Origin of the sequence: Bordetella genomosp. 7, assembly GCF_002261415.1 — a bacterium.
In the GTDB taxonomy this organism is placed as follows: Bacteria; Pseudomonadota; Gammaproteobacteria; order Burkholderiales; family Burkholderiaceae_B; genus Bordetella_A.
In genome coordinates, this window is record NZ_NEVI01000022.1 from 1 (window position 1) to 45,544 (window position 45,544).

The 45,544-nt window shown below is 65.5% G+C and carries 46 protein-coding genes; 23 read left to right on the forward strand and 23 right to left on the reverse strand.

What is annotated here, in order from left to right; all coding sequences use genetic code 11:
* The first annotated feature begins 139 nt into the window (after positions 1 to 139).
* Complete coding sequence (locus CAL18_RS16680) at positions 140 to 445, forward strand: nucleotidyl transferase AbiEii/AbiGii toxin family protein (protein ID WP_283163504.1); 306 nt, start codon at positions 140 to 142, stop codon at positions 443 to 445.
* Here CAL18_RS16680 and CAL18_RS16685 read toward each other — a convergent pair.
* Positions 422 to 1,315 (reverse strand): type IV toxin-antitoxin system AbiEi family antitoxin domain-containing protein, encoded by an 894-nt coding sequence (locus CAL18_RS16685; RefSeq protein WP_249278431.1) that lies wholly within the window; start codon positions 1,313 to 1,315, stop codon positions 422 to 424. The two genes, CAL18_RS16680 and CAL18_RS16685, sit on opposite strands and share 24 nt — an antisense overlap.
* Positions 1,316 to 1,702: 387 nt before the next feature.
* On the opposite strand from CAL18_RS16685, the gene CAL18_RS16690 reads away from it, so the two are divergent.
* Positions 1,703 to 2,047 (forward strand): hypothetical protein, encoded by a 345-nt coding sequence (locus tag CAL18_RS16690; RefSeq protein ID WP_094797479.1) that lies wholly within the window; start codon positions 1,703 to 1,705, stop codon positions 2,045 to 2,047.
* Between the two features lies 1 nt (position 2,048).
* Here CAL18_RS16690 and CAL18_RS16695 read toward each other — a convergent pair whose 3' ends face one another.
* A complete protein-coding gene (locus CAL18_RS16695) occupies positions 2,049 to 3,683 on the reverse strand; it encodes a thiamine pyrophosphate-dependent enzyme (RefSeq protein WP_026638922.1) in 1,635 nt (544 codons plus the stop codon).
* A 184-nt stretch (positions 3,684 to 3,867) separates the two neighbouring features.
* On the opposite strand from CAL18_RS16695, the gene CAL18_RS16700 reads away from it, so the two are divergent.
* Positions 3,868 to 4,812, forward strand: coding sequence for a LysR family transcriptional regulator (locus tag CAL18_RS16700; protein WP_026638923.1), 945 nt, complete (start codon positions 3,868 to 3,870; stop codon positions 4,810 to 4,812).
* 133 nt (positions 4,813 to 4,945) lie between these two features.
* Positions 4,946 to 5,920 (forward strand): Bug family tripartite tricarboxylate transporter substrate binding protein, encoded by a 975-nt coding sequence (locus CAL18_RS16705; RefSeq protein ID WP_094797480.1) that lies wholly within the window; start codon positions 4,946 to 4,948, stop codon positions 5,918 to 5,920.
* 1 nt (position 5,921) lies between these two features.
* Here the strand turns inward: CAL18_RS16705 and CAL18_RS16710 are convergent, their stop codons facing one another.
* Positions 5,922 to 6,350: a PaaI family thioesterase gene (locus tag CAL18_RS16710; RefSeq protein ID WP_038852128.1), complete on the reverse strand. Its 429-nt coding sequence runs from the start codon at positions 6,348 to 6,350 to the stop codon at positions 5,922 to 5,924.
* 40 nt (positions 6,351 to 6,390) lie between these two features.
* The gene (locus CAL18_RS16715; protein ID WP_026638926.1) at positions 6,391 to 7,179 is read right to left on the reverse strand and encodes an IclR family transcriptional regulator; all 789 of its coding nucleotides are present in this window, start codon (positions 7,177 to 7,179) and stop codon (positions 6,391 to 6,393) included.
* Positions 7,180 to 7,355: 176 nt separating this feature from the next.
* Here CAL18_RS16715 and CAL18_RS16720 point away from each other — a divergent pair, with 176 nt between their 5' ends.
* The 4 genes from CAL18_RS16720 to CAL18_RS16735 all read left to right on the forward strand — a co-directional run bounded on the left by CAL18_RS16720 (position 7,356) and on the right by CAL18_RS16735 (position 12,376).
* Positions 7,356 to 8,921 (forward strand): acyl-CoA synthetase, encoded by a 1,566-nt coding sequence (locus CAL18_RS16720; protein ID WP_094797481.1) that lies wholly within the window; start codon positions 7,356 to 7,358, stop codon positions 8,919 to 8,921.
* 24 nt (positions 8,922 to 8,945) lie between these two features.
* Positions 8,946 to 10,091, forward strand: a complete 1,146-nt coding sequence (locus CAL18_RS16725; protein WP_094818367.1) for an FAS1-like dehydratase domain-containing protein — start codon at positions 8,946 to 8,948, stop codon at positions 10,089 to 10,091.
* 63 nt (positions 10,092 to 10,154) lie between these two features.
* Positions 10,155 to 11,420 carry a CaiB/BaiF CoA transferase family protein gene (locus CAL18_RS16730; RefSeq protein ID WP_094818368.1) on the forward strand — a complete coding sequence of 422 codons (1,266 nt, stop codon included), beginning with the start codon at positions 10,155 to 10,157 and terminating at the stop codon, positions 11,418 to 11,420.
* Complete coding sequence (locus tag CAL18_RS16735; protein WP_094797483.1) at positions 11,417 to 12,376, forward strand: Bug family tripartite tricarboxylate transporter substrate binding protein; 960 nt, start codon at positions 11,417 to 11,419, stop codon at positions 12,374 to 12,376. The genes CAL18_RS16730 and CAL18_RS16735 overlap by 4 nt, the downstream gene beginning before the upstream one ends.
* Positions 12,377 to 12,401: 25 nt before the next feature.
* Here CAL18_RS16735 and CAL18_RS16740 read toward each other — a convergent pair whose 3' ends face one another.
* Positions 12,402 to 13,592 carry an alpha/beta hydrolase gene (locus CAL18_RS16740; protein ID WP_094818369.1) on the reverse strand — a complete coding sequence of 397 codons (1,191 nt, stop codon included), beginning with the start codon at positions 13,590 to 13,592 and terminating at the stop codon, positions 12,402 to 12,404.
* A complete protein-coding gene (locus CAL18_RS16745) occupies positions 13,589 to 14,101 on the reverse strand; it encodes a DoxX family protein (RefSeq protein WP_081745659.1) in 513 nt (170 codons plus the stop codon). Before CAL18_RS16745 ends, CAL18_RS16740 begins: the two co-directional genes overlap by 4 nt.
* Before the next feature lie 280 nt (positions 14,102 to 14,381).
* On the opposite strand from CAL18_RS16745, the gene CAL18_RS16750 reads away from it, so the two are divergent.
* From CAL18_RS16750 to CAL18_RS16765, 4 genes are read left to right on the forward strand one after another with little or no spacing between them, the layout of a single operon-like run.
* The gene (locus CAL18_RS16750; RefSeq protein ID WP_212589911.1) at positions 14,382 to 15,263 is read left to right on the forward strand and encodes an amidohydrolase family protein; all 882 of its coding nucleotides are present in this window, start codon (positions 14,382 to 14,384) and stop codon (positions 15,261 to 15,263) included.
* 44 nt (positions 15,264 to 15,307) lie between these two features.
* Positions 15,308 to 16,309 carry a TRAP transporter substrate-binding protein gene (locus CAL18_RS16755; RefSeq protein ID WP_094797486.1) on the forward strand — a complete coding sequence of 334 codons (1,002 nt, stop codon included), beginning with the start codon at positions 15,308 to 15,310 and terminating at the stop codon, positions 16,307 to 16,309.
* Positions 16,306 to 16,800 (forward strand): TRAP transporter small permease, encoded by a 495-nt coding sequence (locus CAL18_RS16760; protein WP_094818370.1) that lies wholly within the window; start codon positions 16,306 to 16,308, stop codon positions 16,798 to 16,800. The genes CAL18_RS16755 and CAL18_RS16760 overlap by 4 nt, the downstream gene beginning before the upstream one ends.
* Positions 16,797 to 18,074: a TRAP transporter large permease gene (locus tag CAL18_RS16765; protein ID WP_094818371.1), complete on the forward strand. Its 1,278-nt coding sequence runs from the start codon at positions 16,797 to 16,799 to the stop codon at positions 18,072 to 18,074. The genes CAL18_RS16760 and CAL18_RS16765 overlap by 4 nt, the downstream gene beginning before the upstream one ends.
* Here the strand turns inward: CAL18_RS16765 and CAL18_RS16770 are convergent.
* Together CAL18_RS16770 and CAL18_RS16775 are read right to left on the reverse strand one after the other, a co-directional pair.
* Positions 18,032 to 19,525, reverse strand: a complete 1,494-nt coding sequence (locus tag CAL18_RS16770) for a UdgX family uracil-DNA binding protein (protein WP_094818372.1) — start codon at positions 19,523 to 19,525, stop codon at positions 18,032 to 18,034. The genes CAL18_RS16765 and CAL18_RS16770 overlap by 43 nt on opposite strands.
* Positions 19,522 to 20,727: a putative DNA modification/repair radical SAM protein gene (locus CAL18_RS16775; RefSeq protein WP_094797727.1), complete on the reverse strand. Its 1,206-nt coding sequence runs from the start codon at positions 20,725 to 20,727 to the stop codon at positions 19,522 to 19,524. Before CAL18_RS16775 ends, CAL18_RS16770 begins: the two co-directional genes overlap by 4 nt.
* 109 nt (positions 20,728 to 20,836) lie before the next feature.
* Between CAL18_RS16775 and CAL18_RS16780 the strand changes: the two genes are divergently transcribed.
* From CAL18_RS16780 to CAL18_RS16800, 5 genes are all read left to right on the forward strand, one after another.
* Entirely contained in the window at positions 20,837 to 21,664 is an 828-nt protein-coding gene (locus tag CAL18_RS16780) for an isocitrate lyase/PEP mutase family protein (RefSeq protein WP_094797488.1), read from the forward strand.
* A 115-nt stretch (positions 21,665 to 21,779) separates the two neighbouring features.
* Positions 21,780 to 22,280: a methylated-DNA--[protein]-cysteine S-methyltransferase gene (locus tag CAL18_RS16785; protein ID WP_094797489.1), complete on the forward strand. Its 501-nt coding sequence runs from the start codon at positions 21,780 to 21,782 to the stop codon at positions 22,278 to 22,280.
* Positions 22,277 to 22,879, forward strand: a complete 603-nt coding sequence (locus CAL18_RS16790; RefSeq protein WP_094818373.1) for a DNA-3-methyladenine glycosylase I — start codon at positions 22,277 to 22,279, stop codon at positions 22,877 to 22,879. The genes CAL18_RS16785 and CAL18_RS16790 overlap by 4 nt, the downstream gene beginning before the upstream one ends.
* A gap of 99 nt (positions 22,880 to 22,978) precedes the next feature.
* Entirely contained in the window at positions 22,979 to 23,758 is a 780-nt protein-coding gene (locus CAL18_RS16795; RefSeq protein WP_094818374.1) for an META and DUF4377 domain-containing protein, read from the forward strand.
* A 122-nt stretch (positions 23,759 to 23,880) separates the two neighbouring features.
* Positions 23,881 to 24,321, forward strand: coding sequence for a CopD family copper resistance protein (locus tag CAL18_RS16800; RefSeq protein WP_094797491.1), 441 nt, complete (start codon positions 23,881 to 23,883; stop codon positions 24,319 to 24,321).
* An 8-nt stretch (positions 24,322 to 24,329) separates the two neighbouring features.
* Here CAL18_RS16800 and CAL18_RS16805 read toward each other — a convergent pair whose 3' ends face one another.
* The 3 genes from CAL18_RS16805 to CAL18_RS16815 are packed head-to-tail and all read right to left on the reverse strand — an operon-like array spanning position 24,330 to position 26,658.
* A complete protein-coding gene (locus tag CAL18_RS16805) occupies positions 24,330 to 25,148 on the reverse strand; it encodes a substrate-binding domain-containing protein (protein WP_094818375.1) in 819 nt (272 codons plus the stop codon).
* On the reverse strand, positions 25,145 to 25,918 hold the full coding sequence (locus CAL18_RS16810; RefSeq protein ID WP_094818376.1) for an ABC transporter ATP-binding protein: 774 nt from the start codon (positions 25,916 to 25,918) through the stop codon (positions 25,145 to 25,147). Before CAL18_RS16810 ends, CAL18_RS16805 begins: the two co-directional genes overlap by 4 nt.
* Positions 25,915 to 26,658 carry an ABC transporter permease gene (locus CAL18_RS16815; protein ID WP_170940385.1) on the reverse strand — a complete coding sequence of 248 codons (744 nt, stop codon included), beginning with the start codon at positions 26,656 to 26,658 and terminating at the stop codon, positions 25,915 to 25,917. Before CAL18_RS16815 ends, CAL18_RS16810 begins: the two co-directional genes overlap by 4 nt.
* A gap of 119 nt (positions 26,659 to 26,777) precedes the next feature.
* Here CAL18_RS16815 and CAL18_RS16820 point away from each other — a divergent pair, with 119 nt between their 5' ends.
* A complete protein-coding gene (locus tag CAL18_RS16820; RefSeq protein ID WP_094818377.1) occupies positions 26,778 to 27,905 on the forward strand; it encodes a substrate-binding domain-containing protein in 1,128 nt (375 codons plus the stop codon).
* Here the strand turns inward: CAL18_RS16820 and CAL18_RS16825 are convergent.
* From CAL18_RS16825 to apbC, 12 genes are all read right to left on the reverse strand, one after another.
* Entirely contained in the window at positions 27,902 to 28,768 is an 867-nt protein-coding gene (locus tag CAL18_RS16825) for a formate dehydrogenase accessory sulfurtransferase FdhD (RefSeq protein WP_094818378.1), read from the reverse strand. The two genes, CAL18_RS16820 and CAL18_RS16825, sit on opposite strands and share 4 nt — an antisense overlap.
* A complete protein-coding gene (locus tag CAL18_RS16830) occupies positions 28,765 to 29,145 on the reverse strand; it encodes a hypothetical protein (protein ID WP_094818379.1) in 381 nt (126 codons plus the stop codon). Before CAL18_RS16830 ends, CAL18_RS16825 begins: the two co-directional genes overlap by 4 nt.
* 13 nt (positions 29,146 to 29,158) lie before the next feature.
* A complete protein-coding gene (locus CAL18_RS16835) occupies positions 29,159 to 30,319 on the reverse strand; it encodes a formate dehydrogenase subunit gamma (RefSeq protein WP_094818380.1) in 1,161 nt (386 codons plus the stop codon).
* A gap of 12 nt (positions 30,320 to 30,331) precedes the next feature.
* The gene (locus CAL18_RS16840) at positions 30,332 to 30,559 is read right to left on the reverse strand and encodes a hypothetical protein (protein WP_038852136.1); all 228 of its coding nucleotides are present in this window, start codon (positions 30,557 to 30,559) and stop codon (positions 30,332 to 30,334) included.
* Complete coding sequence (fdh3B, locus tag CAL18_RS16845; protein WP_026638948.1) at positions 30,556 to 31,185, reverse strand: formate dehydrogenase FDH3 subunit beta; 630 nt, start codon at positions 31,183 to 31,185, stop codon at positions 30,556 to 30,558. The genes CAL18_RS16840 and fdh3B overlap by 4 nt, the downstream gene beginning before the upstream one ends.
* 11 nt (positions 31,186 to 31,196) lie before the next feature.
* Positions 31,197 to 34,163, reverse strand: coding sequence for a formate dehydrogenase subunit alpha (locus CAL18_RS16850; protein WP_026638949.1), 2,967 nt, complete (start codon positions 34,161 to 34,163; stop codon positions 31,197 to 31,199).
* A gap of 11 nt (positions 34,164 to 34,174) precedes the next feature.
* The gene (locus CAL18_RS16855) at positions 34,175 to 34,381 is read right to left on the reverse strand and encodes a hypothetical protein (RefSeq protein ID WP_038852151.1); all 207 of its coding nucleotides are present in this window, start codon (positions 34,379 to 34,381) and stop codon (positions 34,175 to 34,177) included.
* A 112-nt stretch (positions 34,382 to 34,493) separates the two neighbouring features.
* Entirely contained in the window at positions 34,494 to 35,117 is a 624-nt protein-coding gene (locus tag CAL18_RS16860; RefSeq protein WP_026638950.1) for a TorD/DmsD family molecular chaperone, read from the reverse strand.
* The gene (locus CAL18_RS16865) at positions 35,114 to 37,210 is read right to left on the reverse strand and encodes a 4Fe-4S binding protein (RefSeq protein ID WP_026638951.1); all 2,097 of its coding nucleotides are present in this window, start codon (positions 37,208 to 37,210) and stop codon (positions 35,114 to 35,116) included. Before CAL18_RS16865 ends, CAL18_RS16860 begins: the two co-directional genes overlap by 4 nt.
* A gap of 39 nt (positions 37,211 to 37,249) precedes the next feature.
* Positions 37,250 to 37,927 carry a DUF3306 domain-containing protein gene (locus CAL18_RS16870; RefSeq protein WP_051423689.1) on the reverse strand — a complete coding sequence of 226 codons (678 nt, stop codon included), beginning with the start codon at positions 37,925 to 37,927 and terminating at the stop codon, positions 37,250 to 37,252.
* Complete coding sequence (locus CAL18_RS16875; RefSeq protein WP_026638952.1) at positions 37,924 to 38,484, reverse strand: DUF3305 domain-containing protein; 561 nt, start codon at positions 38,482 to 38,484, stop codon at positions 37,924 to 37,926. The genes CAL18_RS16870 and CAL18_RS16875 overlap by 4 nt, the downstream gene beginning before the upstream one ends.
* 8 nt (positions 38,485 to 38,492) lie before the next feature.
* Positions 38,493 to 39,581 carry an iron-sulfur cluster carrier protein ApbC gene (gene apbC, locus CAL18_RS16880; protein WP_026638953.1) on the reverse strand — a complete coding sequence of 363 codons (1,089 nt, stop codon included), beginning with the start codon at positions 39,579 to 39,581 and terminating at the stop codon, positions 38,493 to 38,495.
* A gap of 177 nt (positions 39,582 to 39,758) precedes the next feature.
* Here apbC and mobA point away from each other — a divergent pair, with 177 nt between their 5' ends.
* The 5 genes from mobA (at position 39,759) to CAL18_RS16905 (ending at position 45,326) form a co-directional block, all read left to right on the forward strand.
* Positions 39,759 to 40,352: a molybdenum cofactor guanylyltransferase MobA gene (gene mobA, locus CAL18_RS16885; protein WP_026638954.1), complete on the forward strand. Its 594-nt coding sequence runs from the start codon at positions 39,759 to 39,761 to the stop codon at positions 40,350 to 40,352.
* On the forward strand, positions 40,349 to 41,641 hold the full coding sequence (moeA, locus tag CAL18_RS16890; RefSeq protein WP_026638955.1) for a molybdopterin molybdotransferase MoeA: 1,293 nt from the start codon (positions 40,349 to 40,351) through the stop codon (positions 41,639 to 41,641). Before mobA ends, moeA begins: the two co-directional genes overlap by 4 nt.
* A gap of 20 nt (positions 41,642 to 41,661) precedes the next feature.
* Positions 41,662 to 42,198, forward strand: a complete 537-nt coding sequence (mobB, locus tag CAL18_RS16895; RefSeq protein WP_026638956.1) for a molybdopterin-guanine dinucleotide biosynthesis protein B — start codon at positions 41,662 to 41,664, stop codon at positions 42,196 to 42,198.
* 429 nt (positions 42,199 to 42,627) lie between these two features.
* On the forward strand, positions 42,628 to 43,389 hold the full coding sequence (nudC, locus tag CAL18_RS16900; protein WP_026638957.1) for an NAD(+) diphosphatase: 762 nt from the start codon (positions 42,628 to 42,630) through the stop codon (positions 43,387 to 43,389).
* A gap of 50 nt (positions 43,390 to 43,439) precedes the next feature.
* Positions 43,440 to 45,326, forward strand: coding sequence for an LTA synthase family protein (locus tag CAL18_RS16905; protein WP_094818381.1), 1,887 nt, complete (start codon positions 43,440 to 43,442; stop codon positions 45,324 to 45,326).
* Positions 45,327 to 45,544: the final 218 nt, after the last annotated feature.

Below are 45,544 nucleotides of genomic sequence, written 5' to 3' on the forward strand. Positions count from 1 at the left end.
TGGGGCCGTCCGGCCCGTGATTGGAAACAGGCCATGATCCAGTTTGCTATCCTCTATGAAGATCGCTTCGTCCGTCCTTCCGTTTGATTTTTAACCCGCCTTAAACACGGAATTTCTGACAACCCCGTATGGCCCCGTAATCCGCAGGGGGCGCCCCGGTAGCGCACGCGCGCGAGACTTCGTAGATATCTACTACTTAGTCACGATGTTGAACTTGAACGTCACCTCGGACGAATACCGGACGGTCATTGCAGAGATGTTCGCTCGCAAGCGCGTTCCGCTTTCCCTACTCGGACGTGTCCGGCACTATCGTGAGTTTCACCGCGCAGACTTCGCAGCCGTGCAGGCAACTATGAGCCCAAATTTTGTACTCAAGGATTTTGACACTTACTTCGAGTTCACCCTTGATCTCGTTGCGCAGCTACATTCCCTTTGGGACGTATAGACGCCACGCTTTCACATAGTCCATGTCGCCCATATCGTGTGCCAAGTAGAAATCGTAGTTCATCGGAAACCGCTTGATCAGGTCCAGCAAGTTTTGCCGATAGCTCGCCCGCTCAAGATAGAACCCAATGGCCTGATGGTAAGGATATGTGTGGTCTATCTTCTTTAGCATGGCGGCCAAAGCATTGACCGACAGTTGATCTTTAGCCAACCGGAAAGCCTTGAGTACCTCAAAGACTCCGCCGGCATAGGCCGGGCGAACCGTGATGTCGATGAGCGTGCGCTCCAGGTTGGTCAGGCGGACGGTGACCGGCGTTTCGCTGTCATAGGTTACGGACTCCGTGATCACGCCGAGTTCGTCCGTGTTCTTGCCATTGATGAGATAGATCCTGGCGCCTTCAAAATCAATAGCGTTGTTCGACTCGCGCGCCTTGCGCTTGAATGCGGCGTCGATGCGCTCCTGAGCCAATCCGCCCGTGGACTGGCTCTTGAGATGCTGCTCATGGTTCAGGTAGATCGTCTTGGGAATTTGCTCGGTCAAGCCGTGCATACGGACAGCGGTGTAATGGCTGTAGTAACAGCTTGGCTTGAGAGTGAGCAAGACCTCCAGCAACGGCACGGAGCCCCACACGAAGCGTGTTTCCGCCCGGTGAGGAAAAGGAAAGCGCAGGGTCTTGAGCTTGCCTTGCTTTTCCAGGAAGGAGATGAACTCTTGCGTGGTGGTGCGTTGAGCCAGGCGCCACCCCCGCCGCTGTTCGGCCAGAATCCGCTGTAGATCCGTCAGCTTGAAAACGGGCGACGACTGCCCAGCCAGATACTCAAAGATGTCAGGCTTGGCGATCTGAATGCGTGAAAGACCAACCATCGTCATGCCGTACTGTGAAGTATATATACTTCACAGTATATGCGATTTTCCGCTCCCGGATGACGGAGTTCGGGCTCGAACCGGCTGATTTGCGAGGCCGATCAAGGCGGTGCCGAAGTATATATACTTCGGCGTCGCCTTGAGGAAAATGCCTGTTTCTGCCGCTTGGGCTTCTGGTGTCATCTTCAGAGCAAGAATATGCACATCCAATGAAGTATATATACTTCACTGGACTACGCACGCCATACTCCGTGCAAAACTCGAACTCCCTGTAGCTTTTCTCGTACGGCCTCGTCGAATTCAATGCAGTAACCCCTCGCTACAATCCCTACCCACAAGTCATGTCATCACGAGGGCCGCCGCCACGGCGGCAGGCAAAGGGACTACCGATCAATGGGTACACGCTACGGCCGCCGTCGCTCGGACGGCACTTATGAGTACCACGACAGTGAAGCCTCTTTAAAGGCTGCAAAGCGCCAAGAGAACCAACGGGCGCGAGCGGGCTTTTTCGGCCTGGTCGGCCTGGCGGTGGGCGGGTGGCTGGCCTATCTGGGGTTGCAGTACGCCGGCGCGGCCGACTGGCCGAAATGGACGCGCTTTGCAGGCGTGCTGGCAGGCGCGGGCTTTTGCGCCGTGCTGTTCTCGATGCTTGCAGAGGTGATCTGGAAGTTGATGGCCGGGCTGTTGGTGCTCGCCATTCTGACGGTGATCGGCACGTCAATCTGGCAGGCGGTGTAGCTCATTGACTTGATGGCAAGCTCACCCCAAGGTCGGTACGCACTTCGATAAACACCGGTCCATCCATGGCCATCGCCCGTTCCACCGTGGAATCGACCTGTGCCGCGTCCTCGATGCGAAAGGCCGGCATGCCGAAGGCCTGGGCGATCTGGACGAAATCGGGGTTGAACAACGATGTTCCGCTGACGCGGCCCGGGTATTCGCGCTCCTGGTTGATGCGGATCGAGGCGTAGGCGTCGTTGTTGGAAAGGATGAACAGCACAGGCAGCCGGCGGTGCGCGGCCAGGATCATTTCGTTGCCGGTCATCATGAAGCCGCCGTCGCCCACCATGCAGATGGTCCTGGTGTCGGGGCGCCGCAGCGCGTTGGCGATGGCGGCCGGTGTGCCGTAGCCCATGGCGCCTGCCAGCGGAGACAGCAGCCGTTGCGGCGGGCGGAAGCGGAAATGTCGATACACCGGCGCGGCGAACGTGCCCGCGTCCAGGCAGATGACCGTGTGGTCGGGCGCGCGGTCGGACACGCTGCGCACCACGTTCTCGAACGGCACGCCCCGCTCGGGCCTGCGGTCGGGCCAGGCCACGTGCTGCCTGATGTTATCGGCCAGCCGGGACAGCCATTGCGCATCGCGGTGCGCGCCGGCGTCGCTGTCGGGCGGCAGCGCATTGACCAGCAGGATGGGATCGCACACCAGGCCGAAGTCGGCCTGGAAGGTCTGGCCGATGACGCCGTTGTCAGGATAGCAGTGGACAAAGGCCTGTTGCGGGCGGGGCAGGTCGGGAAACGTGTAGCCCTGCGTGGGAATGTCGCCCATGCGGGTGCCCAGCGCCAGGATCAGGTCGCTTTCGCGAAAGGCCTGCATCTGTGCTGCAGAGGGCGCCAGGCCGAGTTCGCCCGCATACAGGGGATGGGTGGGCGGAAAAACATCGTGGCGGCGAAAGGAGATGGCCACGGGAATGTTCCAGCCGCGCGCGAACTGTTCGAGCGCCTCGCGCCCGCCTGGCCTTTCGAACCAGCCGCCGGCGATGATCAACGGCCTTTGTGCGCGCTTCAATGTCGCGCGCAGTTCGGCCAGGGTGCCGGCATCGGGCTGGCCGGCGCGCGGTTCCGTGCAGGTCCAGCGATGCTGCTCTACTACTTGCTGCTGCACGTTCTCGGGCAGCACGAGCACCACGGGCCCCGGCGTGCCGGATGTTGCCACGCGTATCGCCTTGAATGCGGCCTCGGCCAGCTGGCCGGGATCGGTGGCCTCGAACACCCACTTGGCGATGGAGCCGAACATCTTCTGATAGTCGATTTCCTGGAAGGCGCCCCGCCGCAGGTCCTGTTTGGGGATCTGGCCGACAAGCAGGATCATGGGCACGGCGTCTTGCTGCGCAGTGTGCACGGCGATGGCCGCATTGCTTGCGCCGGGGCCTCGGCTGACCATCGCGACGCCGGGGCGGCCCGTGATGCGGCCATCGGCCACCGCCATGAACCCGGCGCCGCTTTCGTGCCGACACACGACGGTGTCGATGTCGGGAAAGTCGATCAGCGCGTCGAGCACGCCCAGATAGCTTTCGCCGGGCACCAGGAAGACGCGGTCGATCTGGTTGGCGCGAAAGACGTTCAACAGGGCGTGCGAGGAAGTTGCGTTCATATACGGCCGTGGAGCGGGTTCGAGTGCCGCGCGGGGGCGCGGATCCGGCAAACATTGTCCGGAATACGAACCCGCCATGACAATGCGCGGCGGGGCATAGCAGCTATACCTTTCTGGCCTGGCAATTCACGGGCATAAACTATTCCGGCATATTATTGGCAGTTCATTGAACCGGTGGGCTTCCATGGATTTGACGCGGTTGGAGTACTTTCTGCTGGTGGCCGACCACGGCAGTTTCTCGCGGGCATCGAGTGTCATCGGGATTGCGCAGCCGGCGCTGGGCCGCCAGGTGCAGCGGCTGGAAAGCGAATGCGGGGTGCGGCTGTTCTACCGCCACGGCCGCGGGGTGACGCTGACGCCCGAAGGCCGGCTGTATGCGGAACGCGTCAGGCCGCTGCTGCAGCAGCTGGCGCAGGCGAGCGAGGGGCTGGGGTCGGCGCAGCAACCGGTCACGGGCTCTATCACGCTGGGCCTGACCCCCACGATGATGGTGCTGTTGGGGCTGCCGCTGATCCAGGCGGTGCGCGACGCAGCGCCCGGCGTCAAGCTCAATTTCCTGACCGGCTATAGCGGCTACGTGCATGAATGGCTATCCGATGGGCGGCTGGACATCGCCATCCTGCACGAGGCGCGGCGGTCCCAGCATATCGCGGTCGACCCTTTGCTGGACGCCCGGCTGTTCCTGGTTTCGTCCGCAGGCCGCAGCCCGAAGACCGGGCGCGCCCGGCCCCGCAGCTTCCCGGTGCGCTCGCTGGCGGGCCTGCCGTTGGCCCTGCCCAGCCAGACGCACGGATTGCGCCGGGTGCTGGATGCGGCCGCGGCGAAACAGGGCATCCGGCTGGATGTGGCGTACGAGCTGGACACGCTCAGCCTGATGAAAGAGGTAACCGTGGCGGGCATTGCGCATACGGTGCTGGCGATGCCGGCCGTAATGCGCGAGGTGGTCGCGGGCCAGCTCGAGGCGATTCCCCTTTGCACGCCGGACCTGAGCACGCGCCTGTCGATTGCCACCTCGCTCAATCGGCCATTGACCAGGGCGGGCCGGCTGGTGATCGACCGGCTGCGGCCGGCGCTGCAACAAGCCATCAAGGCGGCGCCTGTCGCCCTGCACTTGCGGGGCTTGCCGTAGCCGCAAGCTAGGCCGGGCAGGCATAGCTGCTAAACGTGCTGGAACATAGGCCGCCAGGCCATGGCTATGCATAATCTCCCAAGCGTCGGCCAGCGGCAGGCCGCGATGCCGAAAAGATCAACGGGAGACAAGCATGCTGCAGAAGATGATGCGGATTTTGGCGGTATCGGCAGGGCTGGTGGCGATATCGACGGCGACCGCCGCCAGCGATTACCCGAACCGGCCGATTACCCTGCTCATTCCGGTTGCGGCGGGCGGCACCACGGACATTGCAGGCCGGGCCCTTGCCAAGCAATTGACCGACGAGCTCGGACAGACGGTTGTAGTCGAGAATCGGCCGGGCGCGAGCGGGGGCATCGCCAATGCCCAGGTTGCACGCGCGGCGCCGGATGGCTATACGCTGGTGCTGTCGTATGAGGGATTCCATACCGGCAACCCGGTGCTGACCAAGCAACTGACGTGGGATCCGGTCAAGGACTTCACGCCGATTGCGGAAGTGATACGCGGGCCCCACTTGATTTTGGTTCCGGCCAATTCGCCCGCCAAGTCGCTTCAGGACCTTATCGACCTGGCCAAGAAGAACCCGGGCAAGCTCAACTTCGCATCGTCGGGCGTGGGCTCGATCCAGCACCTGGGCGGCGAGCTTTTCCAGATCACCACCGGCACGGATATGGTGCACGTGCCCTACGGCGGCGCGGCGCCTGCCATGCAGGACTTGATTGCATCGCGCATCGAAGTGTTCATCACCACGCCCCCCACGGCAATGGGGCACCTGCAGGCAGGCACGCTGCGCGCCTTGGCGATCACCAGTGCGCAGCGTCATCCTCAATTGCCCGATATTCCCACCACGGCCGAGGCCGGCCTGCCCGATTTCCAGCTTGAAGCGTGGTTCTCGGTGTTCGGGCCAGCGGGCATGCCCGACGAGGTCGTGCAGAAACTCTCTGGCGCGATGGAGAAGGTCATCACATCAGACACCTTTATCTCGGCCATGCGCGAGCAAGGCTCTAATGCCAGCTACCGCTCGCCGCAGGAATTGGGGCAGATCGTGAAAGATGACCTGGCCAAGTGGACCAAGGTGGTGCAGACCGCAGGTATTGCGGCCAACTGAATCATCCGGGGGAGCCTGTCCGCTTGAGCATCGCCTGCGCGCTGGCGATGATTTCGCCATCGGCCTGCAGTTCCCCCTGCATGAACACCAGGCTGGACGTCTTGCGCATGACGCGTCCGCGCACGGCCAGAAATTGCCCGGGGCGGGCAGCGGCAAGATAGTGGGTGTCGAGCTGCACCGTCACGCAGGGCTGGCGTGCCATGGCGTCCCAGGCAATGGTGCTGAGTGCATGGTCGAGCAATGTCGCGATCAGGCCGCCATGCACGAGCCCGGCGGGGTTGGCGTGCGCGTCGCTGGCAAGCAGCCCGTATGCCCAGCCGTCGGCTTCGCGCCGCGTCCATAACGGGCCGACGAGCTGCGAAAACCCCTTGCCGGTACGCGGGGCCCAGCCCTCGGATTGCAACCATGCTTCTGTGTCTGCCCCGGCCATTTTTCGCTCCCTGGATATGTGCGGCGCCAAATACGTTGCTTTACCTGGCCATCATCTGCGACAGCGCCTCGGCCTCGGCCTGCATGCGCTTGGCCAGGTCCAGCGCCCGCGCGGCGCTCATGTGGTTGGCCAGCGCCGCGCCCACCAATGAATGGCTGAGACGGCCGCGTGCATCGAAGACCGGCACGGCCACCAGCGCCACGCCGTCGATGTAGTTGCCGCGATCGATACTGAAACCCTTGCGACGCACAGTGTCGACTTCTTTGCGCCAGGCTTCCATGTCGGGCGGCTGATCCCAGCGCAGTGACTTGAAGCGGCGTTCGAGTTCGGCGTCGTCGATGTCTGCGTAGGCGGCAACCAGCCGCCCCGTGGCGCTGAGCAGCGCGGGAAACCGGCTGCCCACGTCGACGTGCAGGCGAAACGGCGCGCGCGAACGCGACAAGGCCAGCACCACCATGTGGTCCAGGCCCGTGATCTCGACGCCTATGGCCGTGATGTTGTCTTCTTGCGCCAGCTTGTCCAGCACCGGCTGGACCAGGCTGGGGAAAGGGCTGGTTTCCAGGACGTTGCGCGCCAGCGCAAGCATGCCGACGCCCAGGCTGTAGCGCTTGCTGCTGCCATCGACCTTGACGAGCCCTTCGCTGACCAACACCCGCAAGATGTGCAGGCAGGTGCTGGTGACCATGCCCAGTTCTTCGGCAATGGCCTTCAGGGTCATGGGCCCCTGCCCGCGGCCCAGCAGGCGCAGGATGGCAATGGCGCGCGATACGGCGGGCACCTCGCGGATGCGCGGGCCTGACGGGGCTTTCGCCGGTTTGGTTTCGCTCATGCGGATTCTGTCTCCGTACAAAACTTTGGCAAGGATACGCCGGCCGCGCGAGATCAGGAATTCCGGGACGCATGCTGCATTTCCTATAATTGTACATATACAATTTTAGAACGCTATTGACAATTTTATTCGGGCGGCGCAAAGTTTGCCCGACACGATTGAGGAGACAAGGCGCCATGGCAAAGTTGACGGACTACCTTTCGTATGCCGATGCGCAAACCCACTGCACGCCGTCCGGGCTGTGGGAATTGTTCGATGGCGACCGCGAGCGCCTGAACATCGCGCATGAATGCATCGACCGCCACGCAGGCAGCGGCCGGCCGGCCGTGATCCTGGTGCGTGCGTCAGGCAATGACGAAGTGCTGGGCTTTGACGAACTTGCGCGCGAATCGTCGCGCTTTGCTCATGCACTGGTGGCGCGCGGCATCCAGCCGGGCGACCGCGTGGCCGTGATGCTGGAGCCGTCGCGGGAGTTCTACGTAGCCCTGTTCGGCGCAATCAAGATGGGCGCCATCGCCGTTCCCTTGTTCACGCTGTTCGGGCCGGACGGCATCCGCCTGCGCATCGAAGACTGCCGCCCCCGCCTGTTGATCACCAACGCCGAAAAGGCCGGGCAAGTACCGTCGCTGCCGAACCTGGAGGTGGTGGTCGCGGACCAGGACCTGATTCCGCCGCCCGGGCAGTATCCCGATCACTTCCAGACGCAAAGCCGTGCGGACGACCTGGCCATCTTCCAGTACACGTCAGGCACGACGCGCGAGCTTCCGGACGCCGTCAGGCACAGCCACCGCGCCATCGTCACTTTGATGCTGGCCGCGCTGTACGGCACGGGCATACGGCCGGGCGACCGCTATATGTGCCCGTCGTCTCCGGCATGGGGGCACGGGCTGTGGCATGGCACGCTGGCGCCGTTGGCGCTGGGCGTGACCATAGGCGCCTATTCGGGCAAGTACAACGCCGAACGCCTGCTGCAGGCTTTGCAGGACCACCGCTTCAACAATCTGTCGGCGGCGGCCACGCATTACCGCATGATGCGCAACTCGGGCGCGGCCGGCCAATACCAGTATTACCTGCAGAAATTGTCCTTCACGGGCGAGCCCATCGATAGTGAAACGGCGGAATTCGTGCAGGCCACCTTCGGCCGGCCGGCCTGCAGCATGTACGGCACTACCGAAATCGGCGTGTGCCTGGTCAGCTACCCCGGCGCGCCGGACTTCAAGGTCAAGCCGGGTTCGCTGGGCAAGGCGGTGCCGGGCCTGCGCGTGCAAGTGCAGGATCCCAGCGGCGCCCCCTGCCCGCCCGGCGTAACGGGCGAACTGAAGGTTTGGCGGCGCGGCGAATGGGTGCCCACCAAAGACCTGGGACGCACGGATGAAGACGGCTACTTCTGGCATGGCGGCCGTGCCGATGACGTGATTATCTCGGCCGGCTGGACCATGAGCGCCGTCGAGATCGAAGACGCCATTCTGAAACACCCCGACGTGGCAGAGGCCGCCGCCATCGGCGTGCCCGACGCCGTGCGCGGCCAGGTCGTGAAGGCCTTCGTAGTCGCACGCAGGCCAGGCGACGAGGCCTTTATCCGCGAAATCCAGGACGGCGTACGCACGCAGCTGAGCCAGCACGAGTATCCCCGCCAGGTGGTGTTCGTGGCGGAACTGCCCAAGACCCCGGCAGGAAAGATTCACCGCAAGAAATTGCGCGACCAGGAAGCGGCGCAGCGCGCGGCCGTTGCCGAACATTAATTCGAGAGAGGACACGGAGACACCATGTTGACCAAGACCGAAACCGCACGCAGTTTTCCCAAGATCACCGAACGCGGCCTGGACGAGCTGCGCGCCCGCATCGGCGTAAAGATCGGCGCCACGGCCGAACCCTGGTGCTACGAGGCCACGCGCGACAACATCCGCCACTATGCGCACGGCATTGGCGACGACAACCCGTTGTGGTGCGACCCGCAATACGCGCAGAACACCCGCTATGGCGGCATCATCGCCCTGCCCAGCTTTCTGTTTGCCACCAGCCGCATCGTTTCCGGATACGTGGGCGGCCTGCCCGGCGTGCACGCCATGTGGTCGGGGGCCGACTGGACCTGGCACAAGCCCGTACGCCGCAACGACGAAATCCGCACCGAAGCCTATCTTAAAGACCTGATCGAGCACGAGACGCGCTTTGCGGGCCGCGCGCTCCAGCAGATCTACCATGTGGATTTCTTCAACCAGGAAGGCGACAAGGTTGCCGAAGCCGACAGCTGGTGCTTCCGCACCGAGCGCGACCACGCCCGCGAACAGGGCAGCAAGTACAAAGAAGTGCGCGCCCGCGAGCCGCGCCGCTACACCGAAGAAGAGATCCGCGCCGCCTATCAGCTGTATGCGCAGGAAGAAGTGCGCGGCGCCAACACCCGCTACTGGGACGACGTGCAAGAAGGCGAAGAACTCCCGGTGCTTTTCAAGGGCCCCATGACGGTGACCGGCTTCATCGCCTACGCACAGGGCTGGGGCGGCCTGTACATCCGCGCCAACAAGCTGGCATGGCAACTGATCGACGCGCACCCCGGCGTGGGCATCACCAACCGGTTCGGCATCCCCGACGTGCCGGAGCGTGTGCACTGGGAAGAAGATTTCGCCCTGGAAGTGGGCGCGCCCGGCGCGTACGACTACGGCCCCGAGCGCAATTCCTGGCTGACGCACCAGCTGACCAACTGGATGGGCGACGACGGGTTCCTGCGCAAGTCGTACTGCAAGATCCGCCGCCACAACCCCGAGGGCGACATGCTGTTCTTCAAGGCGCGCGTCAAGCGCAAGTACGTAGAAGACGGCAAGCACCTGGTGGAAATCGAGCAAGAGGCGCGCAACCAGGATAACGAGTTGTCCGTGCTGGGCACCGGCGTCGTAGAGCTGCCCGCGCGCGGTTGAACCACGGCCCCTTTTCTCCCCGGCCAGGGCTGGCCGGGGTCTTACGTTTGTGAGGGTGCGATCATGTTCGACGCTTCCGAACACCATGGCGGCGCGCTTGCAGGGCTGAAAGTTATCGACCTGTCGCGCGTTCTGGCCGGGCCGTTGTGTACGCAGATGCTGGCCGACAACGGGGCGGATGTCATCAAGGTTGAGCCTCCGCTGGGCGACGAGACCCGCACGCTGGGGCCGCCGTTCGCCGACGACGGCAATGCCGCCTACTTCGGCTCTGTGAACCGTGGCAAGCGGGCCATTACGCTGGACCTTACCCAACCCGGCGCGCACGATGTCTTGTTTGCGCTGCTGCAGGATGCCGACGTGCTGGTCGAGAATTTCCTGCCCGGCACCATGCGCCGCTGGGGGCTGGACTACGACACGATACTGGCGCCCCGCTTTCCCCGCCTGGTGTACTGCACCATCAGCGGCTTCGGCGAAGACGGGCCGTTGGGCGGCCTTCCCGGCTACGACGCCATTCTGCAGGCGATGTGCGGGTTGATGAGCATCAACGGTGAGAACACCAGCGGACCCACGCGCATCGGCATTCCCATCGTCGATCACCTGACCGGCTACACGGCCATGACGGCCATTCTGATGGCGATCGTCGAGCGCAGCCGCAGCGGACGAGGCCAGCGCGTAGAGGCGACGCTGTTCAATACCGCCCTGAGCTTGCTGGTGCCGCATGCCGCCAACTGGCTCGCTTCGGGGCAGGCGCCACGCCAGATGGGCAGTGCGCATCCCAATATCGCGCCCTATGACAAGTTCAATTGCCGGGACGGGCAGATTTTCCTGGGCATTCTGAACGACCGACAGTTCGGCCGCTTCTGTGAACACCTGGGCCTGCACGACGTGCTTGCGGACCCCCGATACGCGCACAATGCCGACCGCCTGGCCCACCGCGACGCCCTGCGCGTGGCCATCGAAGCGGCGCTGGCCGGGCGCAGCCGCCAGACGCTGTGCAAGGAACTGATGGCGCTGGGCGTGCCTGCGGGCCCCGTCAACAGCGTGCCCGAAGCGTTCGAGCAGCCGCATGCGGCCGGCATGCTGGTGCAGCGCGACGGCTACCGCGGCGTGGGTTTGCCCAACCGCCTGTATCGCACGCCGGGCCAACCGGGCGGCAATCCACCCGGCTTTGCCCAGCATACCGATGAAGTCTTGCAGCAAGCGGGCCTGTCCGCCGTAGCCATCGCGCACCTGCGCGAAAGCGGCGTGCTGCCCGGCAGTACCCAGTCGTGTGACGCAGTCGTTTCAGATCTACAACAAGCCAATAATTCCACCGGGAGACGTTCATGAAACAGAGATTGAGTGCCTTGTTCATCGCAGCGGTTTCTTTTTGTTCAACGGCATGGGCCGATACCTATCCCACCAAGCCCGTGCGCGTGATCGTGCCGTACCAGGCCGGGCAAGGCACGGACGTGGCCACGCGCTTTTTGTCCGAGCGCCTGGCCAAGGAACTGGGCCAGCCGTTTGTCGTCGAGAACCGCCCGGGCGCGGGTGGCAACATCGGCACGGCCGAGGTCGCGCGCGCCGAGCCCGACGGATACACCTTGTTGATGGGCACGAACGGAACGCACGTGCTCAACCAGTATCTGTTCAGCACGCTGAACTTCGACCCGGCCAAGAACTTCGATCCGGTCATGCTGGTCAGCACGTTCCCCATGGTGATCGTCACGCGTCCGGAGTCTCCGTACAAATCGCTGGACGACGTACTGAAGGCGGCCAAGAGCAAGCCGGACGGCGTGGACGTGGGCCTGCCCAGCACCACGGCCCGCCTGGTGCTGGAACTGCTGGAAAAGCAGACGGAAACCAAGATCGTCGGCATTCCCTATAAGGGTTCGGCGACGGCGATGACCGATCTGATCGGCGGCCGGGTAAGTCTGGGCGTGGATACGATCAGCGCAGTGTCGGCGCAGATCGACGGCGGCAAGCTCAAGCCGCTGGCAGTGACGTCCCTGAAGACGTCGCCCTTGCTGCCCGGCGTGCCTTCGGTCGCCGAAGAAGGCGTCAAGGGATTCGAGGTCGTTGCCTGGAACGGCATGTATGCGCCCCACGGCACGCCGGCGCAAGCCATCCAGTCATTGAACCAGGCGCTTGCAAAGATCCTGAAGGATCCCGAAGTGCAAAAGCGCCTGCTGGCGCTGGGCCACGTGCCCGCGGGCGGCACGCCGAAGGATCTGGGCGACTTTGCGCAGAATGAACGCCAGAAGTGGGCGCCCGTGATCGCCGAGGCCGGCCTGAAGGCCAACTGAGCAGGCCGCGCAAGGCGGAGCCGCCTCAGGTTCCGCCCTGCAGGGCCGCGGCCACGCCGCGCCCGGAAACATCCAGCACCTGCGCCATGACCTGCGCCTGCCAATCGAAGTAGGGGTTGAATGTCAGGCGCGCGTGGGTTTTGCCTTCTTCGCGGTATCCCCAATCCGAAAACCATACGGGCGCGCCTTGTTCGCACGCGGCATGCTCGGCTTCGGCCTGCCCGTTCCAGCATATGCGCAGGCTGCCGGCATCGCCATAGAGCGCATTTGCTGGTGAAAACAGCGGCCCCATATGGGAAAACTGGCTGATTCGCCGTTCGGGCAGGTAGTCGGGGCGAACCAGGATACGCTGGTCGCGCGCGAATTCCGCGCGCTCGCCGCCATACCACACCAGCCGGCTGGCGGGGTGGGTGAACCGCGTCCGGAACACCTCTGCAAGGTAGGCGCTGTCGAGCACGGAGTCATGCTCGGCCACGATCATCAGCACGGGCTTGCCGTAGGGCGCGCGGCCAAGCGCCTGGCGCGCCGCCTGGCTGCTGCGGTAGAACTGGGCGAAACCATTAGTGGGCACCGTCAGGTATCGCACGGTGTTCTGCATGGGCCGCACACCATCGGGCTCGCGCAGCCAGGGACGCGCCCAGCCTATCCAGGGGGCCAGCCAATCGTATGCACTATTTGAGCGCAATGCCGGCGAAAACAGCAGCAGGCCGGCGACGTCCGGGTGCGCATAGGCATAGTCCACCACCAGGTTGGCGCCGGTGGAAAACCCGCCCAGGTAGACCTGGGCGGCTTCCTTGCGCAGCGCCTGCGCCTGTTCGGCCAGCACCTGCCGCCAGTCTTCGAGAGTGACGTCAAGCAGGTCGGCGGGATGGGTGCCGTGACCGGGCAGCAAAACCGTGCGCACCAGGAACCCGCGCGCCGCAAGCTGTTCGCCGATATCGTGGAACGACCACGGCGAATCGCCCAGGCCGTGCACCAGCAATATGCCTTTATCCGCGGGCCGGGCGGAACGCCATTCGCGAGGCGCATTCCAGGCCAGCTCGGCGGCGCGATCGTTGCTTTGGAAGTGGCGCCGCTGCTGCAGCGCCCGCAGGGCATCCTGGCGGTGGGCCTCGAACGTAACCTGCCGGACGGCATCGTAGCGACCCGCCGGTGACGTGCAGGCGATAGTGAGCAGCGACGCGCCCACGGCCAGCGCGAATCTCGCGAAGATCATAGGGAATACTTGATTTTCCGGTCCACAGCATAGCGGCCGCCCCCGCGCGCCGCAATATACAGCGCCAGGAACAGCATCAGCACGGGGAACTCGATGCCGCGGTCGATCCATGGCCAAGTGGGGCCGAGCGCATAACAGATGCCCGCCATCTGCACGGCAATGGCCAGCGCGACCGGACGAGTCCACAGGCCGATGGCCAACATGACCGCGCCCAGCGTTTCGAGCAGCATGACCAGCAACGCCAGCTGCGGCGCAAACGGCAGCCCCATGACGTTGCGGATCAGGTTGATGGACCCTGCCATCGGGTCGGCCATGGACCCGTGCGGGATGCCCAATGCCTTGGGCAGGCCATGGGTAAGCATGATGATGCCGAAGGCCAGGCGCAGCAACGCGTACAGGCAGGGTTCGGCGCGGTGATAAAGGCGCTCCAGCCCCGGAAACAGCAAGCGCGCGCCAGTTGGCGCCTGGGCGTCGGCGTCGGTGTGCCGGGCCGGCGTAGAAGTCGTCATGTCTGTCGCCTCTTGAAGATGAATAACCGGACAGGCGCGCCTTCGATGCCACGCCATGGGCGGCATGGTGGCACGCGGGCGTCATCGGATAAATGCCGCGCGTCCGGCTTGTGAATTCAACGGCACTCAACAATGCGTCGACGCGGGAAATGCCGGCAATCCTGGCCAGAAAGCAAACAAAGTTCACGACATGAAATTCCCGCGCCGCGCAGGCATTCCCGCAAGCGCGAGGCGGCGCTATGGTGCCAGAACCCACATCACACGCGGCCCTGCATCGACCATGACATTGACTTCTCCGTCCGTTGCGCTACCGCCGGGCGCTTGCGACAGCCACACCCACGTGTTCCTGGATCCCCATGACTATCCGTGGGCTGAGGTGCGGCGCTATACGCCGCCGCCCGCCTCGATAGCGCAACTGATCGAGCTGCACGACGCCCTGGGCATAGACCGCGTGGTTATCGTGCAGCCCAGCGTCTACGGCGCGGATAATGCCGCGACACTGCATGGGCTGCGCGTGCTGGGGCCGGGACGCGCGCGCGGGGTGGCGGTGATCGACGAAAACGTGACCGATTCCGAACTGGATGCCATGCACACACTGGGTGTGCGCGGCGTGCGCGTCAATCTGGAAATCGACCAGGCCAGCAATGCCGACACGGCGACGGCGCAGCTGCGCGCGACGGCGGCGCGCGTGGCGCGGCTGGGCTGGCACGTGCAGATCTACGCGAACCTGCCGTTGCTGGCCGCCTGTGCGCCCGTGTTGAGCGCCCTGCCGGTACCCGTGGTGCTGGATCACTATGCGGGCGCGACCGCCCGCGGCGGCCTGCAGCAGCCGGGCCTGCAAGACGTGCTTGCGCTGGTGGCCGAGGGCAATGCCTACGTCAAACTGTCGGCCCCGTATCGCCTGTCGCAGGCGCCGGGCTACAGCGACATGGAACCGCTGGCGTGCGAGTTCATACGCACCCGCGCCGACCGCATGGTATGGGGCAGCGACTGGCCGCATCCGCAGCCCGGTGTGCGCGCCGACCCCCGCGACATCAGCCCGCCTTTCGACGTGGATTCTGCCGCCGTGCTGGATGCGCTGCGCAGGTGGGCGGGCGATGCCGCCACGTTCTACCGCATTCTCGTGGAGAACCCGGCCATGCTCTACCAATTCGACGGCTAAGGCGACGCACCTGCCGCGACCTCATACCAACAAAGGAGACAACCATGCTGAAAACACCCCTGATCCGGGCCGCCGCGCTTGCCCTGCTGTGTGCCGCCCTGGGCGGCGCCCACGCACAGTCGCCCCAGGTCATCAAACTGGGCTGGCCCACGTCGGACAGCGCCACCGACCCCCTGGCCATGAGCGCGCGGGCCTTCAAGGAAGCCCTGGAGCGCCAGTCGGGGGGCACGATGCAGGTGCAGCTTTATCCCAACCGCCAGCTGGGCGATGACAAGCAACTGGTCGAAGGCACACGCTTTGGCACCGTGGACGCGGCGGTGGTCACCAATGCCGTCACGGCGCAGACCGAGCCCGCATTCGGCGTGCTGGACCTGCCCTTCCTGTTCGAGAATGAAGCCCATGTGCACAAAGTGCTGGACGGCGCCGTGGGCGACGAGCTGGCCAAGCGCATGGCTGCCAAGGGAGTGGTCGTGCTGGGATACTTCGAGGGCGGCTTTCGCAGCATGATCAACAACACGCGCCCCGTGTCGCAGCCCGCCGACCTGCAGGGCGTCAAGGTGCGGGTGATGCAGAACCCCATCTACATCGACCTGGTCAATTCGCTGGGCGGCGCCGCCGTGCCCATGGCCTGGGGCGAGACCATCACGGCTATCCAGCAAGGCACCATTGACGGGCTGGAACTGCCTGTGGCCCTGATCGAGCCGTTGAAGGTCAGCGAGTTCGCCAAGTACCTGTCGCTTACCAACCATACGTTTACCGCCTACGAACTGCTGATGAACAAGCGGCTGCTGGACAAGATGACGCCCCAACAGCAAGAGTGGGTGCGCGCCGCCGCCAAAGAAGCCGTCAGGGAACAGCGCCAGGCCATGGCCGGGCAGACGCCCAAGGCGCTGGCCAGCCTGCAGAAAACCTCGATGCAAGTGAACCCGATTGCGGAAGTCGCCAGCTTCCGCAGCGCGGTCGCGCCCATATACGACAAGGCCCGCAAGGCGGGCCAGGGCGACCTGATTGACGCAATACTGGCCGCCGCGCCCGGCGCCAAATGAGGAAACTGATGCAGGGGCTGGCGGCGGCCACCAAGGTTGCCGTGCGGGTGCTGACGGTTGTCATGCTGGGGGCGTTGGCGGTGCAGGTCATTATGCGCACGGCGTTCAATGCACCGCCTTCCTGGACCGAGGAAATCGCCCTGCTGGCCTTCAGCTGGACGGTGTTGCTGGGCATGGCTTACGGGGTACGCGAAGGGGTGCACGTGCGCATGGATCTGCTGCTGGATGTGCTTCCCCGCGCGCTGCGCCGCTTGACGGAACGCCTGGTGCTGAGCGCGATCGTGACGGTGGGTGTGTACCTGGTGGTGGCCGGATGGCAGTACACCGAAAGCGCGTTCGGCATCACGTCTGCGGCCACCGGTTATCCGATGCCGCTGCTGTACGCGAGCTGTGTCGTCAGCGGCGCGCTGGTTGCTGCCTTTGCGCTTGAGCGGCTGCTGGCGGGCGCGGCCGCCAGCGACGATCCGGACCCTGCCGAGGCATTGCAATGAGCGCAGTTGCGGCGATTCTTTCCCTGGGATTCGCGGGGCTGGTGCTGCTGGGCGTGCCATTCGCGTTTGCGCTGGCGATCTGCATCATTGCGTCGATCACCATCAGCGGCATCGATCCCATGCTGTTGCCGCAGACGCTGGTGGCGGGCACACAGAGTTTCAGCCTGCTGGCGATTCCGTTCTTCATGCTGGCCGGCGAAATCATGTCGGCGGGCGGCCTGTCCAAGCGGCTGGTCAACGTGGCCGACGTATTCGTGCGCCATTTGCCGGGCGGCCTGGGCCTGGTGGCCATTCTGGCGGCGGTCGTGTTCGCGGCGATAAGCGGCTCGGCCCCGGCCACGACGGCAGCCATCGGCGCGGTCATGATTCCGGCCATGGCCGAACGCGGCTATTCGAAAGCGTACGCCACCGCGCTGTGCGTGGCGGCCGGCGTGCTGGCGCCGCTGATTCCGCCGTCGATCGCCTTCGTGATCTGGGGCGTGATCGCCGAGCAATCCATCGTGAAGCTGTTTTTGTCCGGCGTGCTGCCGGGGCTGCTCATGGCCGGGGGCATGGCGCTACTGGTGCTGCTGTACGCGCGCCGGCACCATGTAGCCTGCCGCCCGCGCGCCACGCTTGCCGAGATCGCCACCGCGCTGCGCCAGGGGGTATGGGTATTGTTGGCGCCCCTGCTCGTGCTTGGCGGCATCTACCTGGGCCTGTTCACGCCCACCGAGGCGGCCGTGGTGGCTTGCCTGTATGCGTTGCTGGTCACGCTGTTTATCGAACGCACGCTGAAAGTGAGGCAGCTGGGCGCCATCATTACGCGGGCCATCTCGACCACCGCCCTGGTGCTGGCCATTGTGGGTTTCTCGCAAGGGTTCGGCGTGCTGGTCGCGCAAGAGCAGCTGGCATCGACGCTGACCACCTGGCTGGCCGACCACGTGCATACCAAATGGGTGATGCTGGCCGTGCTGAATATCGGCTTCTTCTTGTTGGCCGCGGTAATGGATGAAGTGGCCATCATGGTCATCCTGGGGCCCATGCTGATTGCCATCGGGCGGCAATACGGCGTGGACCCCATCCATTTCGGCAGCATGATCGTCACCAACGTGGCTATCGGGATGGCGGCGCCGCCCATCGGCTATTGCCTGTTCATCGGCATGGCCATCAGCAAGCTCAAGCTCTGGGACGTGGGCCGCGCCATCATTCCGTTTGTACTGGTGATGCTGGTGGTGTTGTTCCTGGTGACCTACGTGCCGGCATTTTCGCTGGCGCTGCCGGCGAGCTGGTAGCCCTGCGCGACGGCGTCGGCGATGCCCGCCACCACCCCCCCGCGGGCGTCGTCGCCGCCTGCCCGCAGCGCATACGAAGGATGCCAGGTGGCCAACAGCCATGCGCGGCCCAGGCGCATGGGCCGTCCCATGCATTCTTGCAGGCGGGCCCCGGGCCCCGCGATGGCTCGCAGCGCCGTGGCGCCCAGGGCAACGATGACCTCGGGACGCACACGTTCGAGTTCTTCTTGCAGCCAGTGCGAGCACGCATCGATTTCGCGTTGGGCCGGCGTCTTGTGAATGCGCCGCTTGCCGCGAGCCACCCATTTGAAATGCTTGACGGCGTTGGTAAGGTACAGTGCATCGCGCGGCACGCCGGCGCATTTCAGGGCTTCGTCGAGCACCTGGCCGGCCGGCCCGATGAAAACCTGCCCGGCCAGGTCTTCGTGGTCGCCCGGTTGTTCGCCCACCAGCATGACGCGCGCCGCATCGCGGCCCTGCCCCGGCACCGCCTGCGTAGCGTGGCGCCACAGTTCACAGCGGCGGCACGCGTCGAGCTCGGCGGGCACGGGCCGCTGCGGCTGCGCGCGCTGCGCGTCTACCGCCACCGGCTTGCCCGGCATGTCGCCCACGCCCTGTGCCTGGGCGTGCCGGCGCGCGCCATGGCGCGCCTGGGCGATCATGGAGGGGATCAGCGCCGCTTCGGGCAGGCCCTTCCAGAAACGCACGGGCATGCGCTGGTGCAGCGCCGCTTCGTTCAGGCGCGCCGGGTTGAAGGTGCTTTGGTAATACAGCCGCCACAGCGCCTCGGCCGGATCGGCTGCAGCGTCGGCCCGCAACGCCTGCGCGTCGGCGGGCGCGTCGGTAATGCGCAGGGCGCTGCCATCCCAGTGGGCCAGGCCGTGCGGCGTGCCTATGCACCACGTCGCATGGCCCATGCGGCGCGCAAAGTGATCGGCGGCGTCGGCCAGCACATCGTGCCGGGGCTCATACCAGGCCACGTACTGCGGCATGCCGGGGCGATCGCTGCGACGAAAGCGGACATAGGCGATCATGTCATGGTGGTCGCGGCGTACGGCCTTGGCCATGGCATGCAGCCGCGCGCCGTCTTCATCGGCCGCCGATACGCCGGCCCGGTCGCCGTGCGTATAACGCCACAGAACGCGATACAGCAAAGCCCACGGCCGTGGCGACCGATACTGCGCGGCCTCGCGCAGCAGTTGCGCGAACTCTCTGGAAATACGCACCTGCGGCGGCGCCGGGGGCACGCCCGGGCAAGGCGCTTCGGCGTGGGGCTCATCGCCAGGCGCGGCATAGTCCAGCGCAATCTGCGCGGCCTGTGGCTGATGCGGCGCGTCTTCCCAGGCAAGGGTTTCAGGGGGCCATTGCGCCGCGAGCGCGATCAGGGCCTGTTTGCGCCACCCGGCGTAGGTGGGCGTCACGACAAGCCTGCGTTGAACGGCGTGGCTCATAGCAGGGACAACTGTGCCGGGGCGGGGCTGAGCGCCCGGCGCAGTTGTTCAGAGGTGGGGTCGGCCAGCGGCGGCCGGTAATCTTGCACGACGACGAAGGGCCGCAGCTTTTGCATGGGGCAACGCAGGCGCACCAGGTCTTGGTAGCGCACGGCTCGCAGGCGGCGCAATTCGACCAGGCGCTGGGCGTTGCGTATGCCTATGCCGGGCACGCGCGCCACCAGCCGTAGCGGCGCGCGGTTAAGATCCACCGGAAACAGGTCGCGGTGCGCCAATGCCCACGCCAGCTTGGGATCGATGTCCAGCGGCAGGTCGCCCGAGCCCTGGAACAATTCTTCGGCGCGATAGCCGTAGCCGCGCAACAGGAAATCGGCCTGGTACAGGCGATGCTCGCGCAACAGGGGCGGCGCCTGCGCGGGAAGGCCGGAGGGGCTGTCGGGGATGGGGCTGAAGGCGGAGTAATACACGCGCTTGAGCTTGTACGCGCCATACAGCGCCTGCGCGGTATTCAGGATGGCGCGGTCGTCCGCGTCGTCGGCGCCGACGATCATCTGCGTGCTTTGCCCCGCCGGCGCGTTGCGGCGTTTTTCTTCGCGCGCGGTTTCCTGCGCCAGGCGGATCGAGCCCATGGCCCGCTTGATGGTGCCGGCGTTCTTCTCGGGCGCCAGGCGGTACAGGCCCTTGTCGGTGGGCAGTTCGATATTGACGCTGAGCCGGTCGGCATACTGGCCGGCAAGCGTAATAAGGCGCGGGTCGGCGTCGGGGATGGTTTTCAGGTGGATGTAGCCGCGAAACTGGTGGGTTTCGCGCAGCGACCGGGCCACCTGCACCAGTTGTTCCATGGTGTAGTCGGCATTGCGGATGATGCCCGAGCTCAGGAACAGCCCGTCGATGTAGTTGCGCCGGTAGAAGTCGAGCGTGAGATCGACCACTTCGCGCGGCAGGAACCGCGCGCGCGGCACGTTGCTGGATCGCCTGTTGACGCAGTACTGGCAGTCGTACTGGCAGAAATTGGTAAGCAGTATCTTCAGTAACGAGACGCACCGGCCGTCGGGCGTGAAGCTGTGGCAGATGCCCGCGCCCGTGCTGGCGCCCAGCCCCGCGCGCCCTTTGGAGTCGCGGCGCGGCGCGCCGCTGCTGGCGCATGACGCGTCGTATTTGGCGGCGTCAGCCAGAATTTCGAGCTTGGTGGCGATTTCCATATACTGTATATTTATACAGCAAAATTGCCTGCCGCCTGGTGTTGCAATGCCCCGCATGCCGGGTAAATTGTGGGGCACGTCCCGCCGCTATTCCACGGAGCCAGCCGTCATGACCGCCACTTTCACTCCCGCCTGCACAACCTTCCGTGCCCTGCACGAAAACGGCTGCTTTATCCTGCCCAACCCCTGGGACGCGGGCAGCGCCAGGTTTCTGCAAAGCCTGGGCTTCAAGGCGTTGGCCACCACCAGCTCGGGCATGGCCTGGTCTCGCGCCCGACCAGATGGCGGCGCAAGCCTGGACACGGTGCTGGCGCACCTGCGCACCATGGTGGCGGCTACGCCGCTGCCGCTGAACGCCGACTTCGAAAACGGCTATGCCGACGACGCCGAAGGCGTGGCGCGCAACGTGCGGCTGGCCGTCGAAACCGGCGTGGCGGGGCTATCCATCGAAGACGCCACCGGCGACGCCGCCCAGCCACAATATTCACTTGGCGTCGCAGTGCAGCGCCTGCAGGCAGCGCGCAGCGCCATCGACGCGGCGGGCACCGGCACATTGCTGGTGGGGCGCGCCGAAAATTTCATCGCGGGCAACCCCGACCTGCACGACACCATCGCCCGCCTGCAGGCGTACGCCGAGGCGGGGGCCGATTGTCTGTACGCGCCGGGCATACACACACGCGAACAGATCCGTGCGGTGGTCGCCGCGGTCGCGCCCAAGCCAGTCAACTTGCTGGTAGGCTCGACCACCGAACTCAGCCTGGACGACATCGCGTCGCTGGGCGTGCGGCGCATCAGCGTAGGCGGCGCGCTGGCGCGCTCGGCATGGGCAGGGTTTATGCGCGCCGCGCAATTGCTGGCACAGGGCCACCTGGACACCGCGTTTGCCGACGCGGCCCAGGGCAGCCAGCTCAATGCCTTGTTCGGCGCCCGCCCATGACCGGAAACATCCAGCGCAAGAAGGCGAGTGTGCGCCATGACGGCGACGCCTACACTGACATGACCACGCTTGCCTGCGCCCCCACGCGCAGGCAGCGCCCGCAAGGAGCCTGATCATGTCATACACCTGCAAGACCATCGCCACGCCCGTAGGGCAGCTTACGCTGGTGGCGCGCCAGATGAAGCTGGTGGCCGTTCTCTGGGAAAACGACCGGCCCGGCCGGGTCCCGCTGGGCCCCCTGAATCACGATCCGCACGATCCCGTGCTGTGCGAAGCCGAACGCCAGCTCGGCGAATACTTCTCCGGGCATCGCGATACGTTCGATCTGCCGCTGGACTTCCACTACGGCACCGAATTTCAAAAACAGGTCTGGAACGCGTTGCTGACCATCCCGTACGGCCAGACCCGCAGCTATCGCGACATCGCCGCGCAGATCGGCCGCGACAAGGCGGTGCGCGCCGTGGGCGCGGCCAATGGTCGCAACCCCTTGTCGATCGTGGCGCCTTGCCACCGCGTGGTCGGCGCCACCGGGCAGCTCACCGGCTTTGCAGGAGGCCTGCGCGCCAAGGCCCTGCTGCTGGCATTGGAAACCAAACAAGGAGAACTCGCGGCATGAACACGCAGCGCAGCGTCATCATCGGACAGGACGGGCTTGCCCGGCCGCCCTGGGCAGCGCACGATCCGATGCTGCAGCACTATTACGACACCGAATGGGGCATGCCGGTGCGCGACGAACAGGGGCTGTTTGAACGGCTCAGCCTCGAATGCTTCCAGTCGGGGCTGTCGTGGGCCACCATCCTGCGCAAGCGCGAGGCCTTTCGCAAGGCATTCCGCCATTTCGACCCCGATGCGGTGGCGGCCTTCAACGCCAACGATATCGACCGCCTGATGGCCGACGCGGGCATCGTGCGCAACCGTGCCAAGATCCTGGCAACCATCAACAATGCGGCGGCCACCATCACGCTGCGCGCCGACGGCGGCCTGGCGGAATTCATCTGGTCGTTCAAGCCCCCCGCCACGCCCGAGCCGCGCACGCTCGACGACATCCCCACGGTGTCCGAAGCATCCACCGCACTGAGCAAGGCCTTGCGCAAGCGGGGGTTCTCGTTTGTGGGGCCCACCACGATGCATGCACTGATGGAAGCCGTGGGCATCGTCGACACGCATCTGCTCGACAGCCATCGGCGGGGCAGTTCGGGGGTTTGGCCGCGCTGACGTTGCCGCGCGCACAAACGCCCGTGCGTGGCGCACGGCGCGGAAGTCGCGCCATAATCAAGGGGTCGGCCTCTCTGCAGGCAGCTACCGGGAAAGCCCATGTATCGTTCACTGTGCCGCTTCTTCCTCATCAGCGCCGCGGGCATGCTGGCCGCGTGCGCCACCAGCCCGTCGTCCGATTCCGCGCCAGCCGCGCTGTCGGCCTATCACTGGGACCTTGCCCAGGCCCATGACGGCAATGGCGCGCCGCAGCCTGATTGGGCGCCCCCCGCCACCCGCCAGGGGCAGCCCCTGCGCCTGAGTTTCGCCGACGGCCGCTTGTCGGTGTCGGGCCTGTGCAATCGCCTGGGCGCCAGCTATACCCTGCAGGGCAGCAGAATCAGCATTTCGCCTGTGGTGGGCACCATGATGGCCTGCCCGGAAGCCGCCGTCATGCAATACGAACAGGCGTTGGGCCAGCGCCTGCCGCAGGCCGCCGCCTGGCGCATCGACCAGGGCCAGGGCGGCCCCGCGCTGACACTGACCTTCAACGATGGCGCGACATGGACGCTGACGGGCACGCCTACCGACCAGACACGCTTCGGCACGGCAGGCCAGACCCTGTTCATGGAAGTCTCCGCGCAGCGAGTTCCCTGCTCGCACCCCTTGGTGCCCGGCAAACAGTGCCTGCGGATCCGCGAGGTTCAGTTCGATACGCAGGGCCTGAAAACCGGCCACGGCGAATGGCAGGCCTTCTATGACGAAATCGAGGGGTACACCCATGAGCCCGGCGTACGCAACGTACTGCGCGTCAAGCGCTATGAACGCCCGCAGGCGCCGGCCGATGCCTCGCGCTACGCATACGTGCTGGACATGGTAGTGGAAAGCGCCCGCGAATAATCGATATCGCGGCCGCGGCGCACGGCCCGGCGCAGGCTTGATCGCCGTCAAGGGCGCCGCGGCCTGCGTCGATACAACATCGAACCTGCGCGCCGCCCTCGCCCCTTTTTCCGCCCCATGCCATGGCCTATCCCATCCTGCTGATCGTGCACCTGTTTGCCGCCATTGCATTCGCCGGCACGGTGTTCTTCGAAATCATCATGCTGGAAGGCGTACGCAGGCACGTGCCGCGTGAAGCCATGCGCGTCATCGAAGCGGCCATAGGCGCGCGCGCCCGCCGCATCGTGCCGTGGATCATCCTGGCGCTGTATGGGGCCGGGCTGGGCCTGGCGTGGCAGCACCGGCACGCGCTGGCCCTGTCACCGGCCGGCAGCTTCGGCGTATTGCTGTGGTTGAAGATCGCATTGGCCGCAAGCGTGTTCGGCCACTTTGTCGCGGCCATGGTGTTGCAGCGCCGCGGCCGCCTAAATGGCCGCAACTCGCACCGCATCCACGTCAGCGTGTTCTGTCATGTGCTGCTGATCGTCTTGCTGGCCAAGGGCATGTTCTACCTGCACTGGTAGACGCCGCGCTATTGGCCGGCGTTCGGGAAGAACAGCTGCTGGCCATTTACCTTATAGGCGGCAATGGCGTCCTGGCCGGCCTTGGACGTCACCCAGTCTACGAACTGCTGGGCCTGCTTGGCCTTGACGTGCGGGAATTTGGCGGGGTTCACCACCATGACGCCGTACTGGTTGAAAAGCCGCTTGTCACCTTCGACCAGCACAGCCAGATTGCCGGGGTTCTTGAAGCTGAGCCAGGTGCCGCGGTCGGTCAGCGCATAGGCATTCATCGATGACGCCATATTCAGGGCGGGGCCCATGCCGCAGCCACAGGCCTTGTATCCCTTGCCCTGGTCTTGAACCTGTGCCGCCTTCCAGAATCGCAGCTCGGCAGCGTGGGTGCCGCTCTTGTCGCCGCGGGATACGAACGGCGCGCTGTCCTGCGCGAGTTCGGCCAGCGCCTTGACGATGTCGCTGCCCTTGACGCCGGCCGGATCATCTGCGGGCCCCACGAGCACGAAATCGTTGTACATCACCGGATAGCGCTTGGTGGCATAGCCGTCGGCCACGAACTTTTCTTCTGCGACCTGGTCGTGCACGAACAGCACATCGGCATCGCCGCGGCGCGCCATGTCCAGCGCCTGGCCCGTGCCCTGCGCCACCACTTTGACGTCCACGCCGCTTGCCTGCTTGAACGCCGGCAACAGATGCGAAAACAGGCCGGACTGCTCGGTAGAGGTGGTGGACGCCATGACGATTGTTTCGGCGCTGACCACCGGCGACACCACAAGCGTCGCGGCCAGCAGCGCCGGAGCGCCGGAGCGTCGCAATAAGTTGGTGAGTTTCATGTTATGCGTTCTCCTTTGACGAACAGGCGCGCCGCCTCGGGCAGCGGGCCATAGAAAAAATCGTCGACGGGCAGGTCGGTGATCACCTGCCCGCGCTCCAGGTAAATCACGCGGCGCGCCAGGCGCTTGACCTGCCCCAGGTTGTGGCTGCTGAACACCATGGCGGGCGCGCGATCCGCGCCGCCGCTGGTGAACGCCTGCATCATCTGCTCGACATCGCGCTTGGCGTGCGGATCGAGGCTGGCGGTAGGCTCGTCCAGCAGCAGGACGTCGGGCTGCAGCGCCCAGGCCCGCACCATGGCCAGGCGCTGCTGCTGGCCACCGGACAAGGTCTTGGCATTGCGCTGCGCCAGTTCCGACATGCCCGCGCGCGCCAGCGCGTCCTGGCCCCGCATGCGCGCATCCCGCCAGCGCATGCCGCGCAGCCACAGGCCCAGCGTGACGTTGTTCAGTGCCGATGTGCGCAACATATAAGGGTGCTGGAACAGCATTGCCTGGCGGCGGCGCGCCAGGCAATGCGCCACCCCGCGCGTGGGCTGGATCAGGCAATGCAATAGACGCAGCAAGGTGCTCTTGCCGCTGCCATTGGCGCCCACCAGGGCCACGCATTCGCCGGCGTGGATCTTCAGCGACACCCCGCGCAGCGCCCGCACCGCGCCGTAATCGACGTCGACCTCGTGCAGGTCGAACAAGGGCCCAGGCGCGACGGGCGCACGGCTGTCGGCTGCGCCGACGGGGCCCGGAGCCGTTTCGATGCGCAGGCCTTTCATCGCACAGCCCCCGCCGCCCCGAACAGGCCCGACAGCCCGGCGTCGCGCCGCTCGCGCCAGCGCCGCACAAGTGCCGCCAGAATGTTGAGCAACAGCACGACCAGCAGCAATATCAGGCCCAGCGCCACCGCCAGCGGCAGGTCGCCCTTGCTGGTCTCGAGTGCGATGGCCGTCGTCATGACGCGCGTGTAGCCTTCGATGTTGCCGCCCACCACCATCACCGCGCCCACTTCGGAAACGGCGCGCCCGAAGGCGGTAATCACGATGGTCAGCAAGGTGAAGCGCTCGTCCCACACCAACAGCAGCGCGCGTACCATGGAGCGCGCACGCAATGAACGCAATTGCTCGCCATGATGGCGCTCGGCGTCTTCGACCGTCTGGCGCACAAGCGCGGTAACGATGGGCACCACGAGCACGGTCTGCGCCAGCACCATGGCCTGGAACGAGAACAGCCAGCCTAGAAAGCCCAGCGGGCCGGAATGAGACAGCAGCAGGTACACCACCAGGCCCACCACCACCGAAGGCAGGGCCAGCGACGTATTCAGCAGCGTCAACACGATGCCGCGGCCACGAAAACGCGCTACGGCCAGCCACGATCCGGCGGCCATGCCGAACACGCACGCCAGCAGGCACGCACAGGCGCTGACGGCCAGCGATCGCGCCACGATGGACAGCAGCACTGAGTCGGCCGTCGCGATAAGGTGGATTGCGGTCAGGACGCTGTCGGCCAGGGTATTCATGATGGTCTTGGTCTGAGGTGTACTGAGGGTATCGCAGCAGTATCATGCAAGCCATATGAAACGGATTGCATAAGTCCGACGGCCTGTCCGGCCCGGGCGTTTAAGGCATACTCGCGAACGTGCATCGTATCGACCTTACCTATCAGCTTGGCGCCGACAGTGACGCCGCCCCGGCCACCATCGGCAATGCGCTGATGGACCTTCTGTTTGCTGTGCGGCAGCACGGCTCGATATCGGCCGCTGCCAAGGCGCTGGGCCTGTCGTACCGGCACGTGTGGGGCGAACTCAAGAAATGGGAACAGACCCTGGGCCGCACCCTGATCGTCTGGGACAAGGGCCAGCCCGCGCGCCTGAATGAGTTCGGCGAAAAACTGCTGTGGGCCGAACGCCAGGCGCAGGCGCGGCTGGCTCCGCAGATCAACGCGCTGCGCGCCGACCTGGAACGCGCCTTTGCGGTGGCGTTCGACGACGCTGCGCATGTCGTGCCGCTATACGCCAGCCACGACGACGCGCTGGGGGCGCTGCGCGACCACGCGGTTTCCAGCGCGAAGCTTTATCTGGACATCCGCTATACCGGCAGCGTCGATGCCATCCGCGGCCTGAACGAGGGGCGTTGCGTGATCGCGGGGTTTCATACTCGCCACGATCCGGTGCCCGGCTCGCTGACCGAGCGCATCTACAAGCCGTTGCTCAAGCCCGGAATGCACAAGATCATCGGCTTTGCACAACGCAGCCAGGGCCTGATCGTGGCGCGCGGCAATCCGTTGGGCCTGCGCACGCTGGCAGACCTGCTGCGGCCTGGAACACGGTATGTAAACCGGGCGCTGGGCACGGGCACCCGCGTGCTGTTCGACGAATTGCTGGAGCAGGCAGGCCTGGCATCGGCCGATGTCGCGGGCTATGCGCGCACCGAGCCGTCCCACACTGCAGTGGCCCATGCAATTGCGGCGGGCACGGCCGACGCGGGCCTGGGCATCGAGTCGGCCGCGCGGCAGCACCATCTGGACTTCTTGCCGCTGGTGCAGGAAAGCTATTTTCTGGTGTGCTTGAAATCAACGCTGGACCTGCCGTCTACGCGGGCCCTGCTGGACGTGCTGCGCAGCGCGCCCTGGCAGGCGGCGCTGGCGCGCATGCCGGGATACGCGCCGGCGCAGAGCGGACAGGTGCTGTCGTTGCGGCGCGTGCTGCCATGGTGGAGCTTCCCGCCCAAGCCGCCCGCACGCGGCGGGCGCGGCGGCCCGCGCTAGGTCGCGGCCAGGCGCGAGGTCGCCAGCTCGGGCTGCAACACCAGCCGCTCGGGCGCTGTGTAGCACACGAAATGCCGGTTCACGGCCCTGCCGATGGCGCACAGGCCCAGGCCGCGCGCGAGCTCGTAACCCATTTGTGTAATGCCGCTGCGAGACACCACGACGGGCACGCCCATCTGCGCCGATTTCATGATCATCTCGCTGGTCAGCCGGCCGGTGGTGTAGAACACCTTGTCGGCGCCGCCCTGCTGCGCGGGCGGCTGCAGCCACATCCAGCCGGCCAGGGTGTCAATGGCGTTGTGGCGGCCTACGTCTTCCACGAACATCAGCATCGTCTCGTCGCGAAACAGCGCGCAGCCATGCACCGACCCCGCCGACTTGTAAGTGGTTTCCTGCAGGCGAATAGCGTTGAGCAGGCCATACAACTGCGCCTGCGTCAGGCGGGCGTCCGGGTCCAGCCGCACCTGGTCGAGCTCTTCCATCAGGCCGCCGAACACGCTGCCCTGCCCGCAGCCCGTGGTGACTACGCGCTGGGCCGTACGGGCCTCGATATCCGCGATGCCGTGGCGGGTGACGACGGACGCGGCGTTGACCTCCCAGTCGACCATAATGGATTCGACTTCGTGCACGTCGCGGATCAACCGCTGGTTGCGCAGATAGCCCAGCACCAGCAGCTCGGGCATTGCGCCCAGCGTCATCAGGGTGACGAGTTCGCGGCGGTCGACGTAGATCGTCAACGGCCGCTCGGCCGGAATCGAGATGACTTCTGACGCGCCGTGCTCGTTGACGACAGTGACTTCGCGGGTAAGCGGCGCGCGCGCCTGCGTCAGGGTCGGCAGCGATGCAGCGCGGGCTGTGCTCACTTGGACGACTTGTCGCCTTCGGCCTCGGTCTGCGGCGAACTGGGCGGACCGGCGGCCGGCTCTGCCGGAGAATGCGCGCCGGACCCTTCGCGCGGCTGCACGGACGCCGGCGCGTACACAAAAGGCCCCGGGTCCACGCAGGCCGAGGTAGGCACGGGCTGCACAGGCTTCTTGCCGTCGCCCTGGACGCGGGACAGATACTCTGCGGCCACCCGGTCTTGCGCTTCGCACAACTGGTAGGCCGCCACCTTTGCGCTCCAGGCGGCGCGCGCCTTGGCTTCTGCGGCCTTGGCCTGTTCGGCGGCAGTGGGCTGCGGCAGCGCCGCCTGCGCGGTGGCGGCAAGCAGGGTAAGAGAAAATGCGGCAAGCAGTTTCATGGCGTACTCCTTATCAGGCGCCGGCCGGGCGAGCGCCCTGGCGCTTGGCGCTCTTGGGACGCGTGCGCTGGGCCGGGATCTTGCCCGCCTTGATGTCTTCGTACCAGACGTCATGGTGCTCGCGGGCCCAGGTCTCGTCAACGTAGCCGGTTTTCATGGCCTTGTAGGCGCCTTGCATGCCTATCGTGCCCAGGTAGATGTGGCCCATGATCATGCACATCATCAGGATGACCGACACGGCATGCACCATGTGGGCGATCTGCATATTGCCGCGGGTGTACACCAGGCTGCCCGGTATCACGCGATCAAGGAACAGGCCCGATGCCACGACGATGATGCCCAGCGCCAGCATGCCGAACCAGAACATCAGCTTCTCGCCCGCGTTGAAGCGCCCGGCCGGCACGTGCTGCGACCGCAGCAGGCCGCCGCCCTTGCGCAGCCACGTCCAGTCGTAGCGGCGGAATATGTTGTCTTTGACGAAGGTAAGCAGCACCACCGCCAGCGACACCGCAAACACCGGTCCGACAAAGTTGTGCACCGTCTTGAGCACCCACGTCAGCCAGCCGAACAAGGCGCTGCCCATCCAGGGCAGCATGATGTGCCTGCCAAAGGCCATGACGATGCCGGACAACGCCAGGATGACGAATGCCGCCGCATTGACCCAGTGGGCCGCCCGCTCGAAGTAGGTAAAGCGCTCGATCTTGCGGCCGGTCTCGGCCTCGCGCAGCTTGATGGAGCCCTTGGCCAGGTAGAACAGCAGGATCGCCACCAGGGCGATCAGCAGCAACCCGCCGCCATAGGGAATGATCCAGTGGTTGCGCACCTGGCGCCAGGCCTCGCCCGCGTTGGTGTACAGCGACCCGGGATACTGCACGAAGCGCTGGATCAGCACGCCGGCTTCCGGGGCCTGCGTGCGCGGCAGGCTGCTGTAGCCCGGCTCGCCGGAGTTGACCTGGCGCCACATGGGGGCATTGTTGCCGGGCTGTACCTGGGCACGCTGCGCGTTGGTCTGTTGGGCGTAGCCCGGCAGCTCGGCCGCGTCGGGCTTGACCTCGAAAATATTGGCGCTCTTGATGCCGCCCAGGCCGCCGTCGGCCGGCGCGGCAGTCTGTGCCGCCGCCGGCGCCGCCAGGGCCGCGCCGATCAGGATTGCCGCGAAGATTGACCGTACCATGGCAGCCTCCGGTCAGTTGACTTTGTTGTACTCGTTCTGCCCGCGCTGCGTGCGCAGGTTGAGCTCACGCGACCAACTGGCTTTATCGCCAGGCTTCCAGCCCGGCGCGACGAAATTGCTTCCGGTTCCTGCATACAGGGGCTCGCCCGTATTGGTGCCGGAGCGCACTTCTTGCGAGGGTTCGGAACACGCCGCCAGCGCCAGTGCCAGCAGCCCTGCGTAGGCTATGCGCGTCATCATGATTTGCCCTTTGCGTCTGCGGCGGGCGGCTGGCCCGCCTGTTGCGACCCATAGGCCGTGCCCCAGCCCCAGACTTCCGCGCCCTTGCCGCGCGTGACCACGCGGGTACGGAAGATATCCGCGACCACATCGCCATCGCCGGCCAGCAACGCCTTGGTGGAACACATTTCGGCACAGGCGGGCAGCTTGCCCTCGGCCAGGCGGTTGCGTCCGTACTTTTCGAATTCGGCTTCGCTGCCGTGTTCTTCGGGACCGCCCGCGCAGAAGGTGCACTTGTCCATCTTGCCGCGCACGCCGAAGGTGCCCTGCGAGGGGAACTGCGGCGCGCCGAACGGACAGGCGTACGAGCAATAGCCGCAGCCGATGCAGGTGTCTTTGTTATGCAGCACCAGGCCTTCTTCGGTGTGGTAGAAGCAATTGACCGGACACACCGCCATGCAGGGCGCGTCGCTGCAGTGCATACAGGCCACCGAGATCGATTTTTCGCCAGGCACGCCATCGTTCAGGGTGACCACGCGACGGCGGTTCACGCCCCATGGGATCTCGTGTTCGTTCTTGCAGGCGGTGACGCAGCTGTTGCATTCGATACAGCGTTCTGCATCACACACAAATTTCATTCTTGCCATGACGCGTCTCCTCAGGCCTTCGCAATGTTGCAGATGGTGGTCTTGGTTTCCTGCATCATCGTCACAGAGTCATAACCATAGGTGGTGGCGGTATTGACCGCTTCGCCGCGCACCACGGGCGCCGCGCCTTCGGGGTAGCTCGACAGCAGGTCGGCCCCTTGCCAGTGGCCCGCGAAGTGAAACGGCATGAAGGCGGTATCCGGACCCACGCGCTCGGTAACCAGGGCCTGCACGTTCAGCCGCGCGCCAGTAGGCGTGCTGACCCACACGCGGTCGCCGTTGCGGATGCCCCGCTCTGCCGCCGCCTTGGGGTTGATTTCAACAAAGCTCTGTTGTTGCAGCTCGGCCAGCCACGGGTTGGAGCGCGTTTCGTCGCCACCGCCTTCGTATTCGACCAGGCGGCCCGACGTAAGAATGATGGGGAACTTCTCGTAGAGCCGGTCGGCCACGTTCTTTTGCTGCAGCGATGTGTACAGCGTGGGCAGGCGCCAGAATGTCTTGAGGTCGTCGTGCGACGGATACTTGGCGACCAGGTCCGGCCGCGTGCCGTAGATGGGCTCGCGGTGCTGCGGAATGGGGTCGGGGAAGTTCCAGACCACGGCCCGCGCCTTGGCGTTGCCGAACGGATAGCACCCGTGGTTTTGCATCGTCACACGGATAATGCCGCCCGACGGGTCGGTTTTCCAGTTCTTGCCTTCGGCCGCCTTCTTTTCGGCGTCGGACAGTTCGTTCCACCATCCCAGCTTCTTGAGCAGGATATGGTCGAACTCGGGGTAGCCGGTGGTCAGGTCCGCGCCCAGCGAATGCGAGCCGTCTTCGGCCAGCAGGTTTTCGCCGTCGCGCTCTACGCCGAAGTTGGCGCGGAAGTTGCCGCCGCCGCGCATGACGTGCAGGCTGGTGTCGTACAGGTTGGCGGTGCCGGGATGCTTGAGTTCGGGGTTGCCCCAGCACGGCCAGGGCAGCCCGAAGTAATCGCCGGTAAGGTCATAGCCCGTTTCGGGGTCTTTGCCGCCCTTGGCGCGCAGGGTCTTGACGTCGAACACATGCATGTTGCGCATGTGCGCCTTCAGGCGCTCGGGGCTCTGACCCGTGTAGCCGATGGTCCAGACGCACCGGTTGATTTCACGCAGCACGTCTTCGATCACGGGCTCGTCCATGCCCTTGACCTTCTGCATTTTGTAGTTCTTGACGAACTCTTGTCCGAAGCCCAGCTTTTCGGCCAGCTGGTACATGATCATGTGGTCGGTGCGGCTTTCCCACAGAGGCTCGATGACGCGCTCGCGCCATTGCAGCGAGCGGTTCGACGCGGTACAGGAGCCGCTGGTTTCGAACTGCGTGGCCGCCGGCAACAGATAAACCGCCCGGTTGGGGTTGAGGTCTTCGGGCTTGCCCGGCATGGCGGCCATGGCCGCGGTGGCCGACGGATACGGGTCGACCACCACCAGCAGGTCGAGCTTGTCCATGGCGCGCTTCATTTCGAGGCCGCGCGTCTGCGAGTTGGGCGCGTGCCCCCAGTAGAACACCGCGCGCAGGTTGGTGGGCTGGTCGATGACGTCGGGGTTCTCGAGCACGCCATCGATCCAGCGCGATACGGTGATGCCCGGCTTGGTCATCAGGTCGGGCGAGGCGTACCGGCTCTTGATCCATTCGTAGTCGACGCCCCACGCGTCGGCGAAGTGCTTCCACGAACCTTCGGTCAGGCCATAGTAGCCAGGCAGGGAGTCCGGGTTGGGCCCCACGTCGGTGGCGCCTTGCACGTTGTCGTGGCCGCGGAAGATGTTGGCGCCACCGCCGGAACGGCCGATGTTGCCCAGCGCCAGCTGCAGGATGCACGAGGCGCGCACCATGGCGTTGCCGATACTGTGCTGCGTCTGTCCCATGCACCACACCACGGTGCCCGGGCGGTTCTCGTGCAGCGCCTTGGCCACGCTGAACATGGTGGCTTCGTCAACGCCACAGGCCTCTTCGACTTTGTCGGGCGTCCACTTGGCCAGGACGTCGGCCTTGACCTTGTCCATGCCATAGACCCGCGCATCGATATAGGCCTGGTCTTCCCAGCCGTTCTTGAAGATGTGATACAGCAGGCCGAACAGAAACGGGATGTCGGTGCCCGAGCGGATGCGCACGTATTGGTCGGCCTTGGCCGCCGTACGGGTAAAGCGCGGATCCACGACAATCATCTTGCAGCCCGATTCCTTGGCATGCAGCATGTGCAGCATGGAAACGGGGTGGGCTTCGGCGGCGTTGGACCCGATGTACATGGCGACCTTGGCATTCTGCATGTCGTTGTACGAGTTGGTCATGGCGCCATAGCCCCACGTATTGGCCACGCCGGCCACCGTGGTCGAGTGGCAGATGCGAGCCTGGTGGTCGCAGTTGTTGCTGCCCCAATAGCTGACGAACTTGCGCAGCAGGTACGACTGCTCGTTGCTGTGCTTGGACGAGCCGATCCAGTAAATGGAATCCGGGCCGCTTTCCTTGCGCAGCTGCATGAGCCGTTCCGAAATCTCGGTCAGGGCGGTGTCCCAACTGATGCGTTGGTACTTGCCGTTGACGAGCTTCATGGGATAGCGCAGGCGATGTTCGCCGTGGCCGTGCTCGCGCACGGCGGCGCCCTTGGCGCAGTGCGCCCCCAGGTTGATGGGCGAATCGAAGACGGGTTCCTGGCGCACCCACACGCCATTCTCGACCACCGCGTCGATCGCACAGCCCACCGAACAGTGCGTACAGACGGTGCGATACACGCTGGTCTTGGTATTGCCGACCGGCACCTTGCGGTCTTCGGCGGCCCGCGCGGGCTTCACAAGGGCCAGCGGCGCGGCGGCCAGGCCGGCGCCCACGCCTATGCCCGAACGGCGCAGGAAGGTGCGGCGATCCATGGTGGGCAGCGCCTGCGACATGCCGCGGCGCAGGCTGTGCATGAATTGGGTTTCGGCCGCGGTATCCCGTGCGGCAGCGGTTTTTTTGGTAAGCAGCATGCCGGACTCCGTCAGACGAGCGTGGTTTTGTAGTACCGCTTGACGTGTTCGCTTAAGCGATAGCCGCCGCCCCGCTCTGGCGGCGTAGGCGTGGCGGCCGCAGGTTGCGGCTGCGTAGCCGCTCCAGGCAGGGCGGCCGCGCCCGCTACGGCTGCGCCGGCCGTCGCGGCGCCAGCCAGAAACGCCCGGCGTGAGAGTCGTGGGGAGGTCTTGGACATGTCTGTCTCCTCTGGACCAGCGAGATATGAAATGCTTTGCATACTGTACCCTGTACCTTGCCCTGGGGCAATTACGCCGCCACGGATGCGAATTAAGAATCAGTGCGCTCGCTCACGCGAGCATGTCGAAGCCCTGGGCCTCTACGTGCATGAAATCACGCGTGAAGTCGGCCGCGTGGGCATAGAAGCGCGCTGCGGGATGCATGGTTATTGCATCGCACAAATCGCCCACCCATGGCTGAAGATGCGCCCGGAAAAAAGCACTTTGCTGCGTCAGGTTGGCCACCGCGGCATCCGGCCCGGTAATGAGCCAGCGCATGACTTCGCAAAGATAAGCGAGGTGGTCTTCGGTTTCCGGCATGGCGGGGTCGCGCTCCAGGCCGAGGGCGGCCAGATCGTCGCGCAGCCGCACCAACGGCTTCTCGTTCAGGAAGCCAGCCAGGTAATGCGAGCCGAACAGATAGATCTCGGGCTTGCCGACACCGCCGTACAAGGCTTCGTATTCGGCCTGTATGGCCGCCGCGTCGAGGTCGCGCGCGGCAGCGGCCAGGGCATTCCAGGAAGCCTCGAGCAGGCTGCCGGGCGCGGCCGGGGCAGCATCGCGCAGGGTCGCCAGCAAGTCGGCGCCCGGCGCGGCGTAATAAAGGTGTGCAAGCAGGCCGTAGATTTCGCCGCGGGCGACGTCTTCGTCGAGCCCAGCGGAGGGCATGGCAACAGGCGGAGCGGAAGCGTTCATAGGTCGGTGATCCGGACTTCGTCGGACGCTGAGTACAGGTCGATCACGCGGCAGTCGCCGCACATTTTCAGGCGCTCGAGCGCGGCGCCCTGGAACATGGCGTGGCCCTGCAGGCGCTGCAGCATGGCGCCTACGCCTTTTTGCGTGCCGAAGGCATTGCCGCAGCGCACGCAATGGAACGGCTGCGTTTCATTGAGCACCACCGCTTCTTTGCGACGCTCGGACAAGAGCAGGCGCGGCACCAGCCGGATCGCATTTTCGGGGCAGGTTTTTTCGCAAAGACCGCACTGCACGCAGTTCTTTTCAATGAATCGCAACTGCGGCAGCTGAGGGTTGTCTTGCAGCGCGTTGGCCGGACAGGCGCTGACGCAGCTCATGCACAGGGTACAGGACTGGGTATCGACTGCAACCGCGCCAAAAGGCGCGCCCGTACCGGGAACGCCGGCAGGCAATTCGATGGCTTCCGGCAAAGCGCCCGGTGCGTGGGCGATAAGATGGTCCAGCGCCAGGGCGAGTGTGGCGCGCTTTTCGGGCGCGGCCGCAAAACGCGCCGCCTGCGCAGGCCCGCCGGGAGCCTGCGGCGCCAGTTGCTGCAAATGCGCGTCCAGCGCGTCGGCCGTATCGGCGCGCAGCAAATGCAGATGGCGGCCTTCGTAACCCAATCCGTTGAGAATGGCCTGGGCGGATTCCATCTGGGCCTGCAGGGCGTCGAAATACTGCGGCGCCTCTTCGTCGGTGGCCAGCACGGCGACTTGCGCGGCGCCGTAGGCGATGGCGGAAAGCCACAGGTCGACGCCCAGGCTGGCGGTATGCCACAGCGCCACGGGAATGACGTTGGCCGGCACGCCGTGCGCCAGCTTGAGCTGAGCGGCGCGGCCCAGGGTTTCGATAAGCTGCTGGCCGTGCTGCTGGCTGTGCAGCAGCAACACCGCGTCGCGCCCGCCCGCCTGTGCATAGGTGGACAGCAGCGTACGCAGCTTGCGGGCCTGGTCGGGGTTGCGCGGGTAGCTGTACGACATGGCCCCCGACGGGCACACCGTCGTGCAGGCGCCGCAGCCCGCACACAGGTGCGGATCCACGACGATCTGCTGGCGGCGCTTGTCGCTGCGTATGGCTTCTGCCGAACAGACGTCCACACAGGCACTGCAGCCTACCGTCTCGTTGCGGCTATGGGCGCACAGCGACTGCTTGTAATCGAAAAACTTGGGCTTTTCGAACTCGCCCACCATGTCGCGCAACTTGAGCAGGACGGCGGGGTCGCGGCCATCCCACACAAAATAGCCCTGCGGCAGCTCATGGCGGCGCAACTGCGGCGTGGCGCCAAGGTCGAGCACCAGATCATATTGCTCGGTGAACTGGCGAGGCGGGCGCTGGAAATCGATGGCGCCCGCCACCGTACAGGACGCCACGCAGTCACGGTGCGCCTTGCACAGCGTGGTGTCGACCTGGTAGTCAAAACCGATGGCGTTCTCGGGACAGGCAGTCAGGCATGCGTTGCAGCGGGTGCAAAGATCCAGGTCAATGGGGTTGTCCTGCGACCAGGTGAGCTCGAACGCCCCCAATCGGCCCTGCAACCGGTCGAGCCTGCCCGCCAATACGGGATAGCGGCGCGCCTGGGCGCCGCCATCGCGGCCCGCATTCTGCACGAACAATGTCACCTGCAAGGCGTCATCGAGCAACGCCGCGGCCTGCTCGGCGCGGTCGAGCGGGCCGATGATCAGTAGGCGGCCGGCGCTTTGGTAGGTAACCGAGGGCACCGGGTCGGGGTCGGGCAGATGGGCAGCCGCCAGCAGGGCCGCCAGCTTGGGCATGGCCTGCGCGGCGTCGCGGCTCCAGCCGCCGGTTTCGCGGATGTTGACAAACCGCACCGGCGCCACGGCGCCCTCGGTGGCGCGGCCCAGTTCGCCGAACAGGCGCTGTTCTTGCGTACAGGCCACCACAACGGGCCCCGCGCCGCGCACCGCCTGCTGGAAATCGCCCGCCTGGTTGCGGCACAGCAGGGAATGTGGCGCAAGGGGCTCGCCCAGCGCGCGACCGAGTTCTTCGGGCGCCAGCGGCATGGTGCGGTTGCAATCGCAGATCAGAGTGGTCATAGATTCTGTTGCGTAAAGAAGTCGAGCCTGCCCGCGCGCTTACCGGTTGACGTCCGGGTCGGCGCCGGCGGCAGGCGGGACAGGGCACTGTACCCCTTCTTCGCCCGAACGCGAACTGGCCGATGGTTCAGAGCCGCCCTGCAAGGGGGCATCCGGCTCGGCCTGCGTACCGGCGGGGCCTATGGCGGGCTGCGCGTCTTGCGCGTCGGACGGGGCAGCCGCGGCTTGCCCGGCGCGGGGCCCCGGCGCGGCGTCGACCTCGTCGTCGTCGTCGAACATGGCCAGTGCGCGCGCGCTGGCCAGTCGACGCAACATCGACGCAGGCATGGGCTCCATGGCCGAGTAATCGTCAATATAGACATCCAACCCGTCCATGATGTTGAAGTGCGGGTCGGCAAACAGTTTCTTCAGGGCGGCGTTTTTGATTTCGGGGGCCACCTGCCCCGAAACGAAGGGCGAGAAATCGGAATCGGGCGTCAGGGCCCGCACGTCGTCCAGCGTCAGGGCCGGCGGCTCTTGGCGGGCGTCCGCCGGATGCTGCTCCGGCGCCATGGGCGCGCCAGGCGCGGCTTCGACAGGCGCGGCCGGCTCAGCAGGCGCGGCGTCTTGCGCCGGGTCGGCTGGCGCGGGCACGTCGTGCTCAGGCGTGCCCGCGCGCGCCTTAGCCTTGCGCCGCGCCCAGCGGCGCAGGAAACCATCGTGCCCCGCGTCGTTCATGGCTGGCCTTCGCCACGGAATTTCTTGATCGTGGACACCGAGGCGGGATTGCCGAAGCGATCCTGCAGCGTCTGGAAGCTCGCGGGGCGCTTGCGCCGCTTGGGCTCGGGCACGTAGTAACGCGCAATGAAGGCGTTGAGCCAGTCGACGATCATGGGCGGCGCCGGCACCTGCTCGACGGTTTCCTGGGCGTCGAGCCAACGGCCGGCATCGTGATAGCTGAGCGTGACGATTTCGGGCCGCGCGCGCGGCTCGCCGCCATCGGCCGGCTCATGCATGCGCCACAGCACGAACCAGCATGGGGCGGGCGTCGTGGCGTTGAGCACGTAGCCTTCGACGTCGTCTTTGAACAGGCGCACGGTGAAGCCGGGGTGCAGCCACCGCTCGTGCGCATCGTCTTTATAGAGCAGCCGTTCGCTGTCGCCGAAGGTTTCTTCGTTGGCCACGACGTCATCGAGCACCCAGCGCCATTCCTGCCAGCGGCTCATGGGCCCGGTGATGCGCTCTTTGCGCATCACCACGGCAACGTCCAGGCTGATGGGAAGGGTGTCGTTCATGGCGTAGCCTACTTGACCCGGCTGATCGCAATGGCGGAAAGCTTGGAGGAATGGTCTTTGGCCATGCCTGCCATGGCCACCGCCACCTGGCGGGCCACTGATTTATAGATGCCGGCGATTTCGCCATCGGGGTCGGCCACCACGGTGGGCTGGCCGCTGTCGGCCTGCAGGCGGATGTTGATGTCCAGCGGCAATGCGCCGAGGTACGGCAGGTTGTAGTCGGCTGCCATTTTCTTGCCTCCGCCGGCGCCGAATATATGCTCGGCGTGACCGCATTGGCTACAGACATGCACCGCCATGTTCTCGACCACGCCCAGGATCGGCACGCCGACCTTTTCGAACATTTTCACTCCCTTTCGGGCGTCGAGCAAGGCGATGTCCTGCGGGGTGGTGATGACGACCGCGCCTGTTACCGGCACCTTCTGGCTGAGCGACAGGTGGATGTCGCCGGTGCCTGGCGGCATGTCGACGACCAGGTAATCGAGGTCTTTCCAGTTGGTCTGGCGCAGCAGTTGTTCGAGCGCCTGCACCGCCATGGGCCCGCGCCAGATCATGGCCTCGTCGGCATCGACCAGGAAGCCGATGGACATGACCTGCACGCCGTAGTTTTCGAGCGGCTCCATGGTGGTGCCGTCTTCGCTTTGCGGACGGGCGTCGATGCCCATCATGAGCGACTGGCTGGGGCCGTAGATGTCGGCGTCCAGCACGCCTACCCGCGCGCCTTCGGCGGCCAGCGCCAGGGCCAGGTTGACGGCCGTGGTGCTCTTGCCGACCCCGCCCTTGCCCGAGGCCACGGCAATGATGTTCTTGATGTTGGGCAGCAGCGCCACCCCGCGCTGCGCCGCGTGGGCCACGATGACCGAACGCAGGTTGACCGAGACATTGCCCACACCCGGCACGGCGCGCGCGGCGGCGATCAGGGCGCTGCGCAGCGCCGGGATCTGGCTCTTGGCCGGGTAGCCCAGTTCGACGTCGAAGGCGACGTCGGCGCCATCGATCTGAAGATTCTTGACCGTTTTGGGCGTGGCCACCGGCCGGCCCGTGTTGGGGTCGATGACGGCCTGCAAGGCCTGAAGTAATGTATCTGAGGCGACCATGGGGTCTTTTACGCAAAAAATAGAAGAAAGCCGCTGCCGCGGCCGCTCGGTTCATGTTAGCAGAGGGGCTTGCGCCGCCGCACGAGCGCCGGCATGGAAAGCGCAGCGACCCGTTGCCGCTGGTCTATACTGGCCGCCAGACCGCGACGTGGAGCGCGGCCTTTTGCATCGCGTGCCATGATCGATAAAGCAGATATCACGGGCCTGATACTCGCGGGCGGGCGCGGCAGCCGCATGGGCGGCGTCGACAAGGGCCTGCAGAACTACCAGGGAATGCCCATGGCCGTGCAGGCGCTGTTGCGCCTGTCGCCACAGGTGGGCCACACCATGATCAACGCCAACCGTAACCTGTCGGCCTACGAGGCCATGGGCGTGCCGGTATGGCCCGATACGCTGCCCGACTACGCCGGCCCGCTGGCCGGCCTGGCGGCGGGGCTGGAACGCTGCGAAACGCCCTATCTCGTTACCGTGCCGTGCGACTGCCCGCGCTTTCCGCTGGACCTGGTCGAACGCCTGGCCGAGGGGCTCGCGCAGCATGACGCAGACATCGCCATGGCCGCCACGCTCCAGAACGGCCAGATGCGCACACAGCCGGTGTTCTGCCTGCTCAAGAGCACTCTGCTGCCCAGCCTGATCGGCTTCTTGCAAAGCGGCCAGCGCAAGATCGACGCCTGGACAGCCACGCATCGCTGCGTCGAAGTCAGCTTCGACGACGCCCAGGCCTTTGCCGGGGCCAACACGCTGGCCGAACTGCAACAGCTTCAGATATGACTCGCCCCTTGCCTCCCAGCCTGGCGTCCATCGCCTCTTGTATCAGCGGCTACGATCCGGCCGCCCTGCCGGTCGAACAGGCCCGCGCCTTCATCGACCAGCTGGTGCCCCGCCTGCGCGCCACGGAAATGCTGCCTTTGCGCTCCGCGCTGGGCCGGATACTGGCGCGCGACATCATTTCGTCCCTGAACGTGCCGGCGCACGACAATTCCGCCATGGACGGCTACGCGTTCGCGGGCGCCCAGCTTTTGCCGGACGCCGACACCATCTTGCAGGTGGTGGGCAGCGGCATGGCGGGCGAGCCGTACGCCGGCCAGGCGGCCTCCGGGCAGTGCGTGCGCATCATGACCGGCGCGGTCATGCCGCCCGGCCTGGACACAGTCGTGCCACAAGAGTTCGTGCGCCAGGAGGGCGACCGCATTGTTGTTCCGGCGGGCGTCGTGCAAACGGGCGACAACCGCCGCCTGGCGGGCGAAGACCTGGCCAAGGGCGAGGCCGCCCTTGCAGCCGGGCGCGTGCTGCGTCCGGCCGATATCGGCATGCTGGCCTCGCTGGGGCAGGCCGAAGTGCCGGTCGTGCGGCGGCTGCGCGTGGCGTTCTTTTCCACGGGCAACGAACTGCGCTCCATCGGCGAGCCGCTGGACGAAGGCTGCGTCTACGACAGCAACCGCTACACCCTGCACGGCATGCTGCAGCGCCTGGGAGTCGACCTCATCGACATGGGCGTGGTGCGCGACGACCCGCAGGCCCTGGCCGACGCATTCAGCGCCGCGGCGGCGAACGCGGACGCGGTGATCACATCGGGCGGGGTCAGCGTGGGCGAAGCCGACCACACCAAGACAGTCATGGCGCAACTGGGCGACGTGCTGTTCTGGCGCATTGCCATGCGGCCCGGCCGACCAATGGCTATCGGCCGCATCCAGGCCGAACACGGCGACGCCATCCTGTTCGGCCTGCCGGGCAACCCCGTGGCCGTCATGGTGACTTTTTACGCGCTGGTGCGCGACGCGCTGCTCACCATGGGCGGCGCCACCCCGCAGCCGCTGCCGCTGCTGCGCTGCGCCGCCGCGCATCCCATACGCAAGAAGCCGGGCCGCACCGAATACCAACGCGCCATCGTCTCGCCGGCTGCCGATGGCGGCTGGCAGGCCGCCACGACCGGGTCGCAGGGGTCGGGCATCCTGCGCAGCATGAGCCAGGCCAACGGCCTGATGGTGTTGCACCACGACCAGGGCAATGTCGCCGCCGGCGAACTGGTAGACGTACTGCCTTTCGAGGGCCTGCTTTGAACGCCATGCACGAGCCCCGCATGACCCGGATCATCGGCTTTGCCGGCTGGAGCGGCGCGGGCAAGACCTCGCTGCTCACCAAGCTGATACCGTGCCTGAAGGCGCGCGGCTACAGCGTATCGACGCTGAAGCACGCCCATCACGCCTTCGACATCGATACGCCGGGCAAGGATTCCTATCGCCACCGGGAAGCCGGCGCCACCGAAGTGCTGGTAGCCTCGTCGGCGCGCTGGGCGCTGATGCATGAATTGCGCGGCGCCACCGAACCGGAGCTGGGCGAGTTGCTGGGCGCCATGAGCCCTGTGGACTTCATCCTGGTCGAAGGCTTCAAGCGCAACGCCCACATCAAAATCGAAGTCCATCGCCAGGCCAATGGCAAACCGTGGCTTTACCCCGATGACCCCAGCATCGGCGCTATCGCCAGCGACATCAAACCGACGGGCGCCGCGCTGCCGTGGGTATCGCTGGACGACTGCGAAGCCGTGGCCGACCTTGTGGTTTCACTGGCCTGGCCGCTGCCCCTGGCCGTGGAACGGCTCGGCGCCCAGCCGGTTTGACCGGCGGCGCGGCCGGATAGGTGTCCGACACCCTTCGGGAGTCAGACACCACACATGCCAAGCGCGATGCCGGAATGACGCGGCCAACGCAACGGTAAAGGTGTCTGACTCCCGAAGGGTGTCAGACACCGCCAACGCCAAGCGCGATGCCGGAATGACATCACCGACGCAACAGCAAAGGTGTCTGACTCCCGAAGGGTGTCAGACACCGCCGATGCCCAGCACGATGCCGAAATGACGTGGCCAACGCAACGGTAAAGGTGTCTGACTCCCGAAGGGTGTCAGACACCCCCCTTACAGATACCTGAAGCCGCCTCGTTGACACTTGGTAACCGACTGGGGTTATCCCAATAGCGAAGCGTGCCCGATCTGGCATTAAATTACGCGCTGCGATCGACATCCGACCGGACACTTCGTAAGGAAGCACCCTTGAATTTCATTTTTCGTGGTAATGAGCTGCTGGTCCACGAAGCCGGCATCGCCTTGCCCGATGCCAGCGCCTGCGCATTGCTGGGCCTGCAGCCTGGCGCCTTGCAACAGGTTTGGCTGGACGACCCCTCTATCCGTACCACGCATGTACCGGCGACGTCCGAAGCGCCCCCGGGGTACGCGTTTCGCAGCCTGCGTGGGCTGCTGTCGGAACTGGGCGAACACGCGGCGCTGGCCGGCCGCGCATTCCAGATTTGCGAATGGGCCCGTACACATCGGTACTGCGGCGTATGCGCCACGCCCATGCAGCCGGCCGGCCACGAGTTCTGCATGCGCTGCCCTGCCTGCGGCATGTCGGCCTACCCCCGCATATCGCCCGCGATGATGGTGCTGGTGCGCAAGGGCGACAGCATCCTGCTTGCCCGCCATGCCACCTATGCCACGGCGCGCCATACCGCCCTGGCCGGTTTTGTCGAGCCCGGCGAAAGCATCGAAGACGCGATCCATCGTGAAGTCATGGAAGAGGTAGGGCTTGCAGTAGACAACCTGCGCTATTTCGGCAGTCAGTCGTGGCCGTTTCCCCATTCGCTGATGATCGCCTTTACCGCTGAATACGCGGGCGGAGAAATCCGCCTGCAGGCCGACGAGATCGCCGAAGCGAATTGGTACGGGCCGGGCGATGCCCTGCCCCAGATCCCCATGCGCGAATCCATCGCTGGCCGCCTGGTGCGCGCAAATCTTCCGGCCGGCGCCTGTACCTGACTCTGCACCGCCTTGTGCCGGTACCCGTGTACCGGTGCATGCCGGATCCTATGCGACATTCCACACTTCTCTTTATCGGCGCGGCCTACGCGTTGCTGACCCTGAGCCGCCTGGCGCTTTCCGCCTGGCAATGGCGACGCGTCCAAAAAGCCGGCGGCCTGCGTCCCATACTGCTGGGCGGGCTGCGTATCGACACGCACCAGATCGCGGTATTGGCCGCCCTGCCGGCGGTGCTGTCGCCCTGGCTGGGGCATCTGCCCCAGGCCGCCGCGGCCACCAGCATCTGGCTACAGGTGTGCTGGGTCCTGCTGGGTTTTCTGGAAGTCGCCACCCCGGCCTTCATCACCGAGTACGACACCCGGCCCAACCGCCTGTTCGTGGAATACCTGAAGCATCCGCGCGAAGTATCGGGCATGCTGTGGCGCGGCTACAAGCTCGAACTGGCCGCTGCCGTCGTATCTGTGGCGGCGCTCATTGCCGTGGGGCACGCGTTGTTCGGCGAGCCGCTGCCCGACGCGCGCTGGGCGTGGTGGCAGATGGCGCTGGGCAGCCTGGGCGCGCTTGCCGCGGTAATTCTGGCCATACGCGGCACGCTGGGCCATCGTCCCATCAATCCGTCCACCGTGGCGTATTGCAACGACGGCATGTTGAATACGCTGCCGCTGAACTCGCTGTACAACGTGTTCTACGCCGTGTACAGCATGAAGAACGAGAAATCCGCCGCTGCCGTGTACGGCCGCATGCCGGGCGACCGCATGCACGACATCGTGCTGTCGTGCGCGGGCCTGCCCGTTCCGCCCACGGTGGCCACGCACCCCAGCGTGCATCGCCAGGAGCCGACGCGGTCGCGCGGGCGGCCCGCCAATATCGTGATCATTCTGGAAGAAAGCCTGGGGGCGCAGTACAGCGCCGCGCTGGGCGGCGCCAACCTCACCCCGCACCTGGACGCCCTGGCACGCGAGGGTTGGGCGTTTGCGCGGGCCTACGCCACCGGCACGCGTTCCGTGCGCGGCCTGGAAGCGGTAACGGCAGGCTTCCTGCCAACACCGGCGCAGGCCGTGCTCAAGCTGCCTGCGGCGCAGCGCGGGTTCTTTACGCTGGCCGATGGCCTGGGGCGCCAGGGATATCGTTCGCGCTTCATCTACGGCGGCGAGTCGCACTTCGATAACATGAAGGCCTTCTTCCTGGGCAATGGTTTCGACGAAATCATCGACCTGCCGGACTTCAAAAACCCGGCGTTCGTAGGCACCTGGGGCGCGTCGGACGAAGACATGTTCACGCAGCTGGACGCGCGCCTGCGCGCCGATGGCGATCAGCCTACGTTTACGCTGGCCTTCAGCGTGTCGAATCATTCGCCCTGGGAATACCCCGCGGGGCGCATCCAGGTCGACGGCAACCCCGCCACGGTAGAAAACACGGTGCGCTACGCCGACTGGGCGCTGGGGCAGTTCTTCGAGCGGGCGCGCCAGGCGCCGTACTGGGAAAACACCGTGTTCCTGGTGGTGGCCGACCACGATTCGCGCGTGTTCGGCGACACGCTGATACCGGTGCGCCATTTTCATATTCCGGCGGTGATCCTGGGCGGCGGCATCGCGCCGCGCCGCGAAGACGGCATCATCAGCCAGATCGACCTGCCGCCCACGCTGCTGTCGCTGGCCGGCGTAACCTGCGCACACCCGATGCTCGGCCATGACCTGACCCGCAGCATTCCCAACCGCGCGATCATGCAATACGAAAGCCACTACGGTTATTTGAAGGGCGATGACCTGCTGGTACTGCTGCCGGGCAAGGCGCCGGTGCAGTTCCGCTACCAAATGCCTGATTACTGCGCGGCAGTCGAAGTGGACCAAGCCCTGGCCGAAGAGGCGCTGGCTCATGCGCTGTGGCCCAGCTGGGCCTATCGCGAAGAGCGTTATTGCTTGCCGCCTGCTTCCTGAGCGGCGGGACCTTTACGCAACGGCGCGCGCTTCACCGGAGACGGGAAAGAGCCAACAGGCCGGCAAGAATGCCAAGGTGTCTGACACCCTTTGAAGTGACCCCCAAAAGTTGGATATCAACTTTGGGGTTATTTCATGGAGAAGTACAGTGAATCGGTCAAACTGGCGTCGGCTCAGGAGTATTGCGAGGGCAATGCCGGGATTGCGGCGGTAGCGCA

Coding starts and splice junctions, on each gene's coding strand:
- CAL18_RS16710 (WP_038852128.1), bottom strand. CDS start 6,350: ATGGCCGGGGCAGACACAGAAGCATGGTTGCAATCCGAGGGCTGGGCC.
- CAL18_RS16750 (WP_212589911.1), top strand. CDS start 14,382: ATGACATTGACTTCTCCGTCCGTTGCGCTACCGCCGGGCGCTTGCGAC.
- CAL18_RS16870 (WP_051423689.1), bottom strand. CDS start 37,927: ATGAACGACGCGGGGCACGATGGTTTCCTGCGCCGCTGGGCGCGGCGC.
- CAL18_RS16740 (WP_094818369.1), bottom strand. CDS start 13,592: ATGATCTTCGCGAGATTCGCGCTGGCCGTGGGCGCGTCGCTGCTCACT.
- CAL18_RS16765 (WP_094818371.1), top strand. CDS start 16,797: ATGAGCGCAGTTGCGGCGATTCTTTCCCTGGGATTCGCGGGGCTGGTG.
- CAL18_RS16745 (WP_081745659.1), bottom strand. CDS start 14,101: ATGACGACTTCTACGCCGGCCCGGCACACCGACGCCGACGCCCAGGCG.
- CAL18_RS16690 (WP_094797479.1), top strand. CDS start 1,703: ATGGGTACACGCTACGGCCGCCGTCGCTCGGACGGCACTTATGAGTAC.
- CAL18_RS16695 (WP_026638922.1), bottom strand. CDS start 3,683: ATGAACGCAACTTCCTCGCACGCCCTGTTGAACGTCTTTCGCGCCAAC.
- CAL18_RS16785 (WP_094797489.1), top strand. CDS start 21,780: ATGTCATACACCTGCAAGACCATCGCCACGCCCGTAGGGCAGCTTACG.
- CAL18_RS16850 (WP_026638949.1), bottom strand. CDS start 34,163: ATGCTGCTTACCAAAAAAACCGCTGCCGCACGGGATACCGCGGCCGAA.
- CAL18_RS16780 (WP_094797488.1), top strand. CDS start 20,837: ATGACCGCCACTTTCACTCCCGCCTGCACAACCTTCCGTGCCCTGCAC.
- CAL18_RS16830 (WP_094818379.1), bottom strand. CDS start 29,145: ATGAAACTGCTTGCCGCATTTTCTCTTACCCTGCTTGCCGCCACCGCG.
- CAL18_RS16855 (WP_038852151.1), bottom strand. CDS start 34,381: ATGTCCAAGACCTCCCCACGACTCTCACGCCGGGCGTTTCTGGCTGGC.
- CAL18_RS16875 (WP_026638952.1), bottom strand. CDS start 38,484: ATGAACGACACCCTTCCCATCAGCCTGGACGTTGCCGTGGTGATGCGC.
- CAL18_RS16770 (WP_094818372.1), bottom strand. CDS start 19,525: ATGAGCCACGCCGTTCAACGCAGGCTTGTCGTGACGCCCACCTACGCC.
- fdh3B (WP_026638948.1), bottom strand. CDS start 31,185: ATGGCAAGAATGAAATTTGTGTGTGATGCAGAACGCTGTATCGAATGC.
- mobA (WP_026638954.1), top strand. CDS start 39,759: ATGATCGATAAAGCAGATATCACGGGCCTGATACTCGCGGGCGGGCGC.
- CAL18_RS16795 (WP_094818374.1), top strand. CDS start 22,979: ATGTATCGTTCACTGTGCCGCTTCTTCCTCATCAGCGCCGCGGGCATG.
- moeA (WP_026638955.1), top strand. CDS start 40,349: ATGACTCGCCCCTTGCCTCCCAGCCTGGCGTCCATCGCCTCTTGTATC.
- CAL18_RS16905 (WP_094818381.1), top strand. CDS start 43,440: ATGCGACATTCCACACTTCTCTTTATCGGCGCGGCCTACGCGTTGCTG.
- CAL18_RS16720 (WP_094797481.1), top strand. CDS start 7,356: ATGGCAAAGTTGACGGACTACCTTTCGTATGCCGATGCGCAAACCCAC.
- CAL18_RS16760 (WP_094818370.1), top strand. CDS start 16,306: ATGAGGAAACTGATGCAGGGGCTGGCGGCGGCCACCAAGGTTGCCGTG.
- CAL18_RS16810 (WP_094818376.1), bottom strand. CDS start 25,918: ATGAAAGGCCTGCGCATCGAAACGGCTCCGGGCCCCGTCGGCGCAGCC.
- CAL18_RS16730 (WP_094818368.1), top strand. CDS start 10,155: ATGTTCGACGCTTCCGAACACCATGGCGGCGCGCTTGCAGGGCTGAAA.
- CAL18_RS16815 (WP_170940385.1), bottom strand. CDS start 26,658: ATGAATACCCTGGCCGACAGCGTCCTGACCGCAATCCACCTTATCGCG.
- CAL18_RS16735 (WP_094797483.1), top strand. CDS start 11,417: ATGAAACAGAGATTGAGTGCCTTGTTCATCGCAGCGGTTTCTTTTTGT.
- CAL18_RS16840 (WP_038852136.1), bottom strand. CDS start 30,559: ATGATGACGCGCATAGCCTACGCAGGGCTGCTGGCACTGGCGCTGGCG.
- CAL18_RS16705 (WP_094797480.1), top strand. CDS start 4,946: ATGCTGCAGAAGATGATGCGGATTTTGGCGGTATCGGCAGGGCTGGTG.
- mobB (WP_026638956.1), top strand. CDS start 41,662: ATGACCCGGATCATCGGCTTTGCCGGCTGGAGCGGCGCGGGCAAGACC.
- CAL18_RS16865 (WP_026638951.1), bottom strand. CDS start 37,210: ATGACCACTCTGATCTGCGATTGCAACCGCACCATGCCGCTGGCGCCC.
- CAL18_RS16755 (WP_094797486.1), top strand. CDS start 15,308: ATGCTGAAAACACCCCTGATCCGGGCCGCCGCGCTTGCCCTGCTGTGT.
- CAL18_RS16700 (WP_026638923.1), top strand. CDS start 3,868: ATGGATTTGACGCGGTTGGAGTACTTTCTGCTGGTGGCCGACCACGGC.
- CAL18_RS16715 (WP_026638926.1), bottom strand. CDS start 7,179: ATGAGCGAAACCAAACCGGCGAAAGCCCCGTCAGGCCCGCGCATCCGC.
- CAL18_RS16835 (WP_094818380.1), bottom strand. CDS start 30,319: ATGGTACGGTCAATCTTCGCGGCAATCCTGATCGGCGCGGCCCTGGCG.
- CAL18_RS16775 (WP_094797727.1), bottom strand. CDS start 20,727: ATGGAAATCGCCACCAAGCTCGAAATTCTGGCTGACGCCGCCAAATAC.
- CAL18_RS16800 (WP_094797491.1), top strand. CDS start 23,881: ATGGCCTATCCCATCCTGCTGATCGTGCACCTGTTTGCCGCCATTGCA.
- CAL18_RS16805 (WP_094818375.1), bottom strand. CDS start 25,148: ATGAAACTCACCAACTTATTGCGACGCTCCGGCGCTCCGGCGCTGCTG.
- CAL18_RS16725 (WP_094818367.1), top strand. CDS start 8,946: ATGTTGACCAAGACCGAAACCGCACGCAGTTTTCCCAAGATCACCGAA.
- CAL18_RS16860 (WP_026638950.1), bottom strand. CDS start 35,117: ATGAACGCTTCCGCTCCGCCTGTTGCCATGCCCTCCGCTGGGCTCGAC.
- CAL18_RS16790 (WP_094818373.1), top strand. CDS start 22,277: ATGAACACGCAGCGCAGCGTCATCATCGGACAGGACGGGCTTGCCCGG.
- apbC (WP_026638953.1), bottom strand. CDS start 39,581: ATGGTCGCCTCAGATACATTACTTCAGGCCTTGCAGGCCGTCATCGAC.
- CAL18_RS16685 (WP_249278431.1), bottom strand. CDS start 1,315: ATGACGATGGTTGGTCTTTCACGCATTCAGATCGCCAAGCCTGACATC.